40 protein-coding genes (2 of these 40 cut by a window edge) are annotated in these 57,671 nt (G+C 59.8%); 24 read left to right on the plus strand and 16 right to left on the minus strand.

Annotated features, from left to right (window positions below):
- Positions 1-1,366, plus strand: partial view of a carboxypeptidase regulatory-like domain-containing protein gene (locus JNN07_05295; protein MBL9167133.1) — the 3' portion only. Its footprint begins 13,625 nt before the window's first position; 1,366 of the gene's 14,991 nt are visible here — the last part of the coding sequence; its start codon lies beyond the left edge, outside the window; it ends in the stop codon at positions 1,364-1,366.
- 194 nt (positions 1,367-1,560) lie between these two features.
- Here JNN07_05295 and JNN07_05300 read toward each other — a convergent pair whose 3' ends face one another.
- From JNN07_05300 to JNN07_05315, 4 genes are all read right to left on the minus strand, one after another.
- Positions 1,561-2,235 (minus strand): hypothetical protein, encoded by a 675-nt coding sequence (locus JNN07_05300; GenBank protein MBL9167134.1) that lies wholly within the window; start codon positions 2,233-2,235, stop codon positions 1,561-1,563.
- A 740-nt stretch (positions 2,236-2,975) separates the two neighbouring features.
- Positions 2,976-3,875 carry a hypothetical protein gene (locus JNN07_05305; GenBank protein MBL9167135.1) on the minus strand — a complete coding sequence of 300 codons (900 nt, stop codon included), beginning with the start codon at positions 3,873-3,875 and terminating at the stop codon, positions 2,976-2,978.
- A 39-nt stretch (positions 3,876-3,914) separates the two neighbouring features.
- Positions 3,915-6,473 (minus strand): right-handed parallel beta-helix repeat-containing protein, encoded by a 2,559-nt coding sequence (locus JNN07_05310; GenBank protein MBL9167136.1) that lies wholly within the window; start codon positions 6,471-6,473, stop codon positions 3,915-3,917.
- 140 nt (positions 6,474-6,613) lie between these two features.
- Entirely contained in the window at positions 6,614-8,224 is a 1,611-nt protein-coding gene (locus tag JNN07_05315) for an HDOD domain-containing protein (GenBank protein MBL9167137.1), read from the minus strand.
- A 108-nt stretch (positions 8,225-8,332) separates the two neighbouring features.
- Here JNN07_05315 and JNN07_05320 point away from each other — a divergent pair, with 108 nt between their 5' ends.
- The 4 genes from JNN07_05320 to JNN07_05335 all read left to right on the plus strand — a co-directional run bounded on the left by JNN07_05320 (position 8,333) and on the right by JNN07_05335 (position 13,825).
- The gene (locus JNN07_05320; protein ID MBL9167138.1) at positions 8,333-9,808 is read left to right on the plus strand and encodes a hypothetical protein; all 1,476 of its coding nucleotides are present in this window, start codon (positions 8,333-8,335) and stop codon (positions 9,806-9,808) included.
- Positions 9,809-9,888: 80 nt separating this feature from the next.
- On the plus strand, positions 9,889-10,809 hold the full coding sequence (locus tag JNN07_05325; protein ID MBL9167139.1) for a hypothetical protein: 921 nt from the start codon (positions 9,889-9,891) through the stop codon (positions 10,807-10,809).
- Positions 10,810-10,856: 47 nt separating this feature from the next.
- Complete coding sequence (locus JNN07_05330) at positions 10,857-12,926, plus strand: hypothetical protein (protein ID MBL9167140.1); 2,070 nt, start codon at positions 10,857-10,859, stop codon at positions 12,924-12,926.
- Between the two features lie 146 nt (positions 12,927-13,072).
- Entirely contained in the window at positions 13,073-13,825 is a 753-nt protein-coding gene (locus tag JNN07_05335; GenBank protein ID MBL9167141.1) for a DUF1080 domain-containing protein, read from the plus strand.
- Positions 13,826-13,849: 24 nt separating this feature from the next.
- Here JNN07_05335 and JNN07_05340 read toward each other — a convergent pair whose 3' ends face one another.
- The 5 genes from JNN07_05340 to JNN07_05360 form a co-directional block, all read right to left on the minus strand.
- Complete coding sequence (locus JNN07_05340) at positions 13,850-14,950, minus strand: chemotaxis response regulator protein-glutamate methylesterase (GenBank protein ID MBL9167142.1); 1,101 nt, start codon at positions 14,948-14,950, stop codon at positions 13,850-13,852.
- 23 nt (positions 14,951-14,973) lie between these two features.
- Positions 14,974-15,816, minus strand: a complete 843-nt coding sequence (locus JNN07_05345) for an HDOD domain-containing protein (GenBank protein MBL9167143.1) — start codon at positions 15,814-15,816, stop codon at positions 14,974-14,976.
- Complete coding sequence (locus JNN07_05350) at positions 15,804-16,334, minus strand: chemotaxis protein CheD (GenBank protein MBL9167144.1); 531 nt, start codon at positions 16,332-16,334, stop codon at positions 15,804-15,806. The genes JNN07_05345 and JNN07_05350 overlap by 13 nt, the downstream gene beginning before the upstream one ends.
- A gap of 11 nt (positions 16,335-16,345) precedes the next feature.
- Complete coding sequence (locus tag JNN07_05355) at positions 16,346-17,167, minus strand: protein-glutamate O-methyltransferase CheR (GenBank protein MBL9167145.1); 822 nt, start codon at positions 17,165-17,167, stop codon at positions 16,346-16,348.
- Positions 17,168-17,403: 236 nt separating this feature from the next.
- Positions 17,404-19,011 (minus strand): MCP four helix bundle domain-containing protein, encoded by a 1,608-nt coding sequence (locus JNN07_05360; GenBank protein ID MBL9167146.1) that lies wholly within the window; start codon positions 19,009-19,011, stop codon positions 17,404-17,406.
- A 460-nt stretch (positions 19,012-19,471) separates the two neighbouring features.
- Here JNN07_05360 and JNN07_05365 point away from each other — a divergent pair, with 460 nt between their 5' ends.
- From JNN07_05365 to JNN07_05425, 13 genes are all read left to right on the plus strand, one after another.
- Entirely contained in the window at positions 19,472-19,903 is a 432-nt protein-coding gene (locus JNN07_05365; GenBank protein MBL9167147.1) for a flagellar assembly protein FliW, read from the plus strand.
- Between the two features lie 11 nt (positions 19,904-19,914).
- Positions 19,915-20,253, plus strand: a complete 339-nt coding sequence (gene csrA / locus JNN07_05370; GenBank protein ID MBL9167148.1) for a carbon storage regulator CsrA — start codon at positions 19,915-19,917, stop codon at positions 20,251-20,253.
- Positions 20,254-20,292: 39 nt separating this feature from the next.
- Entirely contained in the window at positions 20,293-21,096 is an 804-nt protein-coding gene (locus tag JNN07_05375; GenBank protein ID MBL9167149.1) for a flagellin, read from the plus strand.
- Between the two features lie 95 nt (positions 21,097-21,191).
- On the plus strand, positions 21,192-22,466 hold the full coding sequence (lhgO, locus tag JNN07_05380) for an L-2-hydroxyglutarate oxidase (GenBank protein ID MBL9167150.1): 1,275 nt from the start codon (positions 21,192-21,194) through the stop codon (positions 22,464-22,466).
- A gap of 26 nt (positions 22,467-22,492) precedes the next feature.
- Positions 22,493-23,431, plus strand: coding sequence for an NAD(P)-dependent oxidoreductase (locus JNN07_05385; protein MBL9167151.1), 939 nt, complete (start codon positions 22,493-22,495; stop codon positions 23,429-23,431).
- Between the two features lie 16 nt (positions 23,432-23,447).
- Positions 23,448-24,215, plus strand: a complete 768-nt coding sequence (locus JNN07_05390; GenBank protein ID MBL9167152.1) for a nucleotidyltransferase family protein — start codon at positions 23,448-23,450, stop codon at positions 24,213-24,215.
- Between the two features lie 66 nt (positions 24,216-24,281).
- A complete protein-coding gene (locus tag JNN07_05395) occupies positions 24,282-25,412 on the plus strand; it encodes a hypothetical protein (protein MBL9167153.1) in 1,131 nt (376 codons plus the stop codon).
- A 9-nt stretch (positions 25,413-25,421) separates the two neighbouring features.
- Positions 25,422-26,315, plus strand: coding sequence for a transketolase (locus JNN07_05400; GenBank protein MBL9167154.1), 894 nt, complete (start codon positions 25,422-25,424; stop codon positions 26,313-26,315).
- Positions 26,316-26,329: 14 nt separating this feature from the next.
- On the plus strand, positions 26,330-27,328 hold the full coding sequence (locus JNN07_05405; protein MBL9167155.1) for a hypothetical protein: 999 nt from the start codon (positions 26,330-26,332) through the stop codon (positions 27,326-27,328).
- A gap of 17 nt (positions 27,329-27,345) precedes the next feature.
- Complete coding sequence (locus JNN07_05410) at positions 27,346-28,326, plus strand: phosphoglycerate dehydrogenase (GenBank protein ID MBL9167156.1); 981 nt, start codon at positions 27,346-27,348, stop codon at positions 28,324-28,326.
- An 18-nt stretch (positions 28,327-28,344) separates the two neighbouring features.
- Positions 28,345-29,556, plus strand: coding sequence for a DegT/DnrJ/EryC1/StrS family aminotransferase (locus JNN07_05415; GenBank protein MBL9167157.1), 1,212 nt, complete (start codon positions 28,345-28,347; stop codon positions 29,554-29,556).
- Positions 29,557-29,698: 142 nt separating this feature from the next.
- A complete protein-coding gene (locus tag JNN07_05420; protein MBL9167158.1) occupies positions 29,699-31,228 on the plus strand; it encodes a radical SAM protein in 1,530 nt (509 codons plus the stop codon).
- Complete coding sequence (locus JNN07_05425) at positions 31,197-31,772, plus strand: NUDIX hydrolase (protein MBL9167159.1); 576 nt, start codon at positions 31,197-31,199, stop codon at positions 31,770-31,772. The genes JNN07_05420 and JNN07_05425 overlap by 32 nt, the downstream gene beginning before the upstream one ends.
- Before the next feature lie 145 nt (positions 31,773-31,917).
- Here JNN07_05425 and JNN07_05430 read toward each other — a convergent pair whose 3' ends face one another.
- Positions 31,918-33,942: a hypothetical protein gene (locus tag JNN07_05430; GenBank protein ID MBL9167160.1), complete on the minus strand. Its 2,025-nt coding sequence runs from the start codon at positions 33,940-33,942 to the stop codon at positions 31,918-31,920.
- Between the two features lie 382 nt (positions 33,943-34,324).
- On the opposite strand from JNN07_05430, the gene JNN07_05435 reads away from it, so the two are divergent.
- On the plus strand, positions 34,325-38,119 hold the full coding sequence (locus tag JNN07_05435) for a hypothetical protein (GenBank protein ID MBL9167161.1): 3,795 nt from the start codon (positions 34,325-34,327) through the stop codon (positions 38,117-38,119).
- Between the two features lie 43 nt (positions 38,120-38,162).
- On the opposite strand, the gene JNN07_05440 is transcribed toward JNN07_05435, so the two are convergent.
- The 6 genes from JNN07_05440 to JNN07_05465 all read right to left on the minus strand — a co-directional run bounded on the left by JNN07_05440 (position 38,163) and on the right by JNN07_05465 (position 47,929).
- Positions 38,163-39,530 (minus strand): PQQ-binding-like beta-propeller repeat protein, encoded by a 1,368-nt coding sequence (locus tag JNN07_05440; GenBank protein ID MBL9167162.1) that lies wholly within the window; start codon positions 39,528-39,530, stop codon positions 38,163-38,165.
- 129 nt (positions 39,531-39,659) lie between these two features.
- Positions 39,660-41,963, minus strand: a complete 2,304-nt coding sequence (locus tag JNN07_05445; GenBank protein MBL9167163.1) for a hypothetical protein — start codon at positions 41,961-41,963, stop codon at positions 39,660-39,662.
- Positions 41,964-42,127: 164 nt separating this feature from the next.
- Positions 42,128-42,985, minus strand: a complete 858-nt coding sequence (locus JNN07_05450) for a prepilin-type N-terminal cleavage/methylation domain-containing protein (GenBank protein ID MBL9167164.1) — start codon at positions 42,983-42,985, stop codon at positions 42,128-42,130.
- Positions 42,982-44,931: an immunoglobulin domain-containing protein gene (locus JNN07_05455; protein ID MBL9167165.1), complete on the minus strand. Its 1,950-nt coding sequence runs from the start codon at positions 44,929-44,931 to the stop codon at positions 42,982-42,984. Before JNN07_05455 ends, JNN07_05450 begins: the two co-directional genes overlap by 4 nt.
- A gap of 3 nt (positions 44,932-44,934) precedes the next feature.
- Positions 44,935-47,169: a protein kinase gene (locus JNN07_05460; protein MBL9167166.1), complete on the minus strand. Its 2,235-nt coding sequence runs from the start codon at positions 47,167-47,169 to the stop codon at positions 44,935-44,937.
- A 28-nt stretch (positions 47,170-47,197) separates the two neighbouring features.
- Positions 47,198-47,929: a sigma-70 family RNA polymerase sigma factor gene (locus JNN07_05465; protein MBL9167167.1), complete on the minus strand. Its 732-nt coding sequence runs from the start codon at positions 47,927-47,929 to the stop codon at positions 47,198-47,200.
- Between the two features lie 174 nt (positions 47,930-48,103).
- Here JNN07_05465 and JNN07_05470 point away from each other — a divergent pair, with 174 nt between their 5' ends.
- From JNN07_05470 to JNN07_05490, 5 genes are all read left to right on the plus strand, one after another.
- Positions 48,104-49,093, plus strand: a complete 990-nt coding sequence (locus JNN07_05470; GenBank protein ID MBL9167168.1) for a hypothetical protein — start codon at positions 48,104-48,106, stop codon at positions 49,091-49,093.
- 536 nt (positions 49,094-49,629) lie between these two features.
- Positions 49,630-50,451, plus strand: a complete 822-nt coding sequence (locus JNN07_05475; protein MBL9167169.1) for a hypothetical protein — start codon at positions 49,630-49,632, stop codon at positions 50,449-50,451.
- 46 nt (positions 50,452-50,497) lie between these two features.
- Positions 50,498-52,396, plus strand: coding sequence for a hypothetical protein (locus tag JNN07_05480; protein MBL9167170.1), 1,899 nt, complete (start codon positions 50,498-50,500; stop codon positions 52,394-52,396).
- A 21-nt stretch (positions 52,397-52,417) separates the two neighbouring features.
- The gene (locus JNN07_05485) at positions 52,418-53,797 is read left to right on the plus strand and encodes a tail fiber domain-containing protein (protein MBL9167171.1); all 1,380 of its coding nucleotides are present in this window, start codon (positions 52,418-52,420) and stop codon (positions 53,795-53,797) included.
- 50 nt (positions 53,798-53,847) lie between these two features.
- Positions 53,848-57,671, plus strand: partial view of a hypothetical protein gene (locus JNN07_05490; protein ID MBL9167172.1) — the 5' portion only. The gene runs 2,857 nt beyond the window's last position; 3,824 of the gene's 6,681 nt are visible here — the first part of the coding sequence; the start codon lies at positions 53,848-53,850; the stop codon falls past the right edge of the window.

The raw sequence follows: 57,671 nt of genomic DNA on the forward strand, positions 1-57,671 counted from the left end.
GGCTCCGACCGGACATCTGGTCATTGATTCTCGCGGGGCCAATGCTCCGAGCAGGGCGACCCCGCTCTTGTCGGTCGGAGGGAGCACGAGCACTGCGCTTTCGGCCACTCTGCTCACCGACACCAACGCCAATTTGCCGCCCGGTGGGTTAGTCGGTTTACTCCTCAAACCCAATGCCGCGCAGGCTGCGAGCTTCTTGATCGTGAGCAACACCGCCACGACCATTGTCACTGATCCGCTCGACGGCAACATGACTCCGGCGGCCGTGGTCGGCAACGCCTACAGCGTGACGCCGACTGTGGGCAAGCTGAGCGTTCGGGGCGGGGCCATCGTGGAGTTGGTCGACGCCGACACATCGCTGTCGGATCGACGAGGCACTTTCCGGGCTACCACGGCCGAGATCGTGGGGAGTAGTTTGCTCACCCACCCCTCGAATACCGGGGACGTCCAGTTCGGTTTAGAGTTGGTGGTGGATGAGGTCCTGACGGTGGATGCCACGAGTCGGGTGGATGTCAGCCAGCTAGGGTATCTCGGCGCATCCAAGCCGGGCAACTTCAGTCAGTCCGGAAAGACTTTCGGCAACGACAGTTTGTTGGGCAGCACCCGCCGCAACGGCGGAAGTCACGGCGGAAGCGGCGGCTTTGGCAATACCGGTGGCATTGTGGGTGAACTCTACGACGATCAGCAGGCCCCCACCCAGCCAGGTGGTGGCGGCGGCTCCGATAGCGGTGGCGCGGGCAACGGTGGTGGTGTCGTAAGGCTCTATGTTGGGACGTTGCAACTGCAGGGCAAGATCGCGGCCGATGGTGAGAGTGGATCTCGCTACGCGGCCGGTGGTGCGGGTGGTTCCATTTGGATCAACGTGCGGACTTTGTCCGGGACCGGTTCGATGAGTGCCGATGGCGGCAACGGCGCCCAAGAGTCCGGTGGCGGTGGCGGCGGACGCATCGCGATCTACTATCAAGACGCGTCAGCCTTCGACTTCCTCAAGGTGACCACCCTAGGTGGAGCTGGCTTGAGTTCGGGAGCCGATGGGACTCGGTATTACCTACCGACACAGTTTGTTCCGCCGTCAGCTCCTGCGGTTCCGCGGTTGCAGGCGGTGATCTACGAGATCGCGGTCAGTGGGATCAGCGACCCATCCACGCCGAGCACGGCTGGAGGATCGGGTGATGCCGAGGTGCTGGTTCGCTGGACCGGAGAGCCGGGTCGCCGGTTCGCGGTCGAGAGCACCCGCGATTTAATTCACTGGACGACCATACCCGTTGTCGTGGTGGAGACCTCCTCTGGACGTTACCAGGCCCGCATCGCCGACAGCGGCGCACCGCTGCAGCAAGGCTTCTTCCGAGTTCGGAAGCTGGATTGAAGTAGGAGCTGAGTCGCCTGTGAGTAGCAAGCATCGAGGTCAACCCGCTCCCCGGCGTGATTAAACCCGGGCGGGACTTGGTCGAAGATCGATCCGATTGAGCTTATCGGTTTGATCTCGTTGAGCCCATCATGGCTCCAGGCTCAGCTGACAAGGCAGGCTACCTCCCGATACGGGCCTCTGCACGTGGATTATCAGAAGGCTGACTTCCTTCGGCGGAGAGTTGGTAATCCGGCGCAGCCCAAGGCGAAAACTAAGTAGCCTGCTGGCTCTGGAATAGGTTCCGTGGAAAACCGAACCTCGTCGATCCCTACTCCGACGTCACCCAATATTACCTGAAGGCGCACTTTCTGTCCTGTGTAGCCGCTCATATCGATCCACCAATCACTGACGACACCGTGAACACCGCCAGCGGCCACTATGGTTTTGACTTGTGATTCGAGTCGAACTCCATCGACCTCCACCACGACATCTCCAAGCGCGCCAAACAGCGCACGATACTGCAATGTTCTTGTTGCCTCTGGAATCGTCACCAGTTGCTCAGCGACGATGGCACTGGTACCCAAACCGCGTGCGAAGAGGTAATAGTTTCCAATCGGCAAGCCTCCGGGGTCAGCCTCCTTCCCATACATGGTTGCGTAGAATCCCTGTGAGGCTTGAACTCCAAACGGAACAAGTGAGCCAGCCACACCATTATCCACTGTTCCGATTTTCCCGGTGCCATCATAATTTCTAACGCTCCAACCAAGCAGAAACGTGGTCGTGGAATCGTAAAGCTCGAATCCGCCGTTGATAATCCCCTGGGCTCGAAGCGAGGCTTCAGGTGCCGCTAGCATCAGCGCAAGAAGAGGTATATAACGGGCTTTCATGGAACGACTTTATCAGATTCGAAGATCAGCGTCTGAGGCGTTCTCCGGAGCTTCCTGGAATGCTGGCATAGTTCCAAGCTGCACCTTGCCCATCATCATTGTAAGGGGGGGGCTGATTTTGTGCCTATTTTTGAATCCTAAGCCACGGAGCGATGGCACCGCCATGAGCAGGCTCATGCCCGGAGGCTTACCAACTCGGTGAACGTACGTTCATCGAGTTGGTCGTAGCTGCGCTTTCGGGGTCGGACCGCGGCAAGTCAAAGTGGCTCAACCGCTTGTCTGTTTCGTTACGATCTGGAAGGAGCTTAGGTTCGATTTTGGTGGCCTATTTTTGACTCCTGAGCCGAGGAGCGATGGCACCGCCATGAGCAGGTTCAAGCCCGGAGGCTTACCAACCCGATGAACGTACGTTCATCGAGTTTGTACTGGCTGGTCGGCTGACCAGATAGCCGGGGGGGGGATTGCCAACGCAAAGAAGTTTCGGGGCCGGATCGCCGGAAGTTACTCTGGCTAAATGGATTGCCTATTTAGTTAACGATCCAGGAGGGGCTTAGCCTTGATTTTGTTGGCCTGTTTTTGACTCCTAAACCAAGCAGCGCTGACATCGCTATCAACAGGCTCAAGCCCGGCGGCCTACCAACTCGATGAACGTACGTTCATCGAGTTGGTTCAGGAGGAAGCCTACCGAGTGCGGACTGGCCAAGTCCATAGGGGAGGGGACCCGTTGAGGGGAGTTGGGTTTAATCAGGTGTTTCGACTCGGATCCGGAAGTAGGAGGTGTTGCTCAGTTGGACGCGGGAGAATGAGGACTGGTTCAGCGGCGGCGTGGCGCGGATGCCTCGCTTCAGGTCCTTCAACGCATTCAATGAGCTGCCACCCTCGATCGCATAGGTGCGGCCCTCGACACTGGGCCACTGGAGGGTGATTTCCTCCAGCCCGGGCACGATACTGACCCGCAGGTTGGATCGGCGATCCGTGGGATCCGATCCCATCGCTTCCTCACTCAGGTTGTTGGCTCCATCGCGATCAGCATCGTCGGAATAGAAGGCGGCCTGGAGATTGCCAAAATACTTCTTCTCCCAAGCGTCGGTCAGGCCATCGAGATCGGTGTCGTCAGCATCCGGCGCGACAGCTTGAAACGTGACCACGCCTGGTTCAGCTTCGAGAATCGTTGCGTTGGTCGTGACGAAGCTCGCAAACAATCCTAGGTGGCCGATGGCCAGTTCGAACCTGGGTGTGTCTTGAGTCCGTCGTGCGAAACTCACACTGCCCAGCAGGATGCGGTTCCCGCCGATCCCCACCTGCGCCGTGCGCGCGTCGAGGTGTCCGCCCACGAAGAGCACTTGCCCTGCGGTGGTGGCGTCGGGCCTCACCTGAGGTAGCAACTTCTTTCCGTCGTGGAAGTACCACGTCGACTCATTGAGTGTCGCTGAAGCGACCCGCAACAGGCTGGGGATGTAGGACAGGCGAAAGGTCTGACTCACGATCGCCGGGCCTGAGATGTCAGCAAAGACCTGCACCTGGACCAAGGGGCCGGTGGAGGAGGCCTCGCCGTATACTCTGACTGATGCCTGCAAGTTAACCTGGCAGCACCAGAGGAGTAAGGCGAGTGGGGCCAATCGTTGGATTTGTATCTTCATAGCAAGTGTTCGATCATGGGTTGGCAGTGCTGCTCGGCGCTATTGCACGGGGGCCGAGAGGCAGTTGGTTCGTCCGTACTGTGCTGCGAAGATCGCCAGATCAGCCCCATCGACATCTCCATCCCCGTCCAGATCCGCGACGCAGTGGGTTGGGATGAGCGATCGGACGTTCAGGGAGTAATGATCGTTATACTGAGCGTAGTAGAGGTGGTTGAACCCATCGGTGGTTCGCGCCCACGCGGTGAGGCGGAACTGATAGGCACAACTGGTCCAGGGCACTAACGCGCCGGAGGCGTGGGAGGGTGCGGAGTTGGAGATCACACCCGTGACGCCTCCCCAGGTGGGAGGTGCGCTATCGTGAAGTCCCGCGTAGTGATCGTGAGCGATCACACCTCCGTAGCCGTTACGCCCATACAGAGCCTCCAAGGTGAAGTCTCGCAAGAAGCCCGACGGGTGGGAGGCGGTGATGTCGAACTTCAGATTCTCCCGATCGGTCGCCAGGGGAACGAAACCGCAAGCCGGAATTTCCACTCCGGAGTTGTTGAGCAATCGGTTGATCTTCGCAGTCACGGGTTGGTTGTTGATCGTGACGGTGATGCGAGTCAGGGCGTTCTCGGGGAGCGTGAGTTCAACAGGGTTGCCCAGGAACAGTAAGTAACCCTTGCAGAGAATATCGTAGCGCCCATCGGGCAGCGCATAGGTGTTCCAGATCATCATCAGGTCGGAATGAGACCAATAGCCCGAGTCCGTCCGTCGGTAGAGTCCGTTGGCATCGGGGCCGATGCTTTCCAAGGTCGACGTGACGGTTCCCGAGGGGTTGATGGTGTAGCGGATCTTGGAGAGTGGATCGGTGATGGGCTGAAAGTCAGCCGCAGCGGGCGGAGTGTTGCCGGTCCACTTGGCGGCGTAGATTCGGTAGTAACGGATAGCGGTATCGCTCGAACCGAACAGTCCATGCAGCCAGAGGTTGCCGCCAAGCGGCGCGTCTTTGTAGGGGTAGATGGAAAGCGCGCTGGCCACGGAGCTTCGCACATTGGCTAGCCCGATGCTCGCGCCCGATTGCGTGATTTCCGAGGTGGGGATTTTACCGATATTGCTGAACAGGAATCCGGTGCTGAGCGGAGAGCCCAGGCCGCCGAGAGATGCACTGGGCCCGCCGAAACAGCCGATGTCATTTCGGGTTCCATCCCGGTCATTGTAGATGGGGTTCGGGTCGCCTGCGTTGATGCAGTGGGACCCGATGCCCAGAGCAAAGGGAGGGCTGGAAGCCTCGTCGAACAGCGGATCGACACTGATATCACCTGGCCCCGGGTTGGCTATCCCGCCGACCTGCGAGTCGTAATTCTTCCAGGTATTGTCGACAACATCGTTGAAGGAGATTTGCGGCACCGCTCCATGGGTGGCGCTGATGCCAGAAACATTTGCTCGGAAGATGTTATTCTTGATGATGGCGTTGGCGCCGTTGTAGCACCAGATACCGCTATCGGTGTTGCCGGAGACCGTGTTGTTGATGACCTGGGTTCCGGCGGAGTCAGGCCAAGCTAGATAGATGCCTACCCCGCTGTTGCTGATCACGAGGTTGTTGGCGATGAGAGGAGTGGAGTTCAGGCTGATGATGCCGTAGTTCACGATGGAGTCGGTGGCACTTCCATTTCCTTGGATAATGTTGTTGCGGATGATGGAGCTGCTTCGGCTCTGAATTCGAACGCCATCCAGGTTTCCCGTAATCCAGTTATTGTCGAGCAGGAGGCTTCCGCCGCTGATGAGCACCCCGGAGTCCCCGGTGGTCCCGCTGCGAGTGATCCGAAATCCTTCGAAGCGGGAGTTGGTCACTCCAATGGCAGTGACCACCGTGCCATCGCCCAGGCCTCGGAGGGTCGTGGAGTTGAATCCAGATCCGACCACATTCACACCGCTGCGCAGATGGATGTTTTCAGTGAAGGTCCCTGCGTCGACGTGGACTGTGTCGCCGACCGCTGCGGCGTCGATGGCCGATTGGATGCTTTCACCGGGAGCCACGATCAAGGTGTCTTGGCCGGTGATCACCAAGTTGACCCCATTGCGGCGGAACGTGTCGAGCGGCGGTCGCGTTCCATCCGTCTGAACGACCGACGTGCAACCTCCGCTGGTTCCAGGCACCGAATAATAGAGGGAGCCGGAGGGGCTTTCCTCCAGAGTGAGGATGAAGCAGACGCGACTGCCCTTTGCGATGCGAGGAGAGGGGAAGGGGAAGGTGATGCTTTTCGCGGAGGGGTAAATTGTGGTCAGGCTGAACGAAACCGTGGATGTTCCTAGGATGGTGCCGTCGTAAGTGTTTCGACGAGCCGTGAGGGTAACTTTGTAGTTGCCCAGGTTGAACGACGACAGCTCGAGTCGCGCCGTATCGAGAGTATTCCCTGGATAGCTAGGGATGTAGAAGCCCCGATCGTAGGCATCGCCGGGTGTGCCGGTGCATGATACGAGGGTTTCGCAGTGGGCGGTGGTCAGCGAGCTGAAAAGCGCGTACAGAACTGCTAACGATCCTATCAGCCGGTGATGCCAGCTGTGTGAGTTTGAGAGACGCTCAGTCGACTTCCGTGTGATGTGAGAGCTGTGCATACCTCACACCTAGTGCTGACCAGCGATACCGCTTCGCTGTGCTTGTCGAAGATCATCCCTTCTTTGCTCCCGTGAAGCATTCAGTGCCCGCTGCGCTCGGGGTAGGGGAATCGTCCCGTGTGGACGACACTCAGATCTCGTTAGGGCTGTCGCGCTCGAATGCGATGGCCGGCGCGGCTCATCAACTCTCGGACCAAACGTAGTTCGTCATGAAGCTGGCTGGCCACGGTGAGGGTGTTGTGACTGGTGGTGTTCCCGCATACTAAGCCGTAGGTCCCCTGTTCATCCCGAAGGGGAAGAAGAATGAACGGCATGGGAGTTCCCGCCGGCCTTAGCCACTCGGGGATGAAAGCCTTCATTCGTGGATCCTGAGGGTTCTGGATCATGACATCCTCACCTCGGCTGAGCGGGACGGCGAAAACGTCACGCTGTCCGGATCGCAGGACCGTGCTGGTATTCACAACGGTCGTCAGGCTGCCCAGTCCCTGTTCCATACGATAATCCAATCCACCCGGCTCGCGCAAAAACACCAGGCAGCTCTGAAGGTCGAGGGCCTTTTGCAGGCTGGAGGCGAGCAAATCGAAGCATTCGCGGAAATTTGGGTTGGGCTGTGCCAACAGGCGTTCGAGTTGCTGGCGAGCATTCCCGAGAACCGTGGATGCCTTTTTCGCATCGGTAGGAACTCGGGGTTCCCTCGGGACATTTTGCGGTGGCGGAGCTGTGTCCTTGGCCGCAGGCGCCGTTTTGGGTGCCGGTTTGAATGGCGCTGGAGGGCGAACGCCTTGGCTGAGGCACTCCATCCGTTTGAACAAGACCACGTTTCCCGTGGCAAATTTGCCTGCCTGGCTGAAGGACGCGATTTGTGAAACAACATCAGCTACCAATCTGCCTGCATCGCTTGGGCCGAGGTGGAACTCATCCGTGTAATCCTTGGTCACCTCGGCCAGACGTGTTTTGAAGTCATGTGGGCCCAACGGCTGGCTGGCGAGTGATTCGGCGATTCTCAGCCCCAGTTCGGCAGAGATCAACAGCTCGGCTGCGGGAGTCGTGTTGAGCTGATGTCGGATCTCCTGGGGGATCTCGTGCAATGTTTTGAGGATCATCTGCGGCATGTGCATGCCCGTTAACAGTTCATGTGCCAGCTCCAGGGGCGTGAGCCCGAACTGCTGTCGGAAAACGGTGTCCGAACCCAGACCTCCCTGACTCGCGGCCTCGAGAGCCTTTTGATAGTCATCGTGGAGAAAATTGCACATGAGCATCCGACCGTAGCTTCGAAGTGCCCCGCACAGGAATGCCAGATCAGGCTCCATTCCGGGGATTCGGCGACCGAAGGCCGCGGCGAAGAGTCCCCCCGTCAAGGACAGCCCCGCCAGCTCGCGGTTGACTTCGGCTCCGGCATTCTGGTCGACGTTTTCCAGCAGGAGCACCGAGATGGCCAAGTTTCGGATGCGCTCAAACCCCACCAGTGTAACCGCCTGAGGTATGGTGGTGATCTCGGCTCCGCCAGGGTTGTAGGCCAGGGTGTTGGCTATGGACAGAATCCGCTGCATGGTGGACTCGTCCCGGCTGATCATGTCGGCCAGGTCTTGCACCGACATTTGGTCGGCTTTTTCGCTAATCTCCCGGATGACCTGCACGATCTGGCTCATCGCTGGCATCTGGCCTTGATCCAGGCCCGTGCGTACACGTGAGAGCGTTGCCTTGGCTAAGGCCTGTTGATCCGTCGTGTGCGAGTCCGAGGCTGACGACATCAGATCTGAAATCGGCCTGAATATGAATGACTTGAGTTCGGGCTGGCACTGCGAGTTGTTGCATCGAACGGGAGAGTTGGTAGGATCCTAGCAACACTCCCAATGACCATGACCACTTGCGCTCGTATTTGCCTTGCGACCGACGAAGCTACTCCTGGGGGCTCTGGTTCTCATGCGAGGAGAACTTGGTGGCAAGCGGTCCTTTATGGCGCCTGCGCGGGGGGGATGGCCTGGGGCATTCGCGGTCAGTATGGCCACGAAACTGGGGCGATGATTGCCGGGCTGCTGTTGAGCTCCACGCTGGTGCTGCTCTTTGGCCGGGGGCTTTCGGGAGTCGATGCTCTGCGCGCCGTCGCCTGGGCCACCATCGCCATGGGATTTGGTGGATCGATGACCTATGGTCAGACCGTTGGGCTCACTCATGATGCCGAGTTGGTGGGGAATCACCAGGCCTTGGGGTGGGGGATGCTGGGGCTAGCCATTAAGGGAGGCCTCTGGATTGGCTTTGGTGGGGCCTTCCTGGGTATGGGGCTGGGAGGTAAACGCTATCGGGCGTGGGAATCACTTTGGCTGATGCTGGGACTCCTCGGGCTTTGCTGGATCGGAATCCAGGCGTTGAACGAGCCTTTCAACCCGAATCAACGGAGGCTGCCTCTCGTGTATTTTTCCGACGACTGGCGATGGGAACCGGGCGCCGTGTTGAAACCTCGGCGGGAGGTCTGGGGCGGGATGCTGGCCGCCTGGATCGGCCTGCTGGTCTACGTTCGATACGCCCGACGAGATGGCCTTGGGCTTCGGCTAGGCCTGTGGGGATTCCTCGGGGGTGCACTTGGTTTTCCACTGGGGCAGGCCTTGCAGTCCTATCATGCGTGGCACCTTGATTTCTTCCGCAGCGGCGTGTGGGCCGGCGTGGATCCACTCATCAACTGGTGGAACTGGATGGAAACGACCTTTGGCGCAATCATGGGAGGCGTTCTTGGCCTGGGGCTGTGGGTGAATCGGCATCGGATTCATCCTCCCGAGGCATCGAACTCGCGACCCCTCCCGGCCGGGTTGGGTTGGGGTTTGCTGATGGCCCATGTGAGCTTGCTCGTGGGTGAGCAGTTCTTCTCGGTGGAATGGTTAAACGAGTTTTATGACTTTGGTTTGGTGGCTGGCCTGATACCGATTGTGGCCGTGGCTGGAGATGCACGATGGTCCTATTGGATTATCCCAGTGACCGTGCTTCCCATTGCGGGCAAGACTCTGCGCGAGATGGTTTATGAGCAGCACGCGATCGCACCTTGGCTGGGATGGGTGGTGTATTTGGCGATCCCGGTGGGCATGGCGGTGGCCCTGGCGGTCTGGTTGCAGCGCAATGGGCTTCAAGACGCTCCGGCTGCTCGCAGCCTCCGACCGGTCCTGTTGGCGGGGACCTGGCTGTTCTTCGGCTTGAACTACGCATTCTTTCGCTTTCCCTGGCCCTGGCACGAGTGGACCGCCCGCACTCCCAACAGCCTGGCATTCACCGCCTGCGCGCTGGCTCTTTCATGGTTGGTGTTCAGGAGCGGGAGGGGCGGATTTCGGAAGAGCCTGTCCTGCTGAGTCCTCTCGACTCGAGCAGAGCTACCGAAGCGGAGAGTGCGCTTGCATTGCGCGCATCATCTCGCTAAACGGCCTGGGTGATGCGTTTGGATTTACCAGGCTTGAGCCTGCCGCCTTCGGTCGAGGGTTCTGCGGAGTTCAGGGGGCGAGCCCTGCTGCCTGAGCAGCTGGAATCTAGGATCCTCTCGGAACGTCGAACCATACGGATCTGGCTTCCGCCGTCGTATGAGGCGTGTCCGGAATTCCGCTACCCGGTGCTTTATCTCCACGACGGACAGAACATGCTCAGCGTCGAGGGGCCGCAGGTCGCCTACGGCTGGGGCACGTGGGAAATCGACCGCAGCGTGGAACGCCTGGTCGCAGCCGCTCGCATGCGGGAGGTGATCTTGGTTGCGGTTTACAACACTCCCCGTCGCTACCGGGAGTATCGTGGGCGGGTGGCGCCCGGCAGCCGCACGCCGGGGAATAGAGAGCACGAGCGGTATGCGGCTTTTCTGATCACGGAATTGAAACCGATGTTGGATCGCCGGCTGCGCACCTTGCCAGGGCCCGAAACCACGGGGGTGCTGGGTGCTTCGATGGGCGGCCTCTGCAGTCTGGTCCTGTCCTGGGATCATCCTCAGGTGTTTGGCGTGGCCGCCAGCCTGTCGGGAGCCTTCCAGGTGGAGCGAGCCCATTTCCTGCAGCGTGTTCTGCGGCCCTATGGGGGCCCGCCAAAGCCGATCCGGGTCTACTTGGATTCGGGAGCCAGCTCAGGAGATGGAGGTGATGACGGTCGATCCTGCACGGCGGCCGTGACCTGCGAGCTTCGGCGAATCGGATGGAGAGACGGCATGGACCTCTGGTTTCACGTCGAGGAATCCCTGCTGACTGCGGATCAGTTGCGTCCCTTGGGCCTTCCTGAGGACAAGTTCCGGGAGGCACAGGTTGCCCAGCACAACGAGCTTTACTGGCGTCAACGTGTGTGGCGTCCGCTCCAATTCCTGTTTCCTATCCCCTGAGCTTCTCGCCGTTCTTTCCTTTTTGCTTTTCCTGATTTTTCTGCATCATGTGGGCTGTGTTGCGCCTGGATATTCTTAGGTGCCCGGGCCTCCATCTTCCCGGGCTGGTAGGAACATGTGTTCTGCTATCGTTTCTGCTTTCACAGAAAGCCGCCGCCCAATTGGTCGCCGGGCTGCAGGCTGAGTTTCGAGCCGCGAGCGGGGCTGACCAGCTCGTCATCGAAAGGCCCGCCCTGTTCGTGCCAGCGGGCACGCCGCCCACCCCGCTGCTTCCCCCGGGCGATTTCACGGTCTCATGGCGGGGGTTTCTTTCCTCCGAGCTTCGGTCCGACTATCTTTTGAAAGCGGAGTTCGCGGGAAAAATGGATTTGGAGATCAACGGGCGCTCGGTGCTGTCTGGAGCGGGCTCTAATCAAGTGCTGTTGACTCCGAAGGCGGTGCGGCTGAATAAAGGGACGAACGCCTTCTTGTTGAGGTATGAGAGCGTTCGAGGAGGAGACTCCTACCTGCGACTGTTCTGGGGGGAGAAAGAGTTCCTGCTGCAGCCTATCGCGCCCGCAGTGCTTTCCCACTCCGTCACTCCCGATGAAACCATCAGCCTGGACCGGCATCGGGGACGGGATCGGTTTGCCGAGCTGCGGTGCTCGCGGTGCCACGCGGATCCGGCTCTCCAGGCTGGGATGCCGGAACACACGATGGATGCGCCGTCCTTGGAGGGAATCGGTTCACGTCGTCGCTTTGAATGGCTTGAGCGCTGGCTCTCGGATCCCCAGTCCATGCGTGCGCACGCACGCATGCCGAGGTTGCTGGTTGGCCCTGGTGCGGCGGAGCAGACCCGGGCTGTGGCTGCTTATCTCAGTTCCCTCAAGCTGCCTGCGGGCGGCACGATTCCTCCAGCCCCGGCGCCGGCGTCGGTGCCGGACCCTCAGGGTCCCGCCGGAGAATCCATCGCCTTGCCACCGCTGTACGAGCGGCTTCAGTGTTCGGCGTGTCACACGCTGCAAGCTGGCGCGAGCGGGGCGGGGGAGCTTATTTCCCTCGCTGACGTGTCCCAAAAGTTTCCCCCGGGGGAGCTGGAGGCATACCTGCTGAAACCCGAGGCTCACGACCGCTGGAGCCGGATGCCGAATTTCCATCTTTCCCGGCCGGAGGCTGCTGAGCTGGCTTCTTTCCTGATCGGCGCAGCGAAGCGTTCGGAAGAGCGGCAGGATGCGGTGAAACCTGAGTGGGTGACGCGTGGACGGGAACTGGTGACGTCGACGGGCTGCCTCAACTGCCACCCCCTCCCGCTGCCGAATGAGTACTCGGCTCCCCCGTTGGCTAAGTTGAAGCGACAAGACTGGACCCGGGGCTGCCTGGCGACCAATGCTACAGGGCGGGGGAGAGCCCCCGAGTTTTCCCTGAGCGAAACGGATCGTCGGAGCCTGCGGGAACTGGGGCGGACGGATCTCGCCTCCCTCGGGCAGGACACGGCTGCAGCATTCAGTCTTCGCCAATCGGCACAGCTGCGCTGTGGCGCATGTCACGGTCCGATGGCGGGCATTCCTGCCTTCGATATTCTGGGAGGAAAGCTGCAGCCGGAGTGGGCGGCGGCTTTCATCGCAGGCAAGATTCCCTACAAACCTCGTGCCGAGCGGCATCCCAAGGGGGAGATCTGGATGCCGGCCCGGATGCCTGCCTTTCCGGCCTATGCCACCGGGATCGCCCAGGGACTGGCCTTGAGCCATGGCGTTGCTTCCCGCACGGCCGCCGAGGCCGACCCGGATCCAGAACTCGCTCGGATTGGCCGCCAGCTGCTGGGCAAGGATGGCGGTTTCTCCTGTGTGTCCTGTCACGCGGTGGGCAAGGTTCCGGCCTTGGAGGTGTTCGAGAGCGAGGGGATTAACCTGGCCTACTCCGGACGGCGTTTGCAACGGAGCTTCTTCGAACGATGGATGGCCTCCCCGATTTCCATCGATCCTCAGACGAAGATGCCCGCCTATTTTGACGAGGAGGGTCAGAGCCAGCTGGGAGAGATTCTGGAAGGGCAGGCGTCAAAGCAAATCCATGCCATTTGGCAGTATCTGAGACTGGGGGAAGCGATGGAACCGCCCGTCGTTCCGGCGGCGAATCCCTGAGTGCCGGGGATTCCCCGGTATTGAGAATGAGGATTTACTGAGGGGCGAGACGGGATCAATCTCTGGCTCGGGTCTCTTGAGCTTCCGGCCTGATTATGGCTCATTGTAAGCATCATCGGCCAGGCAGAACATGGATCACGGATATTATGATGTACACTTTTGGTAGCGCAACGGGATGGCGGTTTTGGATGGCTCTGGTTTCACTACTAGGTGCGATGCATTCGCCGGCGCGGGACCGGAAATCCGAGCCGCTGAAGCCTGGCGAATGGGAGGTCCTGTTCTCCCGCAAGGCGCACCAGTTCCGTGGCTACAAGCTCTATGACTTTCCCAAACGCAGCTGGAAGGTCGAGAAAGGCGAGCTGAAGAGCCTGGCCGGGGCTCCGCAGGTCGATCTGGTGAGCCTGGCGATGTATCAGGACTTTGAGTTGGAGCTGGAGTGGCGGGTTGCCGCAGGAGGAGACGGTGGTGTGCTCTACCGGGTGATGGAGGACGAAGGGCCAACTTGGCACTCCGGGCTCGAATACCAGCTACTGGATGATGCCGCTCATCCTGATGGCAAGCAGTTCAACCGCACGTCCGGATCACTCTACGATGTAGCTGGGGCGAAAGCCTCCGCCGCGGTGAAGCCCCCGGGTGGCTACAACGTCTCGATCATCAAGGTGGTTGGAACCAAAGTGGAGCATTGGTTGAACGGGGAGCAGGTGCTTCAGTTTGATCTTGAGAGCCCCCAGTTCAAGGCGCTGACAGGTCAGAGCAAGTTCAAGAATCTGCCCCGTTTCGGTCGCGAGAAGGAGGGACACATCTGTCTTCAACACATGGGCAACGAGGTGGCGTTTCGCTCTATCCGAATCCGTCGGGTGGTCCCGCTGGACGCCTCGGCTCCGGCTATCGCCCGCTAGGGGATCGTCGTGCGAGAGATGACACTAGGCGACCGCTCGAACACCCACGCGCACCAGCCTCGCCACGGACTTCTCGATCTCGGCTCCCATGCGGTCCAGGGGAAGAACATGATCGACGGCGCCGAGGCGGATCGCTTCCCGCGGCATCCCGAATACCACCGAGGATTCCTCATCCTGGGCGATGGTGTAGGATCCCGCCTGCCTGAGGCGAAGGAGTCCTGCGGCACCATCGGATCCCATGCCGGTCAGGATCACCGAAGTGGAGTGATCGCTCCCCCCGGCTTTGACCACCGAGTCGAATAACACGTCGACGGCGGGCCTTTGATGGTGAAGCTGCGGTCCCACCCCGAGTTCCACCGAGTAGTGCGATCCGGTCCATCTGAGAATCATGTGATAGCCACCGGGAGCGATCAGCGCGCAGCCCGGAGTGACGATGTCACCCTTGACTGCTTCACGGACCTCCAACTGGCACTTGTGGTTGAGGCGCTCGGCCAGGGCCTTCGAGAAATAGGCGGGGATGTGTTGGACGATGCAGATCCCCGGGAGGTCCCCGGCGAAAGTGGGAAGGAGCTGGTTCAGTGCCTCGGGTCCTCCGGTTGAGGAGCCGATGAGGATGAGGCTGCGGGGATGATAGGATCGTCCTTGCCCGTGGCTCTTGATAACCGCCGGGCTGGTCCCCATCGGCCGGTTGTTGCGCCCGGCGACATCCAGAGCGGCCCGTCGCGTGCGTGCGCAGGCTGCCGCTTTGATCTTCTGCGCCAGACGTGAACCGTCCTCGTAGGCTGAGAACGAACCACTGGGCTTGTCCATCACGTCCACTGCCCCGGCTTCGAGCGCTTCCATGGCTTTGGAGGAGCCGGCCGTGGTCAGGGAGCTCATGATGATCACGGGCATTGGCCGGTGCTGCATGATCAACCGCAGAAAGGTCAATCCATCCATCTTGGGCATCTCGATGTCCAACGTCAGAACATCGGGTTTGAGATCAAGGATTCGATCGCGCGCGTTGTAGGGATCGATGGCGGTTCCGACGACCTCAATCTCCGGAAAATCGGCCAGGCTTTCGGTGATGACTTTGCGGGCGATGGCCGAGTCATCGACAACCAGAACGCGGATTCTCTTTTGCATGTGCTTTCGCTTGGGGCTTGGGGTTAGGCCACGGCGAGGATGTTGGCCTTCTTGGCTTCCTCGAGCGTCTTGATCATCAGCAGCGGCAGCGCGTCCGTCTTGAGCCCCAGGATCTCCATGACCTCATCGCGGCCTTTGACCGCAAACGCTTGATACCCGTAGCTGTGGCCTGTGAAACCAGCGATTAGGTTGGCCAGATACACACACGCCGCCATGGCTTGGTGAGGCTTGGCCTTGGCGGGATCGTGATGCCAGGTCACGCTGGCGACCAACGCGGCAGGAAACTTCCACTTCTCAAGCAGCCGGCCGCCGACCTCCGCGTGATCGGCTCCGAGCACCAGTTTTTCCGCCTCGAGCAGGGAGTGTCCTTTGGCTTCTGTTTCCTCAACCAGTCGGCTGTATGAACCTTCGAGCGCGGTGGCCAAGACGATTTTGCCCAGGTCGTGGAGCAATCCGGCGGTAAACGCGAGGTTTTGGTCGAGCCCGCGGTCGCGGGCGATGGTCTGCGCTGCGATGGCCGTGATGGCGGAGTGATCCCAAAGCTCGCCCTGACCGAGTCCGTATCCGGTCTGGGTTCCACTGAGAGCTTGCTCGCTAAGAATGGCCGCCAGGATGCGAAAAACCTCACCGAACCCGATGCGCATGATAGCCTCGTGGAGATCGGCGACGGGGTCAGCCCCGGCGAACGCGGCGCTGTTGCAGACCTGAAGAATTTTCGTCGTGAGAGATGGGTCGAAGGTGACCAGACGGACGACGTTGGCGTTGTCGACATCGTTCTGCTGCAGAAGATCCATCAACTCCGATAGGACTCGCGGGGCCGGCGGCAGCTTCTTCGCCTTCTGAATGTATTCGTCTATCCTTTCCATAGAATCACCTCCGAATCTTGGCCTGAGACTTTAAGCTTCACCACACCGGTTCTCAGATCCAAGTGAACGGTTCTACTGACCATGCCGCCGACATGTTCGGCCCGCACGACCAAGCCGTGCTGGCTGAGCAGTTTGATCAGCGTTTCGTAGTTGCGCTTGCCGATGCTAAAGAATCCGCTGCCGTCCATCACCTGCGCGCCCCCAGCGACACAGATCTGGACTCGGAACTTGTCCGCTTTGAGCTGGTAGGCCGCACGGAAGAGAGCGGGGATTCCCGTGTCGATGAACATGGCAGGCTGGGCTGCAGCCTTGACCGGGTCGATGGACGAGTCGGGCAGCATTGCGTGCAGCAGGCCTCCCACCCGGGTTACTGGATCGAAGATGGTGATCCCGAGGCACGAGCCTAGAGAGTAGGTGGTGAGCACGACATTTGGGTTGCTGGAGACGGCCAGGTCTGCAACGCCAACGACCAGCTTCTGGTCGAATCCCGTGATTGCCGCTAGTGATGGGGCCGGCATGTGTTCAGCGTTTAGGCGAGTTGGTAAATGCTTGGTTTGAGACAGCGCAACGGTAGCTTGAGGCCCGTCAGGCTTTCTGAGTGTCCTATGATTAGGTATCCGCCTGGCTGCAGCCAACGGCAAAGCTTTGTCACCAAGGCCTCCTGCGTAGCGCGGTCGAAGTAGATCATGACATTCCGGCAGAAAATGATCTCGAACGGCTGTCCGTGTTCGTAGGTTTCGATGAGGTTGATTTGGCGAAATGAGACACGGCCGGTGACTGAGGGCTTGACCCGGTAATGCCCCGCCCATTCCCCCTGGCCGATTTGAAAGTAGCGTTGGAGCCATTCCGGGGGGATCGTGCCTACGCGTTCCTGCGCGTAGATGGCTTGCCGAGCGGTGGCCAGCACCTTGGTGGAGATATCCGATCCGGTGATGTTCCAATCCCAACCTTGGGAAGTGGGGAAGTGCTCGCTGAGGAAGAAGCCGATGGTGTAAGGTTCCTCGCCGGTGGAGGAGGCCGCGCTCCAGATGCGGAACTTCTTCTTCCCGGGCGTCAATACCGAGGGGAGCGCCGTCTTGACCAGAAACTGGAAGTGGTCCTCCTCCCGCATGAAGTTCGTGAAGTTCGTGGTGAGAGCGTCCACCACCTTCGTCCACTCTTCCGGATTGGCGCGAGTGCGGAGGAACTCCACGTAGTCGATCAAGCTTTCAAAGCCGGTCGCCCGCATGCGCTTGCCCAGGCGCGCCTTGATCAGAGATTGTTTGCCGTCATGAAGCCGAATTCGGCATTTCTCGTATATCGTCGTGACGATATACTCCAACGCTGATTCCTCGGTGGTGATCGACTGCATACGTCTCAGGTCCTATCTGTCGGAAATGCGTCTGGCGGCTCCTGCTGACCGGCGCCTCTTATCCTGTCCCGCCCCGGTTCACCTCCCACGCCAGCGCATCCGTCTTCTAAGCCATCGGCGTAAAAAGGCTTCACTTAAAGACAAAAGGAGGGTTTGCCTGCCACATGACAGCGCTTAATCGCTTACTCAAGGGTATCTTTGGCGTCCGACGGCATCGGCCAGGTCAGGGTTGCTTTTCAAAAGTCCTTGAAAGCCTCCCCTGGGGCCTCCACTGCCACAGTCCGGGGTGAAGAGCGGATGGCGTTGGGGCTGCTCCCAGTCCCTCTTGGGGGCGTCCCGCCCCCAGTCGACCCTGACTTCGGCCGGCCGCTCACGGTGGTTGATGGCCTAGGATGGATTTCGGGGCTGTGGTCAGAACCTGATTCGTCGTTGCCCGTGACCAGCCTCCGGACTGCGGCCACCGCCTGCTTCAGCGATGTGGCCTGTTGGTTGAGTTGCTCGCTGGCGCTGGCGCACTCCTCTGCCGCGGCAGCGTTGCCCTGGGTGACGCTGTCCATTTGGGCGACAGCCTGGGTGATTTGGCTGATTCCGGTGCTCTGTTCGACCGAAGCCTGGGCGATCTCGTTAACCAAGCCGTCGAGCTGTTTGACGTTGATTTGAATCTGTTCGAAGGTGAGGTACACATCCGAGCTGATGCGCGTCCCCTCCTGACTCCTGAGGACGCTCTCCTCAATCTTGGAGGCCGTCTCTCGGGCGGCCAACGCGCATCGCTGGGCGAGGTTTCGGACCTCATCCGCGACGACGGCGAACCCCGCGCCGGCTTCACCCGCACGTGCGGCCTCCACGGCGGCATTCAACGCCAGAATGTTCGTCTGGAAGGCGATCTCATCGATGCTCTTCAAGATCTTCGTGATTTCCTGACTCGCCTTTCCCAGCGAATCCATGGACGCCATCAGCTTTTTCATCTGTTCGGTTCCCAAATCTGCGGAGTTGCGCGTTTGCAGGGCGACATTCTTCGCCGACTGGGCGGTGGTGGCATTGCTCTTGGTCATGCTGGAAGTCTCCTCCAAGGAGGCGCTGGTTTCCTCCAGGCCCGCGGCTTGTTCGCTGGCACCTTCTGCCAACGATTGGCTGGCAGAGGACATCTGACTCGATGCGCTCGCCACCTGATTGGCCCCGCTGGAGATAGTTAGGGACAGGACGTTGAGCTGGTTCGAGAGATCACGAACCAGCTTGGCAGCGATCAGGAAACCCAGAATGATCCCCAGTACCGTGGCCCACAGGATGACATTATAGGCTTGCCGCACGACGTGGCTTGCGGTTCTCGCCAGATCCTCGCTCATTCGTTCGTTGAGTGCAAACAGGGCATCACACTTCTCGCTGAAGGCGATGAATGCCGGACGGAGCCCGACCCGGTTGAGTTCCGTCGCCTCCTCTAATTTTTGCTCGCGACTCAACACCAGGAGCTTCCTGCGTACGCCTATGTAATCCTCGCGCGCGCTCTTCAACTGGTCAAATAGCGCTTGATCCTCCGGGTCGGTGATCGACTTCCCATAGTCCGTGATCGCTTTGTCGTTAGTCCGCTTGAGGTTTTCAATCCGCTGTTCAAATGCGTCTTTCTCCTCGGCAGTCTTCGAGAGAAAGTGTCGTAACACTGCCAGCTGGATTTCTGAGGCGTTGGCCTTGATAAGTCCCGACTGCAGCACACCCGGAAGGGCTTCCGCTGTCAGAGAACCTAACTCCCGTTTCACTTCCTGTAGCAGCACGAACGAACAGCCCCCCACCGTGACGAACAGTAAAAGCACCACAGCGAATCCAAAAGAGATACGTTTCCCGATAGTCATTAGTTTTCCTCCCCAACTTTGTTTGAGTCCCCGGATGGCGAGCCCCAGATCCACTCGCCCCCCGGTTTCTATCGACCATCCAAGCGCGCCCTCTAGGACCCGCATAGTAGGCTACTCATGATCGCTGGCGGTCGGACGAATCCTGGATTCTCTGCGATGGGAACTTTCGGTTCTGTCGCGCTCCTTTTCTCGTTCTCCTCCGCTGCTCCCCGGTAGTTCGGCCCATTCAGCGGAGGTGTTGAGAACCGGTTCCTGAGCGATGTTGAGCGCACCGACCGGTGGGAAAGATCTTTGAACGGCGGTTTTTGCCTAGGACACAGTGATCCCGCCGTCCCCCCCTCAAAATCTGCCGGTTGTAACGGGCGTCCAGGGGAGGGTGGCGCTGAAATCGGCAATTTTTCCTCAGCAGAACCCTGGCACGGGCACTGCTAAGCACATTCCGCAGTGGAAAAATGGAATTATGAAATTTGCTGAGACAAACGAGGCTGAGCCTCTAGCAAACGAAAGCCAAAGCATCGTGAGGATGCCATACGGGTTGCTCGGCTTTGAACAGGCGAAGCAATACGTCATCCTCTCTGATCCCAAGGAGGCGCCCTTTCTTTGGCTGCAGATGGCCGAGGAGCCCAAGGTGTCTTTCCTCGTGATGAATCCCTTCCTGGTGTTTCCGGATTACCAGCCGGATCTCAGCGATGAGGATGTCGAGTTCCTGGGGCTTCAGGCACCCGACGACGCCATCATCTTCAACATCGTCACCTTGCGCGGAAACGGCGGGGCTTCGATCAACCTGAAGGGGCCGATTGTCATCAATCGGCGAACTCTGATCGCCAAGCAGGTGATCCCGGTGAACGCCGCCGCGTTCAACGTGCAACATCCACTTCCGATCGCGGGCTAAGGACGGACCCTATGCTGATTCTTTCCAGGAAAGTCAACGAGAACATCGTCATCGACGGTCGGATCATCGTGAAGATCGTTCGCTTGGACGGTGAAAACGTCAAGCTGGGCATCGAGGCTCCTCCCGATGTTCCTGTCCATCGGCAAGAGGTCTATGACGAAATCCAGCGCAACAACCGCGAGGCAGCGACCACCGGCCGCCGACCTGTGCCCAGGCTCTCCAAGAACAAGCCGGGCTCCCATGGGTCGGCCTTGAACCCGCCCGTGTCCGGCGGACCAACTGTTCCACCGTCCGCTACCCCAGTTAACCCTGAGGGCGACGGAAACAACAGCGGCACCAAACCCCTTTAAGATAGATAGTCCAGATCCAACCCTGATTTGTAATCGATTATGGTAATCAACACAAACATCCAGGCCCAGACAGCGGCTTCGAACCTGAGCAGCAGCCAGTCTATGCTCGCGCGCTCTTTGGCCAGGCTCAGTTCTGGATCCAAGATTGTCCAACCCGCCGATGACGCCGCCGGCTTGGCAGTGTCCTCACGTTTGGAGGCTCAGACCCGACGCATCGACGCCGCGAAGTCAAATGTCGGCAACGCCATCTCCTATACCCAAGTGCAGGACGGGTACCTGAAGAAGATTGCCCGGGCGTTTGATCGGCTCAGCGAATTGGCCATCCTGGCTCAGGACGTCACGAAGTCCGATGCGGATCGGTCCCTTTACAACGCGGAGTTCACCCAGATCACGAGCTACATCACCAACACCGCCACCAAGGAGTTCAACGGTGTCAGCCTCTTTTCCAGCTCCAGCCTGAATGTCACCGTCGACTCGGACGGCAACACGTTCTCCATGGCCGGCGTGGACCTCGGCGCGGCGACCTACACGACTGCTACCGCCAGCGGAGTGAACACCGTGGGTGCCGCCGCGACTGCACTTACCTCTGTCAAAGCTGCCATTACCCAGCTCGCAACGGATCGCGCGAACATCGGCGCTTACCAATCGCGGATGCAGTTCACCTCAGATCAGCTGACGATCAGCAAGGAGAACCTGACCGCCGCTTCGTCACGGATCACGGATGTCGATGTGGCCGATGAGTCCACCCAATACGCTCGTTATCAGATCCTGGTTAACTCTGGCACAGCGATGCTGGCCCAAGCCAACCAGCTTCCGCAGAGCGTCCTGCGTCTGCTGCAATAATTTTCGCGCCGGCTTCGGACGTCCAGCCGTTCGGCGCCGGTATTCCAAGATCAACCATAACCAAACTCACAACCCAAGCAGAAAGGCTGAAGCTTATGACCGATATCGTGGTGGTAGGCGGCGGTATTGTTGGACTCGCCGTGGCTCGTTCCCTAATCCGATCGAATCCTCAACTTCTCATTCGAGTCCTGGAAAAGGAGACCTCCTGGTCCGCTCATGTTGCAGATCAAGGAGGCGGCATCATTCATTCAGGCGTTGGCTACCAACCCGGCTCGCTCAAGGCGAAACTCGCCCGGGTTGGTAACGAGCGCTTGGTGCGTTTCTGTCAGGAACACTCCCTGCCTCACGAGGTCTGCGGCAAAGTGATCGTGGCGACGGATCAGGATGAGCTGCCGGCTCTAAACCGGCTGTTTGAGCGTGGACGCGCCAACGGCGTGCCGGTCAAACGAATGAGCCCGGAGGAGCTTCGGCAGCGTGAGCCCCATGTCCGGGGCATTGCCGCGCTGCATGTGCCGACGACCGGTATTGTCGACTTCGTGGCAGTGGCGGACAAGCTGGCGGAACTGGTGTTCCAGAGCGGAGTGGACCTTCGGCTCGCGACGCGGCTTGAAAGCATCGAACGGTCGGTGGGGGAGATTCGTCTCGGCACCGACAAAGGGGTCTTTTCGACACGATTCCTGATCAATTGTGCGGGCTTGTTCAACGATCGGTCGGCCGATCCGGAAGGGGAGGTCTCCGGCGGGGATAAGGCGGTACGTGGCGACTACTTCCAGTTGCGCTCCGACCGGAACCATCTGGTTCGTCACCTGGTCTTTCCGGTTCCCGACTCTCGAGCGGGATCGGGCAGCGCCCATCTCACTCGTTCGGTTCACGGCGGAGTCTTCGTCGGACCCAATTTCTCATCCGCCGCCTCCACCTCGCAGGTCGCCTCCTCCGAGCCGCGGGCTCACAACTTTAGCGAGGCCAAACAGATCTTGCGTTCCGATGACACCGCAGCCCGGTCTGGTCGGCAGGCGCGCCGAGGACTGATCGACACCAGCAGCTGGTTTCAGCTGAAAGCCTTCACCCGGCGTTTGCAGCGGCTTGTTCCCGAGCTGCGAAGCGAGGACATTTTGCCCAGCCCTGAAGGAACTCGCACTCAGCCCATCGCCAGCGAGCGAGATCTGGCCGAGGACTTCCAATTTGTTTCCGGACGAAACTCTCTGCACGTTTGTTTGGCCTCGGCACCGAGCGCCACCCTGGCTTTGGAACTGGGGCACTACGTGGCAGCTCAGGCGATGCGTGCCACCGACTTCCCCAGTTCCGTGGCGCCCAGCGAAGGGTGGGAGGAGTCGGCTGAGAACTACTGCGAGGGGATCTGTGAGCTGTAGTTCCTCCGGATCTTACCTTTTCTAGCATGAAATCAAAAATTCTGGTGACGGGTGCCGCTGGGTATCTTGGTTCGGTACTGTGCGAAGTTTTGTTGCGCGAGGGCTTCTCGGTCCTCGCCCTCGACAATCTCTTCTATGGAGAGGTGAACCTGTTCCATCTCTGTGGCAACCCCGACTTCGAGTTCGTTCGGGCTGACGCCCGTGACGAAAAGGTCATGCGCGGTGTGCTCAAGACGGTGGATGCGGTCATCCCGCTGGCCGCCATGGTGGGAGTTGGCGCTTGCGATCGCGATCCGCTCATGACTCGGTCGCTGAACCTGGATGCCATCGCGATGCTCAACCGCATTCGTTCCAAGGAGCAGCTGGTGGTGTATCCCACGACCAACAGCGGTTATGGAACCCAGACGGGCGAGATGTTTTGCACCGAGGAAACCCCGCTTCAACCGATTTCCTTGTACGGCGAAACGAAGGCGGCCGCGGAGAAGCTGCTGCTTCACTCTGCCAACACGATCTGCCTCCGCCTGGCCACGGTCTTTGGCATGTCCCCCCGGATGCGACTGGACCTGCTGGTGAATCATTTCGTGCTCGCTGCGGTGACCGACGGCACGCTGACCATCTTTGAGAAAGACTTTAAGCGCAATTACGTCCATGTGCGGGATGTGGCTGACTGCTTCGTCCACTGTCTGCGCAGCCGTGAGCGGATGATCGGGCGCACATTCAATGTGGGTCTGGACTCTGCGAACCTTTCCAAGGGCGAGCTGGCCATGAAGGTGAAGGAGTACGTGCCGAATTTCTATGTTCACTTCGCCGAGATCGGCAGCGATCCCGACAAGCGCAACTACGTTGTTTCGAACCAACGGCTTCGGGAAGCCGGCTTTGAGGCCCGTCGTTCCTTGGAGGACGGCATCCAGGAGTTGATCAAGGGCTATCGAATGCTGGGCCGGGGTCGTTACAAGAACGTCTGATTTTCCCCCCAGGACTATGACGCGGGCTTTTTTTCCGATGCTTCCCTCCGCACGGCAGCCCAGGCTTGTCGGTGCGCCCACCGTGGCAATCCTCGCTGGCGGCTTGGGTACCCGACTTCGATCGGTGGTCAATGACCGCCCTAAGGTCTTGGCCGAGATTTCTGGTCGGCCTTTTCTCTCCTTTTGGCTCGAGACCCTGGCTCAGCAAGGCTTCCGCGAGGTCGTCATCTGCGCGGGGTATCTCGCTGAACAGGTCGAGCAGTGCCTCGGTGACACGTTCGGCCCGCTGCAACTGCGCTATTCGATCGAGCCGCAGCCACTCGGAACGGGTGGTGCCTTGCGCTTGGCCTCCGACCGGTTCTCAACCGATCAGGTCATGGTGTTGAACGGAGACTCTTTTTGCGAAGTGGACCTGGCTGCCTTTTGGAAGGCGCATCTCGAACGTCGTCTCCCGGCCAGCATGGTGCTTCGCTACGAGGAAGACACCCGACGCTATGGCCGAGTCACCCTTTCGTCCGATGGGCGGTTGGAGAACTTCCTCGAAAAATCCGACTTGATCCGTCCGGGATGGATCAACGCCGGCATTTATCTGTTGCCCAAGGACTGGATTTCCCGGGTTCCGGCGGCGCAAGCCATCTCGCTGGAACGGGATCTGCTTCCCGGCTGGATGGGTGAAGGGATCTACGGTTTTCCTTCCGCGGGACGGTTCATCGATATCGGAACACCGGAATCGTTCGCGCGCGCGGGTGAATTTTTTGCCGATGCAAAGAAGCTCGCAGCCTAGCCAGGTAATCCTGGCCGACTGGCCTGCTCCCCGGAGACGGGGGATCGGCCAGGGAATCGGAATCGAATGATTATTACTCGCACTCCATTTCGGATCTCCTTCTTCGGCGGGGGAACGGACTATCCTGGTTGGTATCGTGAGCATGGCGGCGCGGTCCTGGCGACCTCGATCGACAAGTATTGTTATCTCACATGTCGCCATCTGCCGCCCTTCTTCGAACATCGGATCCGCGTCGTCTACTCCAAGATCGAGAATTGCAACTCGGTTGAGGAGATCGAGCATCCCTCGGTGCGAGAGACCCTCCGTTTTTTGGATTTTCAGCGAGGGGTGGAAGTGCACCACGACGGCGATCTTCCGGCCCGAAGCGGGATGGGATCGAGTTCGGCCTTCACGGTGGGGCTTCTGCACGCCTTGTATGCGCTCAAGGGACGAATGCCCGGCAAGCACCAGTTGGCGATGGAGAGCATTCACCTCGAGCAGGAGGTTCTGAAGGAGACCGTGGGATCGCAGGACCAGGTCACAGCTGCCTACGGGGGATTCAATCACATCTCCTTCCACCAGTCCGGAGAGATTTCTGTGCGGCCGATGATACTACCCCCATCGCGTCTGCAGGAGCTGAGTTCCCACCTGATGTTGTTCTACACCGGCATCAAGCGGACCGCCGCGCAGGTGGCGAGCACCTATGTTCCCACGATCGAGTCCAAACGGCGGCAGTTGCGGATCCTCCGCGACATGGTGGAGGAGGCAATCTCCATTCTGTCCGGAACGGGAGAAATCCGAGCCTTTGGCGACCTGCTGCATGAGGCCTGGCAGGCGAAACGCGCGATGAGCGACCAGATCTCCAACCCGGAGATCGATGACATCTATGAGACCGCCCGAGCTGCCGGAGCACTGGGAGGCAAGATCACCGGAGCGGGCGGCGGAGGATTCCTTCTGCTGTTTGCGCCGCCCCGTCATCACAATCACATCCGCGAGAAGCTCGAGGGTTTTCTGCACGTGCCCTTCAATTTCGAAACCTCGGGGAGCCAGGTCATCTTCTACGACCAAGAGCAGGACTACACTGCTGCCGAAGAGGACAGCCGGCTCCGCAAGATCATCGCCTTTCGCGAGTGGTCGGGCGGAAAAGCCGAGGTCGCCGCGACCAGCGAAACTCGACTGGAAGCCATCGGAAACAATCTCGTTAAAGTCGACTTCTAATCATTGTCTATGCCACGCACCTCCACTTCCTCGCGTTCCAAGTCTCAGGCCCCTGCGCTCACCCACTCCCAGAAAGCCATGCTTCCTGACCTCGCCGCCAAATCACACTGGTTGCGCCGCGAGTTGTTCAAGATGGTCATGGCCACGAAGAAGGGCCATATCCCGTCCTCTTTTTCCTGCACCGAGATTTTGGTGGGACTCTTTTACGGCGGGGTGCTGCGCTACCGTCGTGGCGAGCCCCAGGACCCTCAGCGCGATCGTCTGATTGTGAGCAAGGGCCACGCTGCGATGGCGCTTTACCCCATTCTGGCTGACGTCGGTTGGGTGGCTGAGCGCGAACTGGCGCAGTTTACCAAGAAGGACGCCGTTCTGCGCATGTATGCCGATCCGAGCATTCCGGGAATCGATGCCATCAGCGGATCGCTGGGGCACGGCCTGGGCATCGCTTCGGGAATGTGTCTCGCCGCCAAGCAAGACGGACGCGATCAACGATCCTTTGTAGTGCTGGGCGACAGCGAGTGTTACGAGGGCTCGGTCTGGGAGGGAGCCTACTTCGCCGCGCACTACGAGTTGGACAACCTGGTGGCCATCGTCGACCGCAACGGGCTCTCGATCATGGGCAAGACCGAGGAACTGCTGAGCATCGGATCCCTGGAAGAGAAGTTTCGCAGCTTCGGTTGGGAGGCTGTCAGCGTGGACGGTCATTCCTACGAGGAGCTTCTAGGAGCTTACTCGCGTCAGGGCAAGACCTCAGGGAAGCCCCTGGCCATCATTGCCAATACCGTGAAAGGGAAGGGGATCTCATTCATGGAGAACCGTAGCGAATGGCACAATCGGATGCCGGACGCGGCGCAACAGGAACAAGCCTGGCGTGATCTCGAGACGAACTGCATCGCGAACTGAATTTAAATCCTACTATGTCTGCCAAACCCAAACTCATGCGGGACGTGCTCATTCAAGAGATCTTCGCTCGCGCCAAGACGAACTCTAATCTGCTCTTCCTCAGCGCCGATCTGGGAGCTGAGTCTCTGGACCAGTTCCGCGCGGAGCTGCCGGGCCAGTTTATCTATCCCGGTATCTGCGAGCAGAATATGATCGATGTCGCAGCCGGCTTGGCCAGCGCGCGCAAGACCGTCTTTACCTATGCCATGGCCAGCTTCATCACCGCTCGCTGTTACGAGCAGCTGAAGGTCGCACTCGGCGCGATGAACAAACCCGTGACCGTGGTTTCGGTCGGTGTCGGCCTCGGCTATGACGACGCCGGGCCCACTCATTATACGACCGAGGATGTCGCCTGTCTGCGGGCCTTGCCGAATGTTGAGATCTGGACGCCTTGCGACGAGGAGTCGACCCGTGAGATGACCATCGAGTGCTGCGAGCGACCCGCTTTCCGGTATCTCCGGTTGGAGCGACCGGCGCTTCCCAATGTCTATCAGGGCAACTTTCGAGCCGCCATGTCCAACGGGTTCTGTGAAGTGGCGTCCGGGGGCGAGGTGGCCATCGTCGCCAGCGGCTACATGCTGCATCGGGCTTTGGCGGTTCGGGAGCAGCTGAAGATGGAGGGGCTCGACGTCTCGGTGTTTGACCTGTTCCGGATCAAGCCGCTGGCTTCTCGTGAGCTGGTTCGGCAGCTGGACCGTTTCTCCCATGTCGTCAGCCTGGAGGAACAATGTCTCGCCGGAGGTTTTGGCAGTGCCATCGCCGAAGCGTGGGTTGATCATGGGGTCAGCAAACCGCTGCTCCGCCTGGGTCTGCCCGACCGCTACTTCTTCGAGAACGGCGGCCGGAATCATGTGCTGGAGCAATCCGGCCTCGGCGTCAGCACCATCGCTCAGAGGGTCACCGAGTTCTCTCGCGCCGATTCCAACCCCCGGAGCCGGATGCCGACCATCCCTTCCACCGCCCGATCGTTTTAACTCAACCCCCTAATCCGGTGCGTCTTCCGCCTCTACTCAAAGTCACCTCGCCGTCCTTCTCCAAGAATGAATCCTTGGTGATGGACGTAGCGGAGCTGCCGCTTCGCACCGTCCTTAACTCCCTCGGGGAACGGTTCGAGGGGGCGGCTCTCGCCCGTTATCTGGCCGACGCAGACGCCGCCATCGTTGGGTTGGAGAAGATTACTGGCGAATTGCTCGACAGCTGCCCGAAGCTTCAATTGGTCGCCAAGTATGGAGTGGGATTGGATAATGTGGATTTGCAGGCCTGCGAGGAACGGGGAGTCACGGTTGGATGGACGCCGGGCGTCAACCGCTACGCCGTCGCGGAGCAGACTGTTGGGTGCCTGATCGGCCTCAGTCGAAATCTGTTTTTCGCGACTCGCAAACTTCGCGATGGCATGTGGGACAAGGTTGGCGGACGACAGATTTCCGAGCTAACCGTGGGAATTGTGGGCCTCGGCCAGGTCGGACGTGAACTTGTTCGGCTGCTCAAACCCTTCGGCTGCCGGATCCTCGCGAATGACATCGCGGACATCTCAGATTTCTGCGCCTCCTCGGGCGTGACTGAGGTTGGACTCGAGGACTTGTTGCGACAGTCTGATGCCGTCAGCTTGCATGTTCCGCTCACGTCGGAGACACGGCATCTCATCAATGCCGATGCGCTTTCCCGTATGCGCCGGACCGCCTACCTCATCAACACTTCCCGCGGAGATGTGGTGGATCAGACTGCGCTCAAGCACGCCCTGCGGGCTGGCACCATCGCCGGTGCCGCCATTGATGTCTATGCCGTGGAGCCTCCCAACGATTTGGACTTCCTTCGGCTGCCGAATCTCGTGTGCACCCCGCACATTGCTGGAAATTCCGCCGAGGCGGTGGTTGCCATGGGGCGCAGTGCCATCTGCCATGTGAAGGAGTTCTACGGACTCCACGGCAACACCCTCCGGCCCGATCCTCTGGCGGTGAAAGTCGCCGCCTGAACTCTACTTTAATCAGCTATGATCCTATCGAAATCCAAAGCTCAGGGTGAGATATCGGAGAACCTGAACTGGCCACTGATGCGAAACAACATCTCGCGTCAGGATCTCGACGCGGTGATTCACTATCTGCAGCAGGATGATCCGATCCTGACGCAGTCGAATCAGGTTCGCGCTTTCGAGCAGGAATGGTCGGAATGGCTGGGAGTCAATTACAGCGTTTTCGTAAACTCGGGGTCCTCGGCCAACTTGCTGAGCATGACGGCGCTGCGCCAGCACTACGGGCCAGGGGAAGTCATTGTTCCCACCTTGACCTGGGTCTCCGATATCGCGTCGGTGCTGCAGGCGGGACTGGACCCGGTTTTTGTGGATATCAATCCGCGCACACTCGGGATGGATATCGATCAGGTCATCCGCAAGCTGGGCCCCAAGACGCGGGCCGTGTTTTTGACGCATATCCTGGGCTACAACGGGCTTGATCAGGTCCTTCTCGATGAGCTTCAGCGGCGGGGGATCCCGTTGATTGAAGACGTATGTGAGTCGCACGGTGCCCGCTTTGGTGACGCCAAATTGGGGAGCCTCGGGCTGATGTCCAACTTCTCGTTCTACTATGCGCATCACCTGAGCACGATTGAGGGCGGCATGGTCTGTACCAACGACGCTCAGTTGTATCAGACCCTGCGCATGCTGCGATCGCATGGCATGGTTCGGGAGAGCACATCGGTGGATCTGAAGCAGCGGTTCACCACTCAGCACCCGGATCTGAACCCGGACTTCATTTTTGCCTTTCCAGCCTATAACGTTCGCAGTACCGAGCTCAACGCCATCATGGGGCGGTCGCAGCTCAAGCGGCTCGATGCGAACAATCGTCGGCGGACCGAGAACCTCCTGCTCTTTCTGGAGAATCTCGATCCGGAGCGGTATCAAGTCGATTTCGCCACCGAAGGCAGCTGCAACTACGCCTTCACGCTCATTCTGAGGCACCCGGATGAGGCGTTGCGGGACCGCGTGATGGACCGGCTTCGTCAGCATGGCGTGGAGTTCCGACGCGGCACCAGCGGCGGGGGCAATCAGTTGCGGCAGCCCTATCTGAAAAAGCTGTTCGGCGAGAAGGAGTGTCTCAAGTTTCCGCGCGTGGATCATGTCCACTTTTTCGGTTTCTACATCGGCAATTACCCATCGCTTGAGCGCGCCAGCATCTTGGAGCTGTGCGCCTTGCTGAATACCCTGTGATCATCGTCTCCTCAATCGATTCCCCTTTAGGTGGAGTGAGCTACGGGTTCGCTGATGTGTTTCCCTCGGGCCAACACCTCTCACCCGGTCACTCCACTGTTTTTCCATACCTGATTCCATCCACCTCTATCGCTGATACACTATGAGCCAATCCATTGACCTCGTGCTGGTGAACCCGAACGGACGCAAAAAGATCTATCAATCCCTCGGCTCGCTCGCTGCCGTCGAAACGCCCGTGTGGCCGGGCCTCATGTCGACCTACGCCCGCAAGCAGGGTCTCAGCACGCATATCATCGATGCCGAAGCGGAGGAGCTAAGCCCCACGCAGGTGGCCGAACGGATCGAAGAGCTGAATCCGGCGCTGACGGCCGTGGTGGTTTACGGCCATCAGCCCAGCGCTTCGACGCAAAACATGACGGGCGCCAGCGCCTCTGCTACGGCCATCAAGTCCAACAATCCCGAGCGCAAGCTCCTCATGCTGGGTGGCCATGTCGCCGCCTTGCCCAAGGAGACCCTCTCCATGGAACGAGTGGACTACACTTGCAGCGGCGAAGGGTTGGTGACGCTGACCTCGCTAGTCGAGGCGATCAAAGGGGGCCGTTCGGAGGACCTCGCCAAGGTTCCTGATCTCTGGTTCTGGGAGAAGACCGGCAAGGCAAAATTTTCGGCGATATCCGCTCCGTTGATCAAGAACCTCGACGAAGAAATGCCCGGAATGGCGTTCGACCAGATGCCCATGGACAAGTATCGGGCCCACAACTGGCATTGCTTTGGCGACCTGAAACGCGAGCCCTATGCCGCCATCTACACAACCCTAGGCTGCCCTTATCATTGCAGCTTCTGCTGCATTCAGGCTCCGTTCAAGAGCGGCGAAAAGGCCTTGGGAATGAAGGAGACTTCGAGCAGTTATCGTTTTTGGAGCCCGAAGCTGGTCGTCGATCAGATCGAGCTGCTGGTTCGCAAATATGGGGTTCGCAACCTGAAGTTCGCCGATGAGATGTTTGTGCTTAATCCGAAGCATGTGTTGGGAATTTGCGACGGCATCATCGAGCGGAAACTCGATCTGAACATCTGGGCTTACGCACGGGTGGATACCGTCAAGGACAACATGGTGGAGAAGTTGAAGCAAGCCGGCGTGAACTGGCTAGTCTTCGGTATCGAGGCAGCCACGGATCGAGTTCGGACGAATGTGGAGAAACGCTTCGAACGCGAGCAGGTGTATGAGACCGTCAACAAGGTGCGGGCGGCCGGCATCAACGTTTTGGGCAACTACATCTTCGGCCTGCCGGAGGACGATCACGACTCGATGCAGGATACCTTGGATCTGTCGCTTGACCTGAACACCGAGTTTGCCAATTTCTATTCGGCGATGGCGTATCCGGGATCGCAGTTGTATCACATGGCCATCAAGGAAAAGTGGGCCTTGCCGGAGACCTGGAGCGGCTATTCGCAGCATTCGGTCGACACACTGCCGCTTCCAACGAAATATCTGAGCGCCGGGGAGGTCCTAAAATTCCGGGACGAGGCCTTCCACACCTATTTCAAGAGCCCGAAGTATCTGAAGATGGTGAGCGACAAGTTCGGACCCGCCACCGTGGACCACATCCGCGAGATGACGCAGTTCAAACTCGAGAGGAAACATGTCCGCGCCGCCACCGAAGTTGCCGCCTAATTTCCACGCGCCGTGGGAAGTAATCGGACGTCGCGAGGTATACTCCTGTCCGCCTTGGATCAGCCTGGAGGTTCAGGAGGTCCGTCTGCCTGATGGTCGGCGGGTGGATGACTACCACCGGATCAATCTTCCCGATTACACGGTTATTTTCGTTGAGACCGCGGATTGGCGCATTGTGGTGGAGCGTCAGTACAAACATGGTGTTGGGTCTGTCACCCTGACTCTTCCGGGAGGCCTGATCTCGCCCGGCGAGGATCCTTTGGCGGGCGCTCAGCGCGAATTGCTGGAGGAGACCGGATTTGAGGCCGAGGGCTGGCGCTCATTAGGAAGTTTCGTTCAGAACTCCAATTATGCGGGTAGTCGCGGGCACCTATTCGCCGCCCGCAACGGGCATTTTGTCCGGCCGCCCAAGTCGGGAGATCTAGAGAACATCGAGACCCTGCTGCTCACCCGGGATGAGTTGTTCCGGGCCATTCAACGCAACGAAATCCACGTGACCAGTTTCGTCGCCGCCATCGCTCTCGCCACGCATCCGAACCTATAGTCCGAGAACCCTACCACCTACCACCTACCACCTACCACTTACCACCTACCACTTACCACTTACCACTTACCACTTACCACCTGGCCCCTTCCACCTTCGCCGAGGCTTCGGCGTGACAAGGGCACCTGACACCTGGGGCTTTAACTCACAAGGGATGGATCACGATGGCCTCATGGATCGCTACGGCTGGGACAGCCAGTTGGATGCTTCCATCTCGGTATTCGAAGGGAAGCATTCTTCCGGCTGGCTCGAGGGTCACCTTTTTTGGCGCCTGATCCACCCGCACGGAAGCCGTGAATGGGCCCGCGGCTGGGATGGTTTCTAGAATGGACTGGGTCCGATGTGGTCCACCGGCGTTCACGAGGTTGACCAGAAGGTTCCCAGCCTTGCGAGCGAGGCAGACATCGACTTCGCCGGGGCCTTCCAGCTTCACCACCGGGTTGGGAAACAGCTCGCGTGTCAACTCTCCCACCAGATGGCGAGCCTCGTCGCTCGGCTGTCTGGCATATTGCTGGCCTAGTGGAAAGTACACGCCCGCAATCTTCCCTTGGCCCAGAGCAGCGATCGAAACGGCGATCCTGCCCGAATTGGCCGGATTGTTCGTAGTTTCCCACTGTGCGAATGCCCGTGCCTTGCTCCCCAAGGTTACCGTTGAGAGCCCCTTCTTCACCGGGAGCTCGAGTCCGGTGGCAGTACGCACGGAGCCGGCGAGAGATTTCGCCTCTCGATGAATTTGGATGTCCAGTTCCGGGAGGAACTGCTCGGCCGCCTCCGTCCCTACGACCAGCAGCTTTCCGCCTGCCCGGCCATACGCCACCAGCTCGTTTCGGAAAGGAGCTTCGAGATAGGCCCATTCGGGCACAACAATGAGCGGATAGTCGGCCAAGCGCCCGGTGACCTGATGTTCGCCCACCACTTCGACCGAGAGACGGTTCTCGAGCAAAGCGCGCAGCACTCCGTGGACGGCGCCCAGGTCCCGGTTGAACAGGCCGTTGAGACGCCGATAGTGTCCGGCGGTTGAGAGTAATACCGCAACCTGAGGCACGGGTTGCGAACGGTGGCACAGCGCTTGGCGGGCGCGACAGAATTGGGCCACTTCACCCATCGCAGGTATTTCCTCCAATCGGACGCTGCCATCGCGGTTTTGGGTGAAATACGCTTGGAAGCCACCTCCCAGGGCAACCACGACTGCGGCTTCACGCTGGAGTTGCACGGAAGTCTTCTGCTGATGCTTGGGCTTGGTGCCAAAGCTCCAGGCCATCAAGTCCCAGGGCTTTCCTTGTCGGACCAAGTATCGACCGGATAGCCGCGCCGAGTTGACGCTGTCCTCGGGAGAATAGTCACCGGACAGGAAATCCACCGGAACGCTCACCGGCTCGGCCATATGATCCGTGAACGCCCAGTTGCTGCACAGGGCGAACCCAGGGTGAGTTTTTTTGACCTCCGATAGGTAGTGTCGGAGGTAGCCCCGAAATGCTTCGCGATGAAACTGAAGGAAGTCGACCCAATGAGGGTCTGATGGTTTTCGGGGTATTCCCGCGATGCCGGTGGCTTTCTTGAAGGCCTCCAAGGCGGCCGGAGAATAGTCCGGCACCGAGGCCCAGCATTCGCCGTCCACCCACACTCCATCGAGTCCGTAATCTCCGGCTAACTCGCGTAATTGGGGGATGAGCAACTGATCGGCGTAAGGGCTCCAAAACGATGTCGCGTTTCCGTTGGCTTTGCCGCTCGCATCAATCGCTGCCCAGTTGGGATGCTGTCGGATGGCTTCGCTGTCCCAGACGCCGGAGTAGTGAACGTAAAGCGCCACTCCGTGGCGGGCGGTGACCTCGCGCCAGAGGCGAAGGGGATTGCCGACAAAGCCGGGCGCGGGGTTTCCGACTTTTGTAGGGTAGCTCGAGAATCCAGGATGACCTTTGCAGTCGGTTTGAAGATAATCGGGTCTCACTGTTCGAAGAATGGTTTCGAGCATCCCCGTGGTGGTGTTCTTGCCGATCTCGTGGCAGTCCGCTCCGGCGTGAAAATCGAAGTGAATGCCTAGGAAACTTTCCGCGCGCGTCAATCGCGGAGGAGTTGTCGGCGGCGCGGGGGCCTGACCTGGAGCAGACGAGGCGTGAGTGACTAGGGCGAGAACGACAACAGCTGATCGAAGCACGATCCATGGGCTCATGTGTGATTCGACGTCGGGACGGCGGACAGGATTCGGATTTTTCACCCAACACCGTCCGGGCACACAGAGTTCCGAAGCCGCACGAGTACCCACGAGAGACAGACATCCCCCGGACCGGAAAAAGGATCCCTAGGAACCGTCCGCGGGACCGACCGCGGTCCATCTCCGCGTCTAGCCACGACCAAACTCCTGAACGTACGTTCAACGAATTGGTCACGGAACCCCTTGGCGCTTTCGTGGTGGCCCGGATGAAAGTTTCCAATGTCGAGGATGATAACTCTTCCCTTGCTTTCTCCGCCGCGGCGGAAGTAAAACGAAATTGATCTCAAGCTTGTCTCAACGCTTGTTCAACACAATCCCGTCAGGCTCAGGAGTTATGTCTATGAAGATCGAACTTGTTCGCATCGGATCGATCGTCAACACGATCCGCCTCGCTCTCGTCCTCGTCCTAGGGTTGGTCTCCACCGTCCATGCCACTCTCATCCCCGTCCTTGAGTATCCGATGGGAGAAACCGATTCTCCTAACGTTTTGGGCGGACCAGCCGCCAACCCGAGCAACCCGGCCATCGGCTCGGACGGCTTCGTGAGGCGCGGGGCGCCGCGTTATGTGGCCGGACAGGCCGCCGTTGGCTCCAGCCATGCGGTGCAGCTGGAAACCCAGCCGGGTGTCGCTCCGCAGTTCTATAGCACGGACTTCGATTTCAATCCGACGGAACCGAGCCGATGGGGTTTCAGCTGCTGGGTGAAGTTTAATGCGCTTCCTGACCCGGACAAGGCTCCGGAGGTGACCATCATGCACATCGGGGACATCAATGCCGGATCCATCATCCTGCAAACCTGGGCCAAGAACGGCACCATTGTGTTTGGTACTCACGCTCCTGGAATCGCGATCAACGTGGGGAATACCGAGGTGCAGTTGGGCCGTTGGACGCACTTGGCGGTGGTCTTTGACGGGACCGGAAAGCTTTATGTGAACGGCGTTGAGGATGGGAACGTGGGAGGCGGTCAAAATCCCCCCGCTGGCGTGACGGTAGGAGCCAGCCGTTTCACGCCCACCAGCTATGGAGCCACCGCCAATATCACGATCGATGACGTCCGCGTCTTCGAGGTTGAGAACAGCACCTTCGTGGTGGAGGATTTAGCGGTTCCCCCGGTGGTTGGTCCCTTCGTTCTGAGCTCCTCCGGCGATCCTTTCGGGTTTACGCTCGAGATTCAGGACAACGGCGGGGCCATTCTCGACCTCAACAGCATCTCCTTGAAGCTGAACGGGGAAACCGTTTTGCCAACCTCCGTGACTCAGCCAGGCAACACGGTGGTCGAGTTGCGTCGGCCCGTTGAGAACCCGCTTCCCGCGGGCGTCTACGGCATCGAGATCAGCTACAAGGATACCGCGGGGCAGACCTATTCTGATGCGCGGTCGTTTCGGGTTCGAGGTTACACGCTCCTGCCTCTGGAGTTTTTGAACACTGCGGTGGACACCGCCAAACCGGGCTTCCTGATCCGTTCCCATCAAGTTGCTTCCGGCCAGCCAAACCTGCTGAAGTGGACCGAGGAACAGCTGGCGGGACTTCACGGACCGAACTTGGCATTCCCCTCTGGCACCGCGGATGGATACTACGAGCGGGAGTCGTACATCGATTTTAAGAGCGACCCCGGCCGATCTGGTAACTTCCCCAACGACGCCCCCTTCTCGGAGATTGGCATTCCGGGCGACGGCGTGGAAACTACTGATAATTCAGCCGCTGAGGTCCTCACCTATCTGGAGTTCCCCGCTGCCGGATTCTACACGCTGGGTGTCAACAGCGACGATGGTTTCCGTGTGACTACGGCGGCCAATCCGCTCGACAAACTCGCGGTGACGCTCGGCGAGTTGGATGGGGACCGCACAGCCGCTGACACCCTCTTCCGAATCTATGTTCCGCAGGCGGGGACCTATCCGTTCCGTTTGATCTGGGAAAACGGGTCGGGCGAAGCTGCCCTCGAATGGTTTAGCGTGCTTCCTGACGAGACTAAGGTGCTGATCAACGATTCCTTGGGGGGAAGTCCCGTCCTGGCCTACCGCGCTGCCGCCAGTCCCGCCTATGTGTCCAGCGTCTCCCCGCAACCCGGAGATACCGACGCCCGCGGCGATGTGGCTCTGACGGTCAAGATTACCGATGCCGCCACGACGGTTGAAACCGCCTCCGTGAAATTGGGGCTTAACGGCCCGGCCGGAGCGCCCTCCAGTGTCTCCAAGGCGGGTGGAATCATCACGGCGGTCTTGGCACCTTCCAGCCGGCTAGCGGCCGGTTCCACCAACATCGCCACGCTGGCCTACACTGACAGCGGTGGTCGGAACGTCAGCCGTCAATGGTCCTTTGTTGTGGCCGAGGAGACCGGGGCGGTGGTGTTGATCACTCCCTCGGGAATCACGCAAAAGGCGGGCGATACCTTGGGTGGATTCCCGGTCGTGAACCTGATCAATAACTCCGGTTTTGCCATCCCGCCCGATGCGAACAATTACGGCAGCACTGCGCACACGGCGGCGGGCAACACGTGGGTGACGGCTACTTCGGCCGGTCCCAATTACTTTGGAGGTGGTCGTCCCCAGCCGCAGTTTGATCTCACCCTCAACGGTCGGTTTCAGCTGACGCATCTCGTGGTCTGGGGCTATGGCGGCAACAACAATGAAGCTTCGGATTTCACCGTTGAATTCTCCAATGACGGCGGGGTCACGTTCTCGGGCAGCGAGAATGTTCAAACCTCGGCGTTGCTGGGTGGAAACTCGGAAGCCCTGGCCTTCGCGACGCCGCACATGGCGAACGCGATTCGTGTCACCATGACGGCCAACGCCGGTGGGCGCGGGTTCACCGGGGCCGGCACCGGGGATCGGGCGGGGTTAGGGGAGATTAAACTCCTTGGTCGGGCGTTGTCGCTCGTCACTCCTTCGGGTATCACGCAGAAGGCGGGAGATACGCTCGGTGGCTTCCCGGTGGTGAACCTGATCAACAACTCGGGCTTTGCCGTGCCACCTGATGCGAATAACTACCCTGCTACCTCGCACACTGCGGCTGGCAACACCTGGGTGACGGCAACATCGGCTGGTCCCAATTATTTCACGGCCGGCCGTCCTGCACCACAATTTGATCTCACCTTGAACGGGGTGTTTGAGCTGAGCCATCTGGTGGTCTGGGGCTATGGCGGAAACAACAACGAAGCCAGCGACTTTACCGTGGAGTTCTCGCGGGATGGGGGATCCACGTTCAGCGACCCGGAAACCGTCCAGACCAGCGCGCTGCTCGGGGGCAACTCGGAGGCTCTGGCTTTTGCCACGCCGCACTCCGCCAACGCGGTGCGGATCACCATGATCAACAATGCGGGAGGACGCGGGTTCACCGGAGCTGGTTCGGGCGATCGGGCTGGGTTGGGAGAGATCAAGTTCCTCGGCACTCCGGTCGTGACCGTGCTGGTGACCCCGACGGGAATTGCCCAAAAGGCGGGGGACACGCTGGGTGGTTTCCCGGTGGTGAACCTGATCAATAACTCCGGCTTTGCCGTGCCTCCGGATGTGAACAACTACTCCACCACGGCGCACACGGCGGCGGGCAACACCTGGGTGACGGCCACCTCTGCGGGACCCAATTACTTCGATGCGGGACGCCCGGCGCCCCAGTTCGATCTGACCCTGGGGGGACTTTTCGACCTGACGCATCTCGTGGTGTGGGGTTACGGAGGCAACAACAACGAGGCCAGTGATTTCACCGTCGAGTTTTCCCAGGACGGAGGCTTAAGTTTCGCCGGCTTGGAAGCTGTGCAGACGAGCGCGTTGCTGGGCGGAAACTCGGAGGCGCTAGCCTTCGGCTCGAGCCACGTTGCCAATGCGATCCGAATCACTATGGTGGACAACGCGGGCGGACGTGGTTTCACCGGGGCCGGCTCAGGCGATCGCGCGGGTTTGGGTGAGATCAAGCTGCTTGGATCGGCGGCTCGGGTGTCGCCCGTCTCGCGTCCGACCTTGACCCTGGCACCTGGAGATGGCGGTTGGGTAATCAGTTGGCCCGCTTCGGCCAGCGGCTTTGTGTTGGAGTCCACTGACCAACTGCCCGGTGGCGTGTGGTCAACGGTGGACGGGGTCGTGGGCAATCAAATAACCGTGGCGAACCCGGAAGGTAATCGGTTCTTCCGCCTCAGAAAGTAAGCGGAGCGGTCGAATCGTCCAGCATGGCCCACATTACAACGGCCTATTCTTTCTTCATTCCGGCAGAACGTGCGCCTTCTTCGATGGCAATCAGTTGGTGGCGGGTGCGGAACAAGAGCATGCCGTCGCTGATCGCCGGAGTCGCCATGCACGTCTCATTCAGGTGATTCGTCCCGCGGATCGTCAGGTTCTTTTCCGCGGCGACCACGAAGACGTTTCCAGTCTCGCTCGCAAGATACAGATGGCGCCCATCGGACACGGGCGAGGCAGTGAATCCCTGGCCTTGCTGGGAAAGTCGTTCGCTAAAGTGGATTAGGCCGGTCCGAGCCTCGAAACACGTCAGGATACCGTTGTCATAGCAGCCGTAGAGTAAGTCGCCGACGATGATCGGGGTTTGCATGTAGTTACCCTGGCGGCCGTGCGACCAGGCGATGAAGCGGTTGGTCTTACCCGGATCCTCCGGGGTGATATCGCCCTTCGCATCCGGATGGATCGCCCGCATCGGCCGCCACTTGCCATGAGCGCTGGTCAGGTAGATCAAGTTGTGCGCGAAGAGGGGCGTTGGGACGGGAATGTCTCCGCCGCCGTCTAGCGTCCAAAGTTTCCTGCCCGTGCTTAGATCGTAGCCCGCACTCTCATGCCATCCATTGGCCACGATTTGTACTCCCGTATCGGTGCGCACCGTGGTCGGGGTTCCCCAGGTGGGAACATCTTTTCGCGGGGTCTTCCAAAGTTCTCGACCGTTGAGAAGATCGTAGGCGGCGATAAATGAATCCTTTTGCACATCGCACTGAACGATCACCTTGCCGTCGTAAAGGATGGGGGAGCTGGCGAAGCCCCATTGAGCGGTGGGGGAGGCGAAGTAGCCGGAGTCCATCGGTCCCAGATCCAGTTTCCAAATCAACGTTCCTTCGGTGTTGAAGCAGAACAGTCCCTCCGATCCAAAGATCATGACGATATGGCGTCCGTCGGATGCTGGGGTGGAATTGCAATGGCTCGCCTTGGTGTGCCTTTTGACCCGGGGTCTGGCTTTGACTGCCAGGGAGTTCCATAGGATCTGGCCGGTAGATCGGTCGATGGCTAGCAGTCGCCACTCCTGCTCGTCATCGTCGGCAGCCGACTTGATGTCGCCGTACAAACCCACCTTGAGATCAGCATCCTTCGGTGCGACGACGGTGGCTACATAGATCCGATTGCTGACCGCGATGGGGCTGGAATGGGCGAGGCCCGGAATTCCAGTGTGCCAGCGGATATTGGTCCCGGTTTCCACATTCCACGATATGGGGAGCGCTCGATTGGTTTCGACGCCGCTGGCCGAGGGGCCGCGGTATTGGGGCCAGTCGGCTTGGACACGGACACCGGAAAGGGAGAGGGCTAAGAAAACACCCGTGGCTAAGGAAAGCGTGTTCACCCGTCAGGAGATAGAGCCTCTGCCAACCAAAGTCGCGAACAAAAAGAGTGAGATCAGTGATGAGTGATGAGTCGGGAATCGTCCATCATGGAGTGAAGCCCGCTCTGCTGGTCACTCATCACTCCGCTCTCAGCGGGTAGAGGTCACGATAAACCAGGTGGCGGATTGGGGTTTCATGGCGACGGAGAGCGAGATTCGGTGGTTGCGATCGAGGGCATAGACGCGCTTCTTGCCGTCGGCATCGATCACCCGGACCCGGCCGTCGACCCCGGCGTAGTAAAGCGGCACCAGTAACTCCTTCTCGCGCGGTGTATCCAAGGGGTTGAAGACCATGATGAGAGCCTTCTCCTCGAGCAACGGATTGACGTGAAGGTAAAAATCCAGATCACGTGCATCGGGTCGGCGACCATGGATCAGATCCGAGTCCAGTATGGATCGATGCTTCCGATAGAAATCGGTCCACTTTTTGACCACCGACTTCGTCGCGTCGGTGTCGTAAAGCCGGGGACCTCGATAGCAGGCCTGGACACCCGCGCCGAAATTGTTGGCGAGGGTGAGGTTGTAGTGGTCGAGATGCTGGGAGAGCGGCTCGATGGTGGCCGCGGGGCCGCCTCCACCGTATTCCACCAGCGGAACCAGCATCCAACCCATGCTCGGTGTTTTCTCCCAAGTGCCATCGTAGATGTTTTGCCGGGCATGGATCAGCTGCTGGGCGCGCGGCAGGGACCAATTGCTTTCGCGATATCCCATCCCGCATTTGCTGGATCCATTGAGGTAGTAAAGGTCGGGCACATTGAGATAGATCCCGCGGCCGCGGCACCAGCGGTAGAACTCGGTGATCCGTGTCCATTGCGTCCACTGGGAATCTTTGAGTCCGCGGTGTCCGGGATGCGCGGTGGACCCGCAGACATCGCCTGGATACGAGCCGTCATGCTCCAACAAATCCATGCCCGTTTTTTCGAAAAATGCATAGAGCTTGCGGAAATAGTCCTGTCCCCAGCGGCTCTCGATGCATGGCGATACCCCGAAGGTCCCGCCCGCTTTGCCAGTGGCCGGATCCACAATGTCATCCGCTGGTCCGACGCTGCGGCTCGCCAGGAGGGAGTAAGCCCCCAATTCTATCCCGCGTGAGTGGGCATAGTCCGTGAGTTCCTTGTATTGCGCCAGATACTCGGGTTTTTCGTTCTCCATGTCGAAGCCGCTCCAGAACGAGATGATCACCATCTCGAACCCGACCTCGGCACATTGGTCGATGGCCAGCCGAACCGCCTTGGGATCGGCGTTGCGAACATGCATCATGATGGGGTTTTCGGTCACCCATGGCGCGACACGCCGATACATCTGTCGGACGGCCAGCCCCTTCCGTTCGCGGTCGTTCGAATCGTGGAGCAGCTCAAAGGTTCGAAATGATTCCAGGTGGCCTCCCGGCGGGATCTCGATCCCCGGTCCGACCGGGGGACGAGACTCCAGAAGACACGGGGTGATGCTCGAAGCGCTGACCTGGGTGGTGTATTCCGGGTCGATTACCCAGTGCGTGGTCTGATTGGCCGTCTGGACATCCATTCCGCGGAAGGAGTAATCGCTTTGCACGTGCAGGTTCGGGTATTCCCACCGCTCCCGTTTGTCGACCACAGATTCGTATTCGACGGCCGCTAGGATCTCGCTGGTGAAGGTTTCCACGGTGAAGGGCTTGGCTCCGTGGTTGCTCACGATGATTCGTTTGCTCAAGAGAGGGATGCCGTCGTATAATTCATAATGCACCGCCACCTTCACGCCGCTTGTGCCCGATGACGAGTCGTCGGCCTTTTGGCTGGGTTCAGCGAAGTGGAGAATCAATTCGACTCCAGGAGGAGGCCAGGGGAGGTTGGAAGAGTAGCGCGAGCGTTTCCAGGGCATTCGAGGCTGGATGACTCCCGTTTCATAGCCGGTATAGACCAAGGCGTTGGAGCCGGTCGTCATGTGATCCAGCCATTCCCGACGAAGGAATCCTTTGTTGGGTTGGCCAATGAGGCCACCCACGGGGATGAGATTGCTGTTGATGGTGATCTTGGCCTCGGGCTTTACGGCACGGATGACCGATTCGTCGGTCATCAGATTGTCGAACGCCACGGTCGCCGCGTTCGGACTTACCCGCCAGGCCCGGCGGATCAAGCCGTTGTTGAGCACTAATTCTTGGTTGTCCTTCGAGCGGAAGAGTCCCGCACGGAAGGGCGATCTGGCGAGCAGCCAATCCGAGGTGGGGCGTTGAATTGTCTCGATCGGCAGTGAATCCAGTGAGGTCGTAGCGGGGCGCTGGATCGGAATGGGGTTCGACCGGAGATCCGCGGCCCCTAGCTCGGCTGATGATCTGGCGCCCAGAACGAGCAGGATGGATATGGTCGTGGCCTGGCAGAAGCGCTTCGTGCCAAGAATCCAGCGGTGCAGTCGATACATGGCTACGACCCTGCCATACTTCGATCAAAAGTCCAAAATGAGAATCGGGGGATTGGAAGTAGGTGAGGTTCAAGCTGAATTCAGCGCGTAAGCTCCGGCAATGGCACGGGCTTTCAGCCCTCAGTGTGTGGGGAGGCGAAACCTGGGGGTGTCACCCCAGGCTGCTAGGGAGTTAGATTGGGGTTCCACTGAGGATCGATGGTCCAGATGATTTCATTCTGGGGGAAAATGGCCCAGCCATCGCGCACCACCTCTCGGCCCCGCTTTGAATCCACATGGCCGTCCGCGAAGGCAATGTTTCCCAATCCTTCATGGCGGGTCACAAAGCGGTTGGCGAAGACACTGGGCTGACCCGACGAATCGTCGGGTTGAGCCGGGTCGACTTTTGCCTCATCCTCGAGCCGCCCTTCGGTGAACATCACGGTGGAAGGGGTGTGGCGGATTTCGTCAAAGCGGATGGTTCCACGGCCGAAGGTGATCAACTTGGAGTTCATGCCCAGCGAGAAGAATACCGGATGTAGCTTCCCGGGAGCTGCTGGAAAGCGCGCCTCGGGACAATGGAATAGTTGTCCGCGCTCGTAGAACCTCGACCGGGAGGATGGGAGAGCATAGTCTGAAGCCTTCATGTTGCCGAGATGGCGTGGGAGCGCGTTGTACCAGACATCTATCGCTCCGCCACCTTGCACCTGCGCCCATGATTCTCGGGTGGCGCTTCGGGTGATGCTTTCTCGGGCGATGCGGTCCTCGTTGTCATTGGCGTAGGTCTGCTGGGAGATAGCCCAGGTCTTCAAGTTGCCGATGCACACCACTTTGCGGGCCATGGATTTCCCCCGGGCCAGCGTTGGCAATAACACCGCAGTCAGGATGCCCACGATCGCGATGACCACTAGCAATTCAATGAGCGTAAAACCTGCGGCCGTCGGTTTGTTGGGTTGCCTGAGTTGCGCCTGCCGCGAACCAACCGGTTTTTCTGCCGTTGGATGGTCGCCTTCGGTGGCTGAGTTGGTCTGCAGTGGTGTCATGGAACCTGGGCGAGGAGTTTGTAGAAGCGTCGGTGCCCTGGAGGGGATTGTCGCAAGTCCACCATCGACAGTGCCTGGCCATCCGCTTGTCGCTGATAGATCACTTCCCACGTGGTGGCGTCGAGACTATCCGCAGACAGCAGCTGGTAGACCCGTCCTGGTTGCGTAGCCCACTGCAGCCGGATCTCACGATCTTCATAACTCATGCGCAAATGGAGTGGGACTTCGTGCTCCTCCACCCAGCCAGGGGAGCCGAGGTCGTTTGATTCCACGGAACGGAACGCTCCTCGTTCTCCCTCGACGCTGGGCGCGCCGAATGGAGCCAGCACAGGATCGAACCACAAGCTGATTCCCAAGGGCGCATCGGCGAAGCCGACCGAACAGACGTGGTCAGGGTTTTCAGTGGCGTGCGGTCCGAACAGGGTCACACTATCCTCCTCCTGCTGAAAACCGTTGGCGTGGTAGCTGATGACTTGGAGGTTGGCGGGGAGGTTGTGAGGTCCCCACCAGCGCACGAATTCCTCCCGTGACATTCCCTCCACGAAGATGATCGACTCTCCGGGCTGGATCACCAGGTTGGTGGGCAGCCGAGTGGCGTTTCGGACCAAACCGGGAGAATCGTCCCACTGATAGCCTCCGAGGCGCACCGGTTCGGGATGAACACTGGTCAGTTCCCACCAGTCTTGATGGCCAAGGGCCCCTCCCTTGGTGGAGGGTTCAGCGAGGATCTCGGTGATGAGCAATTGGGGCTTCTCGACCAAGCTTATCCGCGCCTCGGTCGAGATGGTACCCAACGCATTCGAGATCTCCACCCGGTACAGTCCCGGGCTAAACGAGTCGACGGCTTTAATTCTAAGGTCTGGACCGGTTTCAGCGGGCAGCGGTCGCTCGTCGTGGAACCACTGGTAGGTCGGCGGAGGGTTGGCGCAGACCCGTACCGATAGCACTGCGGTCTGGGCCATGGTGAGCTCGACGTCGGAGGGCGAGGTCTCGATCTCAGGGGCTTTCAGCTGATCTTCCACTTCCACCCTCACCGTTTCGCTGTTCAACTGTTCGAGGCCGTTGTCGAGACGGACCAGGTATCGGCCTCGATCGGAGCTCGAAAGGAAGGGAATCTTCAACTCCGACTCGGTGCGCCCTGCCAAAACCTGGCCGTCCTTGAGCCACTGGTACCTGGGGGCGGGCAGGCCGCGGGCTTCGACCCGGAGCGAGATCTCACGTCCGATGCAACTCGAGATCGAGCGCGGTTGGGACAAGATTTTGAGCTTCACCGGGCCACGGGTGGTGCCGGGAGACCCAACGTCAGATCCGGTTGCGGAGCGGATGCTGCCGGGTTCATCCGGAACGCTCAATTGATCCACCGTCCCACTTTCCAGATCGTAGGTGAAGCTGAAGCCCTCGGTCGCTTCGCCGAGCGACACAGTTTGCATCAGGACGGGGCGATCGTCCTCCCACTTCCATAACCGAACCGCATCTCGGACATTGTCGAAACCGGGCACGTTGTAGAAATAGATCTGGAGCGGGCTCGGAAGCTGTGCAGAACCCCACCACTGTCGAAATCCGGCTCCATTCTCAAGACGACCCGCGGCCGTGCGGACGAACAGGATGGACTCGCCGGGGCCGATCGATTTTCCCCGCATCAGGGCGGCGTCTCCGGCTTCGGGGCCGGTATCGTCGGTAAAGCGGTAGGGGCTGAGATCGATCGTATCTCTGCCGAAATTGGTCAGTTCCCAATAGTCAGGGCGACGCCAAGGAGGGCTTTCTTCTGCCACAGCAGCATAGGACATGACTTCGGTGATCGCCAGTTGGCCTGGCGCGGGACAGGCGATGCTGCTCAAGCAGATCAACGCCAACCGCGCCCAGGCTCGCTTGGATCCAGGGTAACCTTCTCGCTCTCTCTTCCGCGGGCTGGTGAGGGGAGAATGAATTTGATGTGGAGTGAACATGGGCTACCTTTTGGTTGGTTTTGGCGGGAAAGTCACCGGGATCCGATTGAACCAATGACGTTCCCTGGCCAGATCGTTGGTGGTCGGAGGGCGAAATCGGAGCGGGGGGTCGGGAAGGCTCTCGAGTGCTCCCGTTTCCGCGCTTTCGAACAAGGCTGTGGCGAAGGCATTGGCAGCATCGGCCTGGGCTTTTGCTGAGGCAGCCCAAAGGATTGGACTGCTGAAAAAATCGGTATTGGGAACCGGAGTCAATCCCCGCCATCGATGGATGTTGAAGGCCCGGGTGCTGGCCACGCCCAGGTCGTATTCTCCGCTCAGAACGGCATCGATGACTTTGGAATGGCTATGAAGAAACCCGACCCGGGCAATGGCTTCCGCGGCTCCCTTCATGCGCACATCCTCGATCCAGTCGGGCTCTGGATCCAGGTAATCATACTTGCTCAATTGGGTCGCATCGATGCCAGCCTCCGCCAGTTTGATAAGCCCCCAGAAGCTGATGGTGGCGTTGGTGTCCCCCAGCGCCAGAGAACGTTGAGCGGCGTTTTGGAGCGAGGGGAGGGGCTTGTTCTCGTGGGTGAAGAAGACCCAAGGTTTGCCGCGGCTGGTGGGAATGGCGATCGGCCGTACCCGTGGATTCATTCGTTCGGCATAAAGGAAGGGCAGGGTGCCGAGTCTCATAAAATCCACGTCGCCCTGGGCCAGAGCTTGGGGGCCTAACTCCTGACCTTTGATGAAGTGCAGATCGAGTTTAACCCGGCGGTTCAGCTTTTCCGTCATCCGTTCCTCCAGGAACCCCAAGAGCCGGCCGTAGGTCTCCGCGTCTTCCACTGGAGATTCCCTCAGGTAGAGCCCCACTCGATAGAGGGCGATGTCTCGTCCGTCCGTGCTGGCTACGGAACGCTGGGCGAGCAAGGCCAAATCCTCCGACTTGACGACGAACGTGGACTCCTCGGTTTCCAGCCAGGCGCGCTGCAGGCGCTCCCGAGTGGACACGATCTGACGCGCGACCAACTTGTTGAGTCGGTCGTTGGTTTCGAGCAACTCTTTCCCGAAGCGTTGCTCACTGCGTTGGCTTTCGTGCAGTTTTAAAACCAGCCAGAGCGAGATGCCTAAGGCGCACAGGAGCATGACAATGAACGAGGTTCCCACCGGGTTCCGTCGTATCCAGCGATGGAGGCGGACAGGGGGCGTGGCTCGTCGGGCGAGGATGAGTTCGCGATGCAACCAGCGCTTGAGATCCTCAGCCAACGCCTCGGCGGTAACATAGCGAGCTTGGGGGGCCTTCTCGAGGCACTTGAGGCAGATCGTCGCCAGATCCACATCGATCGAGTGGTTCAGCGCGGTGGGGTTGGTCGGCTGATCCTTCAGCACCTGTTGGAGCGTTTCCAGATGGCTGGCGGCACGGAAGGGGGGCTTTCCGGTGAGCAGTTCGTAGAGGATGATCCCGAGGCTGTAGATGTCGGACGAAGGTCCCACGGGCTTGCCCAAGGCTTGCTCCGGCGACATGTAGTGCGGGGTTCCGACAATGTCCGAGGTGCGGGTCACACCCTCGGCTCGGTCCAGCATCTTGGCGATGCCGAAGTCGCTCAGGTGGGGAATTCCGTCCCGATCGAGCAGGATGTTGTTGGGCTTCAGATCACGGTGCACCACTCCGTGTTCATGAGCGTAGTGCACCGCTGTGCACACGGCGATGAGCAGCTGCGCGATGCGCTCCTGCCTGGCGCGGCGGCTGAAGGATGTGCCTTTGGGTTGGTCGGCGAGCTCTGGGGATTTACTCGCGAGCGAGAAGTCAGCGAGGCGCTTGGCGAGGCTCGATCCTTCGATCAGCCGCATGCTCAGATAAGGCTGCCCGTCGACTTCTCCGGCGTCGTAGGTGGAGACGATGTGGGGGTGTTCCAACATGGCGGCTGCTTCGGCCTCGATTTTGAATCGGGTGAGGGCCGAGGGAGCTATTGCTCCGTTGCTATGCAGCATTTTGAGCGCGACCAGTCGATGCAAGGGCAGGTGGCGAGCCCGATAGACGATGCCCATCCCCCCGACGCCGATCTGTTCCAGAAGTTCGTAGTCTCCGAACCGTCGCGGCAGGGAGGTCGAGTGGCGGGTGGGTTGGGAACTTAGAAGCTCCTCCTCTCCCTCCTGTCCTAAGCGCAGAAGGCAGCCCCCGCACAAGGCGACCGGGGATGAGGCGCACACCGGAGCTTGGCACTCCAGGCACTGGGAACTTGTTGTCATGCTCATAGTGCAAATACGGAACCGTGGGATGACCTTACGAACTGGTTTTGCTCAAAGCGCGGATTAGGTATTGCAGTTCCTCTTGAATTTCATTCGGGGAACCAACTACCTGGAGGACCAACTCCCTGAGCAGCAGGCCGTAGCGTTTGCGGGCCCGATGGATCGCTACATCAACCGCGTTGATTCCTAGGGAGTATTTTTGGGCGATCTCCGCGCGGGGAATGGCTGTTCCTTGGCCGGCGATGTGCGGGTAGAGATCCTCAAAAAAGTCCAACTTGCCCGTCGCGATAGACTCCCGTCTGAGACGATTCATGGCTTCTTCCAGCAGCCGCCGGGCGAAGGCGGCGTCGAACTCCCGGGAATCCTCGGTCGACAGCTCCGTGGCGGTCGGCTCGACGTCTTCCCAAGGAATCGCCGTCTGACCTCCGCCACGCTTGAGCGCATTTTCTCGCTCACGACGTTTGCCCAGATAGTTACGCAGGCAGGCCAGCAAGAACGCGCGGAAGCGGCCTTTGTCGCGCCGAACCGTGGTCAGCGCGTTCCCTTGCAATAGCCCCACGACAAATTCCTGCACGATTTCTTCGGAGTTGTGGTGGTCGTAACCCCGGCTGCGGACGAAGCCATAGATGGGCTTCCAATAGATTCGGCATAGAGACTCTAGCGCTCCTTGCACTTGGGTTTCGCGGCCGTGAAGAGGATCTAGCAAGGCGGTCCATTGGGTAGTCGGGAATATTGAGGGTGATGTTCCATCTCCTTGCTGGGACATAAGCGCGGCTATGGATAGCAGGTGGCCGGGTGCAATCAAGGAAAAGCCGGCTCGGAAGAGCTCGCACGAATGGGGGACCCCTCCTCGTCAATCCCTGCGCTCGTAAGGTTTCCCTTCGTTTCCGTATTCCCTCGGTAGATCCCGGGAAGACAGGTGCGAGACGTGAAGGAATCTATGACTAACCTAGCGATGGTTCCGGTGGCGATTCAGGGAGGATACGGTGGCTTAGGGCGGCCAGACCATCCTGCCCGGAAGTGCTCATTCCGGGCGGAAGAAGCCGAGGTTCCCTGCGTGTCTGATCATCGCATTCTGGGGCGGATAGGCCAGGGCGGCGGTGGCACCGTCTGGTTGGCGAGAACCGTCTTGGGCTCCTACCGTGCGGTCAAGGTGGTGACCCGGGCATGGTTTGCTAGACAACGCCATTACGAGCTGGAGTTCGAAGGCCTCAAGTCCTTTGAGGCGGTGTGTCGGAAACATCCCGACTTCTTGCAAATCTTTCACGTGGGCCGATCGGAGCGCGACGAGTGTTTTTATTATTCCATGGAACTGGCCGATCCGATTGGGCTAGCGGCTCAGCAATCCCCCGTGGAGTATCGTCCGCGAACACTGGGGTCACTGCTCGAACCCGCGGTGCCCATGCCGGTCGGGCTATGCCTGGATTTATTTTTGAAACTCACGAAGCTATTGGCGCTCCTCCATGCCGAGGGGTTGATTCATCGGGATTTGAAGCCGTCTAATGTGCTGTTTGTGGATGGGCGATTGAAGTTGGCGGACGTAGGGTTGGTTACATCCGCTCGCGCCGCCACTGCGGTGGGTGGAACTCCCGGCTACGCTCCGCCAGAGGGGGCCGATTCGGTGGCTGGTGACCTATATAGTCTGGGGCGAATGCTGTACCAGTTCTTGAACGGGTGTTCCTGTCAGCGTTTTCCTGAAATCCCGGCCGATGGAGTTGGGTTAGGCCAACCGTTGTATTGGGACTTGAACGAAGTGATGCTTCACGCCTGTCATCCCGATCCGACTCGACGCTACCGCAGTGCGGTTGAGATGCACGGGGCCCTGCGGCGGCTGATTTCGAATCAGGGGAACGTCCCGGTTCGGCCGTGGTGGTCGTTCTTCCTTCCCCCCCGCCGTTCCACCCCGATGACCCCGTCCTCGTCCCCGTAGTCGTATCCTAATCGTAATCGTAATCGTAATCGGTCACCTCGTTCCCTCGTCCCCCTGATGAACTTCGACGCAGGTTCCGACACCCGCGCGAGCCTCCGACCCAGGGGCGGGCGAAGGCCTACCGGTGAAGCTTGGAAAACTCGGGATTGCGGCTCCTGCCCGGGCAGAGGAAGGGGAGAAACAGATTCTTTGTAATAGTGTGACGGGAAATTCTTAGAATAGGAGTGTCAGCAGGAGTTTTTCGACCGGACCGGACGGTGGCGGAACGGGCCTGGCTCGATGCTGCTACAGCGGGTTCGATTGTTCAGAGGCACGGACGCAAAATGTCATCATTTCTCGGGTTCTGCATTGACAGCGGACGCGTTCCTCTGCCTAGTAATCCTGCTCTCATGGGAATCTTATTCGTAGCTCGATTCCCTTAACTTTTATGCAGGTTGCTTTTGGTTGCTTTTGGTCGAGCAACTCACGTTCGCTCCCAACTCGAAAGCGGACGCGTCGATGACTCTCGACTGACAATTTTTATGAGGAAACTCTGGATGACATGGCCTGGCTCTTTCTGCATTCTCCTCCTGACGGCGGTTGCCGCCGTTGCCCAGGGTCTGCCCGAACCTTCCATCACCTACTATGGCGTGGTCAAAAACATCGCCGGCAGCACCCCCAAGCGCCTCACGTTTGGAACTCTGCGATGGACGATCCAGGAGACTGCTGGTGCGCTCCCGGTGGTGATTACGGTCGGCCTGACCAACATCAACGATCAATTCTCCTACGTGCTGCGCCTCCCCTGTGAGACCCAGTTGGGCGTCGCAGCGGTGTCCTCAGGCCGCCTGCGGCTGACTCCGTCGGGGGTTCAGTACACGCGGTCGCAGGTGTTGGTGAACGGCTCGGTTCCGGCCACGTTGGTAGCCCCGGCGACACCTACGGCCATCTACACCTCCAAGGATAGAGGCCGGTTTGAGCGGCTGGACTTGCAAGTGAGCATTGAGTGTGTCGACAGCGACTCCAACACGGTCTGTGATGACTGGGAGGCCGCCTACTTCGGGGGCTTGGGCAGCAATCTGAATGAGGACACCGATGGTGACGGGCTGTCCAACTATCAGGAGTACCTGGCCGACACCAATCCGCTCGATCCGACTTCCGTCTTCGCCTTCATCGACATCAAGCTCGATCCCGCGGGCGGCGCCCAACTGCGCTGGTCCAGCGCGGCGGAGCGGAACTACACCGTGCTTCGCAGTTCGGATCTGCTGAACGGCTATGTGCCGATTCGCACCGGCGTCACGGCAACGGCGAGCACGCACACCTTTCTCGATGCGACGGCTACGGGAGCTGGGCCGTATTTCTACCGGCTGATCGCCGAATGAGGCTCGAACCACTCTGACCTGACGATGACCTGTGCCATTTTCTCTCATGAATCCTGAAGAATCCAATCCCAAGCCCGACCGGGGTTCCCTGTTCCGTGGCTCGGCGGCGCTGTGTCCATCGCGGCTCTCGGCTGGGTGGAGCCTGGCGGTCCTTTTGTGGTCCCTGGGCAGCTTGCTGACGCAAGCGCAATGGACTGCCCAGACGATCGCGCTCAAACCGGGTTGGAACGCAGTTTACTTGGAGCTGGATCCCGAGCCGGTGGAGTGTGATGCCCTGTTTGCCGGCCTGCCAGTGGAGAGCGTTTGGTCATGGAATCGCCGGTTCTCATCCGTTCAGTTCATTCAAGATCCAGATCAGCTCGTACCCGGTCAGCCTGAATGGTTGACCTGGCTGCCGGCCGCCACCCCCACCGAAAGCCTGGCCAATCTGTTTACACTTCGAGGAGGGCTGCCTTATCTCATCAAGGTGAGGGACACTGCGGCCGCTTTCAACTGGACAGTCTCCGGACGTCCTCGGGTCCAGGCGGTGGACTGGATTTCGGACTCCTACAACTTCGTTGGTTTCCCGATTTCGCCAGCGACGCCACCGACGTTTCAGGCCTTCTTTAGCGGGTCCACCAATCAGGCAGGGAAGCCGATCTATCGCCTGAACACTTCCGGGCTTTGGGAGCTGATTTCTAACCCAGCCGGCACGCCCATGCGCCACGGTGAAGCGTTTTGGGTGAGGTCCGACGGGCGCTCGACGTATTCCGGTCCCGTGGGGCTGGAAATCCCGGGTAGTTCTTCGCTGACCTATGGCTGGCAGACCACCGAGTTGACGCTGAGGTTTAAGAATCAGTCGTCGAGCCCGCGGACCTTGAATCTCAAAGCGCAGGCATCGGCCAATGCTCCCGCAGGCTGGCCGGTGCTGGCGGGCGGTATCCCGTTTTCCTATTACGCCACCGATCTGCCCAACAACCAATCGGGCTGGGTGCCCTTGCCGGCTGCCGGTTGGACCAGTCCGGTGCTGCCTCCAGGTGGTGAGTGGTTGCTGCGCGTCGAGGCGCGTCGACGTGATCTGGCCCCGTTCGCGGGCACGGCGGCCGCGGCCGGAGCACTTTATCAATCCGTGCTCGAGTTGACCGACGGAAGTGGCTATCGGCAGCTGATTGGCGTTCGGGCGGAAGGACCTAATGCTACCGGGCCGCAGCCTGGCTCGCCGGTCCGCTTGGCGGATGGAACGGTTTCGGCGCGCGCCGGATTATGGGTGGGCAACGTTGTGCTCCAAAAGGTGAGCCAGCCCTCAAACATCGGCAGTCCCAACACGCCGCTCCCGGTGGCCAACGCCCTGCAGTTTCGAATTCTGATCCACGTCGACGAATCTGGTCAGGCTCGCCTGGTGCAGAAGGTTCTGCAGATGTGGAAGCCGGGGACCTACCACCCGGATCCGTCGGATCCCACCCAACAAACGGTTGAGCAGCCAGGACGGTTTGTTTTGGTAACCGACGAGGCTCTGGCCGGCAACTGGTCGGGAGTCACTCTCCGCGATGGCGATCCGGTGCCCCGCCGGGTGAGCACGGTGGGCTACGCGCTCAAGACCCCGCTGCCCTTGGTGGGCGCCGGAACGTTTGGCGCCAACACCATCGGCGGCTCGATCCTCCTGGGTTACGATGATCCGCTCAACCCCTTCAAACATAAGTATCATCCCGACCACGACAACCTGACGGAGCGGTTTGATCAGACGTTGCCGGAGGGCCAGGAGTCGTTCACGTTCACCCGCCAGATCAGCCTTGAGTTTAGCTCCACGGATCCCGAGGGCTTGCGTTTGCCGGGCTGGGGGGACACTCAGCTGGGCGGGACTTACCGTGAGACGATGCGCGGGGTGCACCGGAAACCTATTTTTCTGCAGGGGATCTTTCGGCTGAGCCGAGCATCACGAGTCCCCCTTCTCAACGACGGACTTTGATAGAACCACCTTTTTATTATTATGAAGCAGACCCTCCTTACTCGCTCGGGCAAAGCCTGCCAATGGGTGCTCACGTTGACACTTGCCGGCCTGGCGCTGGCGGGGCCGACCCGGCTGCGCGCGGCGCATCCTCCCTCGGCCTCGGCCACTCCGACCGTGCCCTTCCTGATGAACTATCAGGGAACGCTGCAGGACGGCAGCGGCACGCCCCTGGCCACGGGCGACTACGAGCTGAGTTTCAGCATCTACTCCGCGGCATCGGGTGGCGCTCTGCTGTGGGGGCCGCAGCGGCTGAACGGCCAGAGCGGCACGGGACTCGGGCCGCGAGTTCCGGTGGTCTCGGGACGATTTAACGTGGTGCTTGGTCCGGTGGACACCGCCGATCGGACCTTGGCCGACGTGTTCAATCAGTCCGCCACCTTCCTCGAGATCACCGTCGGCTCGGCGGCACCGATCTCGCCGCGGCAGCGGATCATGCCCAATGCCTATGCGTTCAATTCCTCCCTGCTGAATGGGTTCAGCTGGGACAGCTTGTTCAGCAATGGCAACCCGGAGACTGGCGCCCTGTTCGTCGGCCAAGATCCTTCGGTGGCGATCTCTGAGACCGGTGCTGCGACGTTCCCCAAGATGGATGTGTCCGGCCGAATTCGACTGCGGCAGGGCGGGAGCGGATCGGCGGGCCTTTGGCTTCGTCAGAACGCGGTGGCCTCCGATCGGGCCTTTATTGGGATGTCGACCGATGATGAGGTTGGCTTCTGGGGGACTCCCTTGGGAGCTTTTGGTCTGACCATGAATGTCAACGACGGCAAGGTGAGGGCACCGCGAGGTTTCGTTCCGGGCACAGGGCCGGACGCCGGGGTTCAGTTTGGGCTGTGGAGCGATAGCATTTTCATCATCGGACAGCCCTTGCGCAATTATACCAATCGGGTCTTCGGCGAGTTCCGTCGTGCAGCATTCGGATTCGGGGGGTGGTATAACCTGGTTGTGGAAGCTCCGGCTCAGCTGGATGTTCGAGCCCCCGCCAGCGTCTTCACCGGGACAGTCTCGGCCACCAGTTATGCGAGCACCTCCGATCGACGTCTGAAGACCGACATTGAACGTATCCCGAACCCCCTTGATGTCCTGGCCCAGATTGACGGGGTTAGCTTTCGTTTTGATCAGGACTCGGAACTAGCGAAGCAGACCGGATTCAGCCTGCCTAAGGGACGCCAGGTGGGTGTCCTGGCGCAGGAGGTGGAGAAGGTGTTGCCAGATGCCGTGCAGAAGGACGCTCAAGGCATTCTTTCGGTGAACTACAATGGACTCACGGGCGTGTTGGTCGAGGCAATCAAGCAGCAGCAGAAGGAGTTGGAGGCTCTGCGCTCAGAGCTGAAATCGCTGCGGGAGAAACTGCAACCGTAAGTGGGAATTGGGACGGGTCATGCGACCATTTAACACCTGATTACCCGACTATGAAGGACCCTTTAAAAATCCCTGCCGCCAACGAGACCCCCCTTCGGGGCTCTGAGCGCCGTGTCGTGCCAGGGCCATCGGATCGCCTGGAGTGTGGCGCGCTGGTATCGACGTTGACCGCCGGCTTGCGAACCTTCGTCTTGCTGGCGCTCGCCCTGACCGCTTCCGCCGCGCAGATCACGCTTAACCCGGTCGGTTATGAGAATCGGGTTTACACCACGCCGCCTCCGAATCTGCCAGGAACGAGCAGCAACCCGCAGGCGAAGGCGCTCAGCGCGTTCGGTGGCAACCTTGGCCCCGCCGGGGCGCCCAGCACTCCCAAGAGTGGGAATCTGTATCTGGTGCAATCCGCCTTTGGTCAGCCCGTGGAGGCACCGAGCAATCCTGATTTTCTTTTCGGACAGGAGATCATTCCCAATGCTGCGCTCGGAGCTGATCTGAGCCGCGAACCGATTATCGATCCCGTGGGACGGGCCATCTACATCACCGATGCCCGGCGTGTGTTTGCCGCCGAACCGGGCTATGTGCAGATCACGTGGAAGAAAAACGATGGGAGCCCGGTGGGTCCGGTGCGCTATTTGATCGGGGCTACTCCGTTTCAATCCCCGCCAGTTGCGGTCTATCACACGCACAATCTTGATGCGGACCTCACCCTCCCGACACCTCCTCCGCCTCAAACCCGGGCTCCGCTGGTGGATTTGCAGGCCATTCAGCAGGTGGTGATTCATTACAACTCCGCCATCCCGGCCGGCTCACTGGTGCTCAACCGGAGCGGCAGCGTGGCCAACCTGTTCGCGAAGGCCAACGTGGGGTTGGTGTTGTTGGAGTATCGAGAGAACGGTCAGTTCGTGGCGGTGGAGACCGTGGCCATCCGGTCGGATCGATCTACGGACGGCCCGACCACTGCGGCTGATATTGGGACTGCGTTAACCCCATTCATCGGAGTGGGTGCGTCGGCGGGCAAGCCGATCGTCACCTTGGGGTTGGACCCGGTCAACCCCGTGGCGACGCGCGTCTACCAGCATGAGACCGTCGGATCGGCGCAGTTCGGAGCAGTGTTCCCGGTGCGACGTTCGTCCGTGGGCTCAGAGATTGAGGTCTATTGGACCAAGACAGGTTTTCGAGGAATTGTTTGGCCTTATGAGTTGCACCAGTACACGGCTGATTGGCCGGTAGCTCCGCAGCGATTCCAGCTGTACGTCCGGGGCGAAGCTGGATTAGTGGGACCATCCGTGGTCGTTCCCTCAGCGTTCAATGCCAGCCTGATGCCATTCCAAGAGCCTTCTGGGCATGCGCCGGCCATCAATGGGGTTGAATTCCAAACCACCGGGCCGGGCTGGTCCTTGTTGAAATACGCGCCGAGCAACGCCGTGATTTTTCAGGTCGTGCGGTCGGTGGCGCATGGCGACACCGCCTTCTTCAATCTTTCGCCCACCAATTGGAACATCGGGCAACAGATCCTGGATCCGTACCATCAAGGCCAGGCACCGGGCTACATTCATGTCTCGCAGGGCAACCGTTACGATTGGGAGATCTACGATGGCGACACCAACGCGCCGCCGGCCTTCAAGACCGGTCAGATCTTTGCGGTTAACGAGGGGTTGCTGGAGGTTTGGTGGGCGAACTTGAATCAGGGCGTGCAATGGCCGTCGCTGGTCAAGCGCTACAACAACGTCTGGGCGCCCACGAACAGCAGCATCGTGATCGCCAGCCTGAAGGGCGGGGGAGCCATCGATCCGGTGAACCAGCGGAACTACCGGATCTATTTCCAGAACGACGCTGGATTCGCAGGATTCAATCCGAACGATGAGCATGCGTTGATTCGTGACGGCGGCGAAGGTGAGAGCGTGTATGCGCTTCGTGATGATTTGGGCACCCCCGGTACGTCCAAGCCCTATGTGCTGCTCAAGTATCAGGGCAAGACCACCAACACCTGGAGCTACACCGTATATGAGGTGGCGGCGGAGAAGGCTCCGTTTTTCTTCAACTATCCGGCCACGGCCGCGACGTTGTTGCAACCCCCCTTCCCGTTGAGCCTGTTCCAGCCCTGCTCCGAAAGCTCCGGCGTCAGCGGGCCGTTTTGGCGGGATCGCAAACTGGCCTTTTGGGCTCGGGCGGCTGGCAACGACGGCGGCAATGCCGATGTGGTCATGCGGTTTTTCTATCCGGTTCAGGACGGTTTCTATTTCCCGGGGGCGGACGCCCCGGTGCCGGGCGACCATGTTCCCTGGCTCGATCGTCGGCCGGGTGGAACACCGGGAGTGCCCACCGACATCACCTACGACATCCATTGGCCGTCGGCCCCTGAGCTTCGCGTGGCGGAGACGCTGGTGAAGCCGAAGTTTGGGCTGCCGGACATTGCGCATCAGACCAGCGTGGAGATCGTGTATGACCAGTCGATTGCGAACGCCCGGGGCAGCCTCGTGCGGCTGATCGACCCGACCCGCGAGTTTGGGGTGAGCCTGGCGTCGGTGCCGGGCGACGTGGCGACCGCCAGTCAGGGCGGGAAGGTTTACTTCACGACCCTGCCGCCCCATTTGCGCGAACGGTTCTATTATGATCCCACGGCGCAGCAGCTTCGGTTCAAAGGCGAGTTCGTCGAGCCTCCGGCCGGGGAGTATTACCTCTTGATGAATGTGATCTCCTCGCGAGATAGGGCCATTTTGCTCGCGCTCAGCCGCAATGTGCCCTTCCAGACAGCCATTAATCAGCTGGCGGATGCGAATCAGTCCGGTCTGGATGTGATTCGCAACGCCACGGGATTTGACTCCCTGGCGCTGACCGCTGGGTTTGCCCGGGGCACCGGCTATGTCACGGTGGCGTTCGGCAACAACACGGTCCTTTCCCCGCCGGCCGAACCGGTGGTTCTGCAGGTGATTAAGGTGACCTGCCCGACCTATCAGGGCGAGATCAAGGTCATTCCGTCGGGCAATCCCTTCGATGAAAAGATCACGCTTCGTCACTCCGGTGATTTTGCTGGGAGAGCTGAGAATTACATCTTCGAATGGCGGACACGGCCGCCGGTGGACGGCTTGCCGCCGACGAATCCGCCGGAGCAATGGTCTGCCTTCACGCCCAAGCCTGCCACGGGTGAAGGTGCGCTGGACATCACCATTGAAGGCTCAGGCTTGTTCACCTTGACCGACAACTACTTCATCTGCCGGTATCGGCCTAAGGACAACCCGGTGTGCACCGATGCCGGAAACCCCCAGGGATGGAGCGATTGGACCGCGCCGCAGCTGGCCGAAGGATGGATCAAGCGCGTGGTCCGGGGAATCAACCCCTTCGAGCAGCGCATCAAGGCCTATCAGGACAACCAGGTAAACACGATTGTCAGCATGATCAGCCAAGCGGGGACGCGGTCCGTTGGAAGCGTTCCCTTGAGCCAGCAGGCGGCCAACGACTTTGGTCTGATTGAAATTTATGAGACGGTGCTCAAGCGCGGCATCGGGCTGAGCATAGAAGGCGCGCCGGCGGTGGACTATGGGCCGGCCAACGATGCACTGCTGTTGGTCGCGGGGCGTTTGGCTGACCTCTACATGCTGTTGGGCAATGAGGCTTACGCGGATGCGGCCGACCCGACCATCGCATTCGGAACCGATGACGGCACCTATGGCTCGGAGGCCACCTCGATCCACTGCTTCATGAACCAGACCGCCTCGCTGCTCGAGGAAGAACTGGCATTGCTGCGAGGACGGGACGACACCTTGCTGCCGTCGGTGCGGACCTATCCCTTCTACAACCGGCTCATCTGGAACTTCACCAGCGATTTGAGTGGGGGCGAGGTGGCTTATTCACTCAACTACAACATTCGTGATGTGAA

It is taken from the genome of Verrucomicrobiales bacterium (assembly GCA_016793885.1).
Taxonomy (GTDB): domain Bacteria; phylum Verrucomicrobiota; class Verrucomicrobiia; order Limisphaerales; family UBA11320; genus UBA11320.

Bases quoted from the DNA above. Each gene is read 5' to 3' on its own strand.
- JNN07_05310 (MBL9167136.1), bottom strand. From the start codon at position 6,473: ATGCACAGCTCTCACATCACACGGAAGTCGACTGAGCGTCTCTCAAAC.
- JNN07_05390 (MBL9167152.1), top strand. From the start codon at position 23,448: ATGACGCGGGCTTTTTTTCCGATGCTTCCCTCCGCACGGCAGCCCAGG.
- JNN07_05435 (MBL9167161.1), top strand. From the start codon at position 34,325: ATGAAGATCGAACTTGTTCGCATCGGATCGATCGTCAACACGATCCGC.
- JNN07_05425 (MBL9167159.1), top strand. From the start codon at position 31,197: ATGTCCGCGCCGCCACCGAAGTTGCCGCCTAATTTCCACGCGCCGTGG.
- JNN07_05385 (MBL9167151.1), top strand. From the start codon at position 22,493: ATGAAATCAAAAATTCTGGTGACGGGTGCCGCTGGGTATCTTGGTTCG.
- JNN07_05320 (MBL9167138.1), top strand. From the start codon at position 8,333: ATGACCACTTGCGCTCGTATTTGCCTTGCGACCGACGAAGCTACTCCT.
- JNN07_05475 (MBL9167169.1), top strand. From the start codon at position 49,630: ATGACATGGCCTGGCTCTTTCTGCATTCTCCTCCTGACGGCGGTTGCC.
- JNN07_05355 (MBL9167145.1), bottom strand. From the start codon at position 17,167: ATGCAGTCGATCACCACCGAGGAATCAGCGTTGGAGTATATCGTCACG.
- JNN07_05315 (MBL9167137.1), bottom strand. From the start codon at position 8,224: ATGTCGTCAGCCTCGGACTCGCACACGACGGATCAACAGGCCTTAGCC.
- JNN07_05375 (MBL9167149.1), top strand. From the start codon at position 20,293: ATGGTAATCAACACAAACATCCAGGCCCAGACAGCGGCTTCGAACCTG.
- JNN07_05330 (MBL9167140.1), top strand. From the start codon at position 10,857: ATGTGGGCTGTGTTGCGCCTGGATATTCTTAGGTGCCCGGGCCTCCAT.
- JNN07_05350 (MBL9167144.1), bottom strand. From the start codon at position 16,334: ATGCCGGCCCCATCACTAGCGGCAATCACGGGATTCGACCAGAAGCTG.
- JNN07_05405 (MBL9167155.1), top strand. From the start codon at position 26,330: ATGTCTGCCAAACCCAAACTCATGCGGGACGTGCTCATTCAAGAGATC.
- JNN07_05325 (MBL9167139.1), top strand. From the start codon at position 9,889: ATGCGTTTGGATTTACCAGGCTTGAGCCTGCCGCCTTCGGTCGAGGGT.
- lhgO (MBL9167150.1), top strand. From the start codon at position 21,192: ATGACCGATATCGTGGTGGTAGGCGGCGGTATTGTTGGACTCGCCGTG.
- JNN07_05305 (MBL9167135.1), bottom strand. From the start codon at position 3,875: ATGAAGATACAAATCCAACGATTGGCCCCACTCGCCTTACTCCTCTGG.
- JNN07_05480 (MBL9167170.1), top strand. From the start codon at position 50,498: ATGAATCCTGAAGAATCCAATCCCAAGCCCGACCGGGGTTCCCTGTTC.
- JNN07_05415 (MBL9167157.1), top strand. From the start codon at position 28,345: ATGATCCTATCGAAATCCAAAGCTCAGGGTGAGATATCGGAGAACCTG.
- JNN07_05485 (MBL9167171.1), top strand. From the start codon at position 52,418: ATGAAGCAGACCCTCCTTACTCGCTCGGGCAAAGCCTGCCAATGGGTG.
- JNN07_05300 (MBL9167134.1), bottom strand. From the start codon at position 2,235: ATGAAAGCCCGTTATATACCTCTTCTTGCGCTGATGCTAGCGGCACCT.
- JNN07_05360 (MBL9167146.1), bottom strand. From the start codon at position 19,011: ATGACTATCGGGAAACGTATCTCTTTTGGATTCGCTGTGGTGCTTTTA.
- JNN07_05465 (MBL9167167.1), bottom strand. From the start codon at position 47,929: ATGTCCCAGCAAGGAGATGGAACATCACCCTCAATATTCCCGACTACC.
- JNN07_05430 (MBL9167160.1), bottom strand. From the start codon at position 33,942: ATGAGCCCATGGATCGTGCTTCGATCAGCTGTTGTCGTTCTCGCCCTA.
- JNN07_05460 (MBL9167166.1), bottom strand. From the start codon at position 47,169: ATGAGCATGACAACAAGTTCCCAGTGCCTGGAGTGCCAAGCTCCGGTG.
- JNN07_05400 (MBL9167154.1), top strand. From the start codon at position 25,422: ATGCCACGCACCTCCACTTCCTCGCGTTCCAAGTCTCAGGCCCCTGCG.
- JNN07_05340 (MBL9167142.1), bottom strand. From the start codon at position 14,950: ATGCAAAAGAGAATCCGCGTTCTGGTTGTCGATGACTCGGCCATCGCC.
- JNN07_05345 (MBL9167143.1), bottom strand. From the start codon at position 15,816: ATGGAAAGGATAGACGAATACATTCAGAAGGCGAAGAAGCTGCCGCCG.
- JNN07_05335 (MBL9167141.1), top strand. From the start codon at position 13,073: ATGATGTACACTTTTGGTAGCGCAACGGGATGGCGGTTTTGGATGGCT.
- JNN07_05445 (MBL9167163.1), bottom strand. From the start codon at position 41,963: ATGTATCGACTGCACCGCTGGATTCTTGGCACGAAGCGCTTCTGCCAG.
- JNN07_05365 (MBL9167147.1), top strand. From the start codon at position 19,472: ATGAAATTTGCTGAGACAAACGAGGCTGAGCCTCTAGCAAACGAAAGC.
- csrA (MBL9167148.1), top strand. From the start codon at position 19,915: ATGCTGATTCTTTCCAGGAAAGTCAACGAGAACATCGTCATCGACGGT.
- JNN07_05420 (MBL9167158.1), top strand. From the start codon at position 29,699: ATGAGCCAATCCATTGACCTCGTGCTGGTGAACCCGAACGGACGCAAA.
- JNN07_05455 (MBL9167165.1), bottom strand. From the start codon at position 44,931: ATGTTCACTCCACATCAAATTCATTCTCCCCTCACCAGCCCGCGGAAG.
- JNN07_05395 (MBL9167153.1), top strand. From the start codon at position 24,282: ATGATTATTACTCGCACTCCATTTCGGATCTCCTTCTTCGGCGGGGGA.
- JNN07_05450 (MBL9167164.1), bottom strand. From the start codon at position 42,985: ATGACACCACTGCAGACCAACTCAGCCACCGAAGGCGACCATCCAACG.
- JNN07_05470 (MBL9167168.1), top strand. From the start codon at position 48,104: ATGACTAACCTAGCGATGGTTCCGGTGGCGATTCAGGGAGGATACGGT.